The sequence below is a fragment of the Mesorhizobium sp. GW821-FHT04C10 genome, assembly GCF_059420305.1.
In genome coordinates, this window is the sequence record NZ_JBWKTL010000001.1 from 682,896 (window position 1) to 737,332 (window position 54,437).

Below are 54,437 nucleotides of genomic sequence, written 5' to 3' on the forward strand. Positions count from 1 at the left end.
CCGATCGCGCTCGCCTACCACGTCGCGCACTATCTGACGGCGCTGCTGGTCGACGGCCAGTACGCGCTGGCCGCCCTGTCCGACCCGTTCGCGCTGGGCTGGAACCTGTTCGGCACCGCCGACATGCAGGTCGAGGCCGGCATCGTGGCCGGCGCGGCGTCCGCCTGGTGGCTGTGGAACATCCAGGCTGGTGCCATCATCCTTGGCCATGTGCTCGCCGTCCTCATCGCCCACGGCTTCGCCTGGCGCCTGCATCCGCAGCCCGCCCGCGCCGCGCTCAGCCAGTTTCCGCTCACCCTGCTGATGATCGCCTACACGGTCTTCGGCCTCTGGCTGCTCGCCACGCCGACGGTCGGCTGAGGCATTTGCGCTGGAAAATAAACCGGGATTCCCTTAGGGAACCAGCATTGCCGTGTCCGGACTTTGGTGATTTAGTTTGTACACATGCAATTTTTCGACTTCCGGACATGAGCGGACTTTGCGCTCCTAACGCTGAACAAGGGGAACGGCATATGGACAAGAGCAAGACCTTCAACCTCCCGAAAACCGGTCTCACCCGCCGCACGGCGCTGAAGGGCCTTGCAGCGGGCGCCGGCCTCGCCATGGCGCCCGGCTTCGTCCGCTATTCCCAGGCGCAGAGTTCGGCGCCGATCAAGATCGGCTTCCAGTCGCACCGGACCGGCATCGGTGCCGCCTATGGCCGCTGGTACGAGAAGACCACCGCCGCCGCGGTCAAGGCGATCAACGCCGCCGGCGGCATCAACGGCCGCCAGGTCGAGGTCATCATCGAGGATGACGGCACCGATCCCGGCCGCGGCGCCGAGGTGGTTGGGAAGTTCGCCACCCAGCACAAGACCGACATCGTTTTCGGCACACTGTTTTCGCACGTCGTCATTGGCTCGGCGCCGGCCGCCGGCGAGGCCAAGATCCCTTATTTCGTCGTCAGCGAAGGCCACCACGTCGCCTCGACCAAGCTCAACCGTTACGTCTTCCAGCCCGGCATCACCGACGTGAAAAGCCAGATCCAGTCGATGGCGCCATGGATCGCGGCCAATGCCGGCAAGAAGGTGACGCAGATTTTCCCCGATTTCGCTTTCGGCTACGATCATCGCGACTACCTGCCGCCGGCGCTGAAGGCGCAGGGCGCCGAGGTCATTGCGCAGATCGCCATCCCGCCGACGGAATCCTCCTTCACCAAGTATTTCCCGCAGATCCCGGCCGAGACCGAGGTGATCTACCACGTGATGGTCGGTCCCGCGGTGCTCACCTTCGTCAAGGAACTCGGCGAGTTCTACGGCTCCAACCGGCCGCAGCTGTTCGGCTTCATCGATTCGCTCGAGGCCGTCGACATCAACAGCCCGGGGCTGGAATTCCTCGACGGCAGCCATTTCTGGGAAGGCTCGCCGCGTTATGCCCAGGCCGATGATACCGAGGCGCAGAAAGCCTATCGCGTCGCCGTCGGCATCGACGACAATGGCGCCGCCGTCGGCGACCCCAAGGACGTCTCCACCGCCGCGCACATGTTCGGCTGCTGGGAAACGCTCTACGTCGTCAAGAAGGCGATGGAGGATGCCGGCTACAAGGGGCCGGAAGACCGCGCCAAGCTGGTCGAGGCAACCGAGGCACTGACCGCCTTCGCCGAAGGCCCGGAGCATCCGCAGGGGCCGAAAACCTTCAACGGCAAGATCCACCAGTGCTTTGGTATCCAGAACATCTCCAAGGTCGAAGGCGGCAAGCTGAAGGTGGTGCACAAGACCAAGATCGAGGACGGGCTCTACGAGGCCGAGGGAGATTACACGACGCAGGCGCTTTGACGCCTCACCCTCCCCCTTGTGGGGAGGGTCGGCGAACAGGCTTCGCATTTTGCGAAGCCTGTGAGACGGGGTGGGGGCTGCGACGGCCCATGCCCCACCCCCCACCCGACCGCTTCGCGGTCACCCTGCCCACGAGGGGGAGGGTAAGGGCGCCCCTGAATGCACTTCGGACCCCATCTCCTCCTTGCCGCCCTCGAAGGCCTCGTCACCTCCGCCGTGCTGGCGCTGACCGCGCTTGGGCTGTCGCTGGTGTTCGGCGTGATGCGGGTGGTCAATGTCGCGCATGGCGAGTTCTTCATGCTGGGCGCGGTGCTTGCCTGGGCGATCTCGACGGCGATATCGGGCCATCCGGCGTTGGGTTTCCTGGCGGCGTTGGTGATAGCGCCGCTGATCGTCGGCGCCATCGCGCTGGTCGCCGAGCGGCTGGTGCTGCGCCGGCTCAACTACAATCCGGAAGCCACCATCGTCGCCACCATCGGCATGCTCTACATCATCCAGCAGCTGGCGCTGACCTTCTATGGCCCGGAGGCGCGGCCGGTGGAGCCGCCGTTCAGCTACCGCATCCTTTTGCCGTGGTTCGGCTACTCCGGCTACAAACTGTCCATCATCGCCGCTTCCGCGCTTCTCTTGATCGCCACATGGCTCGTGCTGACACGCACCAAAATCGGCCTCATCATGCGCGCCACGCAGTATGACAGCGAGACGGCGCAGGCCTTCGGCATCCCGGTCGGCCGCGTCTATGGCGGCGTCTTCGCGCTCGGCGCCATGCTGGCGGCGATCGCCGCGGTGCTGATCGTTCCGATCAGCCAGGCGCATTATCTGATGGGACAGGACCCGCTGCTGCTTTCCTTCATCGTCGTCATCATCGGCGGCCTCGGCTCGCTGCGCGGCACAGTCGTCGCCGCCGTGCTGATTGGCCTCTCCGATGGCATCGTCTCGATGTTCTTCTCGCCAACCCTGGCCAAGATCATCGCCACGCTGCTGGTCGCCATGGTGCTGGTGTTCCGCCCGCAAGGCCTGTTCGGAACGGCCTCGCGATGAGTGAAGCTTCGCCGGCAAAGGCCTATGCGCTGCATCTCGGCGTCATCGCCCTGCTCTTCGTGCTGAGCTTCGTGCTGCCTGAGTACTATCATGGCCTTCTCGCCCGCATCATGGTGCTGGCGGTGTTCGCCATGGGCTACAACATGCTGTTCGGCTATGTCGGCCTGCTCAGCCTCGGCCATGCCATGTTCTTCGGCGCCGGGCTTTACGGTGCCGGCCTTGCCATCATCCAGCTCGGCTGGGGCGTGCCGCTGGCCTTCCTCAGCGGGATTGCCTGCGGCGCGGTGCTGGCGCTGATGATCGGCCTCCTGGCACTGCGCACCACGGGCGTCGCCTTCATGATCGTCACCATGATGTTCGCGCAGGTGTTTTATCTCCTCATCCTCTACTTCGCGACGTGGACCGGAGGCGATCAGGGCCAGGTCGTGCCGCAGCCGGAACGCGTCCTCGATTTCGGCGTGACCTCGCTCGACCTCACCAATCCGACCGTGCGCTACATGAGTGCACTGGCGCTGTTCTCGATCGTACTGCTGATCACGCTTGCCATCGTCCGCTCCCGATATGGCCGTGTGCTGGTCGCCATCCGCGAGAACGAAGAACGCACCAAGATGCTGGGCTACGACACCTTCTCCAACAAGCTTGCCGCCGTCGTCATCTCCGGCACCATCTGCGCGGCGTCGGGGGCTGCCTACGCGCTGCTGTTCGGCTATGTCGGATCGAGCTTCGCCTCGGTGCAATATTCGATCCTGCCGCTGCTCTGGGTCCTGCTCGGCGGCGCGGCCACAACGCTCGGACCGCTCATCGGCACGGTCTTCATGTACTATGTCATCGACGTCACCAGCGGCTACACATCGGCCTATCTGCTGATCGTCGGTATCGCGCTGATCCTGCTGGTTTTGTTTTTCCCAAAGGGCATTCTTGGCACCATCCGCCAACGCTGGCTAAGGTGGCTGCCATGACACCTCTTTTGAGCACCAGGGGCCTGTCGCGCCATTTCGGCGGCCTGCGCGCCGTGGACAACGTCGATTTCACCTTGATGCCAGGCGAGATTCGCGCCGTCATAGGCCCCAACGGAGCCGGCAAGACGACCTTCGTCAGCCTGGTCAGCGGCCGCATCCAGCCGTCTTCGGGAGCGATCATATTCGACGGCGACGACATTACCGGCCTGCCCGCCTATGCCAGAGTGCGCCGGGGCATCGCTTACACCTTCCAGATCACCAGCGTCTTCGCCAATCTCAGCGCCTACGCCAATGTCGCGTTGCCGGTGCAACTCACACTGAGCGATCGCCGGTCGGCAGGCGCGATCAAGGCAGGCGTCATGTCGGCGCTCGAACGCACGGGCCTCGCCGACCGTGCCGATATGCCGGCCGGGCAGTTGTCCTACGGCCACCAACGCCTGCTGGAGGTGGCGATGGGCCTGGCGCTGAAGCCTCGCCTGCTGATCCTCGACGAGCCGACACAAGGGCTGGCCGACAGCGAGATCGACAATTTCATCGCCTTGGTGCGCGAGATCGCCAGGGACGCCACCGTGCTTCTGATCGAGCATAACATGCCCGTGGTCATGCAGTTGGCCCACCGCATCACTGTCTTCAATGCCGGCAGTATCCTGGCGGAAGGCACCCCCGAGGCCATCCGCGAGAACACGGCGGTGCAGGAAGCCTATCTGGGGACCGCCCGATGACTGCGGGCAAGGCGGAAGCGTTGCGGATCGCGGGACTGGACTGCTTCTACGGCGAGGTCCAGGTGCTCTACGGCCTCGACCTCGTGCTGAACAAGGGCGAGGTGCTGTGCCTGTTCGGCCGCAACGGCGCCGGCAAGACGACGACGCTGAAGGCGATCATGGGCCTGGTTCCTTCGAGCGCCGGCTCGATCAAGCTCGCCGGCCAGGAATTGACCGGCCTGCCGGCGCATGAAGTGCCGAAGGCAGGCGTCGCCTATGTACCGCAGGGCAGGCGGCTGTTCGCCGAGATGACGGTGGCGGAAAACATCGAGATCGGCCTGATGGCACGCGGCAAGGGCAAGGCCGTGCGCGAAACCGTGCTCGACCTCTTCCCGCTGCTGCGCCAGAGGCTGCGGCAACGTTCGGGCACCTTGTCGGGCGGTGAGCAGCAGATGCTGGCGATGGCGCGCGCGCTCTGCCTCGAACCGCAGGTGCTCTTGCTCGACGAGCCGACGGAAGGGCTGATGCCGTCGATGATCGCCAAGATCCGCGAGACGGTGTCAAAGCTGCGCGACATGGGCGTCTCGACCATCCTGGTCGAGCAGCGCGTCGAGGCGGTGCTGTCGGTCGCCGACCGCGTCTCGTTCATCGAGAATGGCCGCAACCGCGAGACGGTCGATGTCGAGGAGCTGCGCGCCGACCCTTCGGCGGTCAGGCGCTATGTCGGCGTTGGTTGATCAGCCGAAAAACACAAAGCCCGCGATCAAGAAAATCGGGATCAGCACCAGACCGGACCACAGCATGTAGCCGAAGAAGCCGGGCATCTCGACGCCGCGCTGCCGGGCGATGGCATAGACCATGAAGTTGGGCGCATTGCCGATATAGGTGTTGGCGCCCATGAACACCGCACCCGCCGAGATCGCCGCCAATGTCGAGGCGAATTCGGTCATCAGGTGGCGTGGATCGCCGCCGGCAAGCTCGAAGAACACCAGGTAGGTCGGCGCATTGTCGAGGAAGGACGACAGCGCTCCGGTCAGCCAGAAATAGGCGAGGTCGTTGGGCGTGCCTTGCGCCGAGGTGACGAGCCCGACCAGCTGCGCCAGCGCTCCCTCATGGCCGGCTCTCAAAATGGCGATGACCGGCACGATGCAGATGAAGATGCCGGCAAACAATTTTGCCACTTCCGCGATCGGTCCCCAGTTGAAGCCATTCGCCTCGCGGTATTCCTTGCGCGAAACAGCCAACGAGACAAAGGCGAGCGCCAGGATGACGGCGTCGCGTACCAGGTTCTGCAGCTCCAGCGTCACGCCCTGAATGGAGAAGGTGACACCAGGCTTCCATGTCGCCGACAGCAGGATGGCGCCAATGACCCCGGCCAGCAAAGGAATGTTTGGCAGGCCGCGAATGCGTATCCTGGAATCCGGTGTCGGGTCCTTGATCTTCGGCGCGCCTGCCTCGCGCCGATGCAGGATGACGTCGATCGCCAGGAACGCCGCCAGCACCAGGCCGCCAACGAACAGCGTTTCCCGATAGAGGTTCGTGGTCGTCCAGAAGAAGTCGACGCCACGCAGGAAGCCGACGAACAGCGGCGGGTCGCCGAGCGGCGTCAGCGAGCCGCCGATATTGGACACCAGGAAGATGAAGAAGACGACGACATGGGCATTGAACGGCCTGGCGTCGTTGGCGCGGATGATCGGCCGGATCAGGATCATCGAGGCGCCCGTCGTGCCGATGACCGAGGCGAGCAGCGCGCCGACCAGCAGCAGCCCGGCATTGACCAGCGGCGTGCCGTGGATGTTGCCGGCGACCAGGATGCCGCCCGAAATGGTGAACAGCGCAAACAGCAGGATGATGAAGGACATGTATTCGGTAAGCAGCGCGTGCAGCACCGCCTCGGTCGCCGAAGGCAGCCCGAAGGCAAGCGCCAAAGGTACGACGACAAATGCGGCCCAAAGCGCCGCTATCTTGCCGTAGTGGTGCTCCCAGATATGGTGGAACAGCAGCGGGCCGGTCGCGATCGACAGCAGCAGGCCAGCAAAGGGAAGTGCCCACCACAGCGACATCGAGGCGCCGGGCAATGCGTGTTCCTCGGCCGCCAAGGCCGCTTCCGGGAACAGCATGGCGACGGCGATGGCGGCACCCGTCATTGCGCCCGCGGTGATCCGCGAAAGGCCCCCCTGATGCCCCACCGTCCGTTCAGTCCGACAAATGGTCTTCAAGCGTCACGCCGGCATCGCGCATGCGCCGCAGCATGGCATCAAGCGAGCCGTTGAGGTCGATGCCACGGCAGGCATCGAGCCGGACGGTGGTTTTGAAACCCTGGCTGACGGCATCCAGCGCCGAAAAGCCGACGCAGAAATCGGTCGCCAGCCCGACCAGGGTCAAACTGTCGATGCCGCGTTCCCTGAGGTAGCCCCCGAGGCCGGTCGGCGTCGTGTGGTCGTTCTCGAAGAAGGCCGAATAGCTGTCGATCGCTGGGCGAAATCCCTTGCGGATGACGAGCTCGGCCTTGGTCCAGGCAAGGCCGGAATGGAAATCCGAGCCGAGGCTGCCCTGGATGCAATGATCCGGCCACAAAGTCTGCTGGCCATAGGGCATCTCGATCATGGTGAAGGGCTGCGCGCCCGGATGGCTGGAGGCAAAGCTCGAATGGCCGGCGGGGTGCCAGTCCTGCGTCAACACGACATGGTCGGTCCGCCGGATCATATCGTTGACCAGCGGCACGATCTCGTCGCCGCCGGTCACGGCCAACGCGCCTCCCGGGCAAAAGTCGTTCTGCAGGTCGATGACAACAAGCGCTTCGTCGGCCATGCGGCTTCCTTCCCTCTGTCTCGATGCCGCTGTTGCGACCGGAGGCAGAAACTTGACCAGATGGCCGGCCGCGTCAACCTCCGGAGGCGTAACAATCTCGTTGCATGCGGCCCGGCAGCTACGACACCCCAAACTCTGGCTTTGACAATTTCCACTGGCTTGATATCATTTGCATACGAATGAATTTCCGGTTCGAAACCGGCAACATCATCCCAGGGGAAAATCCTTGGGAGGGCCAAATTCGGGGAAGGCCCACTCTCTGGGAAGGCAAAGCGTGATCCGTTACGCGAAACCCACCACGGTCGATGAGGCGCTCGCGCTGCTTGGCGAGGGCGCCTGGCGCATCCTCGCCGGCGGTACGGATTTCTATCCGGCACAAGGCACGAAGCCGTTCCGCGACAATGTCCTCGACATCAATGGCCTCACCGCGCTGCGCGGCATCGCCGAGACAGATAACCACTTTGTCATCGGTGCGCGCACGACATGGACCGACATCATCCGCCATACCTTGCCGCCGGCCTTCGATGCGCTGAAACAGGCCGCGCGCGAGGTCGGCTCGCCGCAAATCCAGAACGTCGCCTCGGTCGCGGGCAATCTCTGCAACGCCTCGCCGGCCGCCGATGGCGTGCCGGGCCTGCTCGTGCTTGATGCCGAAGTCGAACTGCGTTCGGCAACAGTGACGCGCTACCTGCCCTTGCCGGATTTCATTCTCGGCAACCGCCGAACAGCCTTGCGAGCAGGGGAAATGGTCAGCGCCATCCGCGTGCTGAAGCCCGCTGCAACGGGCACGTCGGCTTTCGTCAAGCTCGGCGCGCGGCGCTATCTCGTCATTTCCATAGCGATGGTGGCGGCGCGTCTGGTCGTCGAGAACGGCACAGTGACCGAAGCGGCCATCGCCGTCGGGTCGTGCTCGGCCGTCGCCAGGCGCCTTGCCGGCGTCGAGGCGGCGCTGCTCGGATTGCCTGCGGATCACCGGCTCGCCGATGCGGTCCAGTCCGCACCGATCACAGAACTGTCGCCGATCGCCGACGTGCGCGGCAGCGCGGAATACCGGCTCGACGCTGTGCGCGAGATTGTCGCCCGCGCCGTGCTGACGGCCGCCGGCCTAATGAACGATCACATGGTGGCGGCATGAACCAGCTTCTGCCTGAAGTGACTGAAGCCCTGCCCGGTCTGGGCGTAGGCACGCCCGGCCTCGGCCCTGAACGCGCCGACATTGCCTTCACGGTCAATGGCGACGCTGTCCTGGTCAATGTGCCGCCGCTGCGCCGGCTGTCCCAGGTGCTGCGTGACGAATTGCGGCTAACGGGTACCAAGGTCGGCTGCGATGCCGGCGATTGCGGCGCCTGCACGGTGCTGGTCGACGGTGCTCCCGTCTGCGCCTGCCTGATGCCGGCGGCTTCCGTATCCGGGGCGGCAGTGACAACAGTCGAGGGACTTGCCAATGGCCGGCTCTCGGCACTGCAGGCCTCGTTTCTCGCCCATGGCGCGGCGCAATGCGGCATCTGCACGCCGGCGCTGCTGGTCGCGGCGACAGCGCTCCTGGACGCGACACCCAAGCCGACCGAGACCGAGGTGCAGGATGCGCTGGGCGGCATTCTGTGCCGTTGCACCGGCTACCGGAAGATCATCGCGGCGGTGATGGAGGCGTCCCTCCAGACAGCGAGCCTGGATTTCCGTCTGCCTCAGTCCGGGCATGCCATCGGCGCGTCCCCTGTGAGGCTCGATGGCGTGCCAAAGGTGACCGGGGCTGAGAAATTCGGCGGCGATTCCTTCCCGGCCGATGCGCTCGCCGTTCTGGTGGTCCGCTCACCGCATTATCACGCCAGCTTTGCCTTCGGCGACCTCGATGGTTGGGCGAAGAGACACCCCGGCATCGCCGGTGTCTTCACCGCGGCCGACATTCCGGGAAAGAACTGCTTCGGTGCGATCGGCCCGTTCGCCGATCAGCCGGCACTGGCCGAAGGATTTGCGCGGCTTCGCGGCGAGGCGGTGGCGCTGGTCGCCGGCGAGCGCGAGGCGATCCTCGATCTCGACCTGTCGGATTTCCCGGTCCGCTGGACCGAATTGCCGCATTTCCTGCAACCTTGCGAAGCGCAGGCCGAAGGCGCGGCACGGATCCATGACAACCGCCCGGCCAACCTTTTGACCACGGGCCTTGTCGAGCGCGGCGACCCTGAGGCGGCGCTTGCAAATGCCGCTGTCACCGTGAGCGGCGCCATCGAAACTTCCTATGTCGAGCACGCCTATATCGAACCGGAAGCCGGCTATGCTTATCTGGACGGCGACACGCTGGTTGTCGTCGCCTGCACGCAGGCGCCCTACATGGACCGCGACGAGACGGCGAAGGTGCTTGGCCTTGCCGTCGACAAGGTGCGCATCGTGCCCACCGCGACCGGCGGCGGTTTCGGCTCGAAACTCGACGTATCGCTGCAGCCGCTGATCGGCCTCGTGGCGCTGAAAACCGGCCGGCCGGCGGCGCTGGCCTACACCCGCAACGAATCGATGACATCGACCACCAAGCGCCATCCGGCTGAGATGAAGGCGACCATCGGGGTGGACGCAGAAGGCCATGTCACCGGCATGACCTTTGCCGGCGATTTCAACACCGGCGCCTATGCGAGCTGGGGCCCGACCGTTGCCAATCGTGTGCCGGTGCATGCGTCCGGCCCCTATGCGACGCCCAATTATCGCGCCGAGGGCCGCGCCATTCATACGCATGGTCCGATTTCCGGCGCCTTCCGCGGCTTCGGCGTCCCGCAGGCGACCATCATGCAGGAGACGCTCTATGACGAGCTCGCCGGCAAGCTTGGTATCGACCGCCTCGATTTTCGCCTGAAAAACTGCCTTCGGAACGGCTCCGAAACGGTTACCGGCCAACGTTTGGAGTCCGGCGTCGGCATCGCCGAGTGCCTTGAGGCGCTGCGGCCGCATTGGGCGCGCGCGACGGCCGACGCGGATGCGTTCAACCATACCCACGCGTACAAAAAGCGCGGCGTCGGCGTGGCGTCCTGCTGGTATGGCTGCGGCAACACCTCGCTGCCCAATCCATCGACCATCCGGGTCGGCGTCGCGGCTGACGGCACGGTCGTCCTGCACCAGGGCGCCGTCGATATCGGCCAGGGCTCCAACACCGTCATCACCCAGATCTGCGCCGACGCGCTCGGCCTGCCGCTGGAGAGATTCCGGCTGAAGAGCGCCGACACGGCGATCAGCCCCGATGCCGGAAAGACTTCCGCCTCGCGCCAGACTTTCGTCACCGGCAAGGCGGCCGAGAAGGCCGGCCGCGCGTTGCGCGAAAAGATCCTGCGCTTTGCCAATGTCTCGGAAAAGGCATCCCTGCAGTTGGATGGCGTGGCGATCGTCATCCGCGAGGGCGAGGCCGCACGCCGCATCGATCTCGCCTCGCTCGACGTCGATGCCGAAGGCTTCGTCTTCCGCGCCGAGGAGACCTACGATCCGCCGACGCTGCCGCTCGATGCAAAGGGCCAGGGCAAGCCCTACGCTGTGTACGGCTTTGGCGCGCAGATCGCCGAACTCGAGGTCGATCTCAAGCTCGGCACGGTGAAGCTGCTGAAAATCACCGCCGCGCACGATGTCGGCAAGGCGATCAACCCGCTGCTGGTCGAAGGCCAGATCGAGGGCGGCATCGCGCAAGGCATCGGCATGGCGCTGATGGAAGAATATATCCCCGGCCGCACGGAGAATTTGCACGACTATCTCATCCCGACCATAGGCGACGTGCCGCCGATCGAGACCATCCTGATCGAGGTTCCCGATCCGGAGGGCCCGTTCGGCGCCAAGGGGCTGGGCGAGCATGTGCTGATCCCGACCGCACCCGCGATCCTCAACGCCGTCCGCCACGCCACCGGGGTCCTCGTCACCAAGGTCCCGGCGACGCCGACGCGGATCCGCGCTGGCATTCGTGAAAAGGATGGCATCCGCGAAAAGGAGGCGCGCCCATGAGCGAGCTTGCCGAGCGCTTCGAAACGCATGATCCCGGCGAGAAGCTGGTGGCGGAGAAGATCCGCTGTGATGCCTGTCCGGTCATGTGCTACATCGCAGATGGCCGCACCGGCGCCTGCGACCGCTACGGCAATGCCGGCGGCCGGATCGTGCGCATGGACCCGCTGACCATCCTCGACCACGCGGCCGAGACCGGCGCGGCGATCGTACCTTTCGTCGCCGAGGGCGAGGCCTGGGACGGCGAGTTGGTCAACACCGGGCGCCGCTTCGTCACGGCAATAGGCGCCGGCACCACTTATCCCGACTACAAGCCGGCGCCGTTCATCGTCAGCCAGGAGGTGGAGGGCGTCGATCTCGTCACGGTCGTCACCGAAGGCATCTTTTCGTATTGCGGCGTCAAGGTGAAGATCGATACCGACCGTCATATCGGACCGGAAACGGCTGTCGTGCGGGCGGAGGGTGAGGCGATCGGCCATGTCACAACAGGCGAATACGGCTCGCAGATGCTGTCGCTTGGCGGCGTGCATCACCTCACCGGCGGCTCCAAGGCCGAAGGCCGCGCCACCTGCGATGCGCTGCTCAATCTGTGCAATCGCAAGCCGGTGGAACTGACCATCGACGGCGGTGCCACCGTCATCGTCGAAGCCGGCAAGCCACCTGTCATCGACGGCAAGCAGGAGCGCCGCATGCGCGTCGGCTGCGGCTCGGCGACGATCGGCATGTTCGCCACGCAATGGCGCGGGCTGGTCGACGAGGTGGTTGTGGTCGACGACCACATCACCGGCGTCGTTTCCGAGCATCAGGCCGGCAAGGTGCTGGGCTGGCAGGATACAGGGATCAAGATCATCGGCCGCCGCTCGACGCCGGGCCGCTATTTCAAGGTCTCCGAGCCGGGCCTCGGCTGGGGCGGCACCTCGATTTCCGACCCGCTGTCGATCCTCGGCGACTGGAACGCCAAGAAGGGCGCGCGGCCGGGCCTGTCGTTGCTGATGGTTTCGACCACCGGCGAACAATTCGCCTATTACGAACTCGACGACGAATTGAAGCCTGTCGAAAAACCGTTTCCGGAGCGGCTGCGGAAGTCGGTCAATCTGATCGAGGACAATTGCGAGCCGGCGCTGTGCACCGTGCTGTTCATCGGCGGCGCCGGCGGTTCGCTGCGTGCCGGCGTCACCGAAAACCCGGTCAATCTCACCCGGTCGGTGCAAGGCCTGAAGACCTATGTGACGGTCGGCGGCGCGCCGGTCTTTGTCTGGCCGGGCGGCGGCATCACGCTGATGGTCGACGTCACCAGGGTGCCGGAAGGCGCCTTCGGCTATGTGCCGACACCGGCGCTGGTGGCGCCAATCGAATTCACCTTGCGCCGCGACGACTATATCAGGCTCGGCGGCTACGAGGCCGAAATCCGCAGTGTCGAGGACATCGTCGCCAAGGGCGGCGAGTACCTCAACTCACGTCGCGGAACCGGCGCGCCGTCCGACAATCCATGGCCGCCGCTCGCGCAATTGCGGCGTGCCGCCTCGAACGGAGCCGGATGATGGACGGCCCGCAAGTCCACTGGCTGCAGGACGGCAAGCGGCTGCATCTCAACCACGGGCCGATCGACCTGATCGTCGAGGCCTTTGGCGAGGCGGACGAGTGTCGTGCCGCCTACGCCCAGGCTGTCGCGCGCTTCCAGACGATCCTGATCGAGTTGGTCAAGGAGCTTCCCGAATTGCGGCTCCCGGCATTTTTCCTGCGGCCGCGCGCCTTTGACGGCCCGACGGCGCGCCGCATGGAGGCAGCCGTCATGCCCTTGGCGGAATGCTTCATAACACCGATGGCCGCCGTCGCGGGATCGGTAGCCGACGAAATGCTCGCCGCATTGCTTGCCGGACGTAGGCTCGATCGTGCCTATGTCAACAATGGCGGCGACAGCGCCCTTCACATCGGCATAGGCCGCTCGATAGGTCTGGCGGTCGCCGGCACCGGCAATGGTTTGGCCGACCGGATCACGATCCGCGCGGAAGATGGCGTTCGCGGCGTTGCCACCAGCGGCTGGCGCGGCCGCTCCTTTTCGCTCGGCATCGCCGACGCCGTCACCGTGCTGGCGCGGACCGGCGCCGAGGCCGATGCGGCGGCGACGCTCATTGCCAACGCGGTCGACCTGCCCGGCAATCCCGCCATCAAGCGCATTCCGGCACAGGAGCTGTCGCCCGACAGCGATCTCGGCGCGCGGCTGGTGACACAGGCCGTCGGCACGCTGGCATTTGGCGAGGTGGCGCAGGCGCTGGACAATGGCCTTGCCGTCGCCGAAGATTTTCGCCGGCGCGGGCTGATTGCCGCATCGGCACTGTTTCTTGGCGGTGAGGCCCGCATCAGTGGCTCGGTTGCACTTTCCGCGCCCAACAAAAATCCGAGGGAGGAAGTTGCCCATGCCTGAGTTTCCGATCCGCAAGGTCGCGGTGCTGAGCGAAGAGATCTTTCACGAGGGCGGACCGGTCGCGGACGTACCGCGCCGTCGTGCAGCGGCCATGGCCGTGGTCAAGAACCCGTTCGCCGGGCGCTATGTCGAGGATCTGCAGAGCGCGATGGAGGATCTGAAGCCACTCGGCCTGCTGCTCTGCGACCGGCTGATCGCGGCGCTCGGCGGCAACGTCAAGCAGATCGACGGCTACGGCAAGGGCGCCATCGTCGGCACGGCAGGCGAACTGGAACACGGCGCGCTCTGGCATGTGCCGGGCGGCTACGCGATGCGCGAGCGGCTCGGCGACGCCAAGGCGATCGTGCCGTCGGCCAAGAAGGTCGGCGCCTTCGGCTCGAAGCTCGACGTACCGCTCGGCCACATCAACGCCGCCTATGTGCGCAGCCATTTCGACGCCATGGAAGTCGGCATCAGCGACGGCCCGCGTCCCGACGAGATCCTGTTTTGCCTCGCCATGACCTGCGGCCCGCGCGTCCACAACCGCATGGGTGGCCTTGCGGCGGACAACATCAAGGCCTGGGACGGATTGCGGTGAACGGCGAGGACAATCTGCTCAAGCTGGTCGAGGCCGAAGAGCCTGAGGAACATGACTACCTCCTCCAGGAACAGGTCGGCTTCATCCTGCGCAAGGCGCACCAGCGCCATGTGTCTATCTTCGCCGCGCATATAGGCGACCTGACGCCGCCACAATTCGCGGCACTGGCCAAGCTGCGCGATGTCGGCGAGACCTCGCAGAACCAGCTCGGCACGCTGATCGCGATGGACGCGGCGACGGTGAAGGGCGTGATCGACCGCCTGAAGGCGCGCGGCCTGGTAGAGCTGTCCAGGCATGAGGTCGACAAAAGGCGGCTGCTGGTCAATCTGACCGCCGAGGGTCGCGATGCGATCGAACGGTTGATCCCGCTGGCCCGCGAAATCACCCGGGAAACGCTGGCGCCGCTCTCGGCCAAGGAGATCGCCACGTTCACAAAGCTGCTGGCGAAGCTGGCGTAGGTGCGGACCTTCCAGCCTGCAAAAGCTGGTCACCGAAGCGATTGAGTTGAGTAGAATTGGTTAGTCTGCGCTGCCCCTCATTGTCCTGCCGGACATTTCTCCCCGTACAGGGACGGGGAGAAACACGCTGTCATCGACGGCTTCGCCAGTCGCCAGCGTTGCAGAAGGGCGCCGGCTTCACCACAGCTCCCTTCTCCCCGTCCCTATACGGGGAGAAGGTGCCGGCAGGCGGGTGAGGGGCTGCGCCAACCGACACCCCTCAAGCTCCACTATCTCAGAGTCCGTTGTCCTTCAGCACCTTGGCGGCGTTTTCCTTGGTGATCTTCTCGGTGGGCAGCGTGATGGTTTTTTCGACCTTCTCGCCGTTGAGGAACTTGATCGCCTGGCGCAGGCCTTCGGCACCGGGGGTGACATAGGTGAAGGTCGCCGTCAGTTCGCCCTTGTTCACCATTTGCACGCCTTCATTGGGCAGGCCGTCAATGCCGATGAACTTGATGTCCTTCTCGCGGCCGACATCCTTGGCGGCGAGATAGGCGCCGTAGGCCATCGGGTCGTTGTGGCCGTAAACGAGATCGATCTTCTCGTTGGTTTTCAGCGCGTTGGCCATCAGATTGTAGGCCTGGTCCTGCTTCCAGTCGCCCGACTGCTGGTCGAGCAGATACTTGATGCCCGGTTCCTTGTCGGTGAATTCATGGAAGCCGTCATGGCGGTCGTGCGCCGGCTGGGTGCCCATGCCGCCCCAGATCTCGACGACATTGCCAGCCGCCTTGCCCTTGCCGCCGAGCAGTTCGACCGCATATTCGCCGGCCGCGCGGCCGATCAGCTTGTTATCGCCGCCGACGAACTGCGTGTAGTCCTTGGTGTCGACGTTGCGGTCGAGCACGAAGACCGGGATCTTGGCGTCGATGGCCTGCTGCACGACGCCCGTCAGGCCCGCGGATTCCTTCGGCGACACCAAAAGCGCGTCGACCTCCTGGCGGATCAGGTTCTCGACATCGGCGACCTGCTTCTCGGTCTTGTCCTCGCCATCGGTGATGATCAGCTCGACCTCGGGATGCTTGGCGGCTTCGGCAATGATGTCCTTGTTGAACTGGGCGCGCCAGGGCTCGATGGTCGTCACCTGCGAGAAGCCGATCTTCCATTTCTTGTCCTGGGCGAAGGCATTGCCGGTCGAAAGCAGCGCGGTGGTGGTCAGCAGTGCCGCGCCGAGTGCGGCAAGCTTCAGCATGTCACGTCGTTTCATTTCTTGTTTCCTCCGAGATTGAGAGACGGGGTCTCTTGTGGCGGCCGCTTGGCTGCGGCCGTTTCCTTGCGCGCCGGTTGCCCGCCGGGCAGGCGCAGATAGGCCAGGAGATCGCCGGCATTGCGCTCCTGCACGAGCACGGTGCCGATGATGATCATGCCCTTCAGCACCAGTTGAAGATTTGAATTGATGTTGTGGAGCTGCAGTATGTTGGAGAGCAGCCCGAAGATCAGCACGCCACAGAACGTGCCGATCAGGCTGCCGCGTCCGCCCATCAGGCTGGTGCCGCCGATGACCACGGCGGCGATGGCGTCGAGCTCCAGCCCGGCACCGGCATCGGGCTTGCCTTGCCGGTACTGTGCCACATAGAGCACAGCTGCGATGCCGGCGAGCAGGCCGGAGATGGCATAGGTCGCGATCTTGACGCGGCCGGCGGCGATGCCGGAGAGCCGCGCGGCCTCCTCATTGCCGCCGATGGCATAGACATAGCGGCCGAACGGGGTGAAACGCAGCACGGCGCCGTAGATCAGGATGGCACCGAGGAAGAACAGGCCAGGCATCGGGATGACGCCGAACACCAGCGAGCGCAGCATCTCGAAATCGGCGGTGGCGTTCGAGCCGGTATAGACCGGCAGCACCGCATTGTTCTGGCCGGCGGTGAGCCGGGCGATGCCGAGTGCCGTCACCATCATCGCCAGCGTGACGATGAAGGGCTGCAGCCGCCCGGCAACGATGATGAAGCCGTTGATGGCGCCGAACAGCAGGCCGACGCAGGGCGCCACCAAAAGCACGCCGAGCACGCCGAATTTGGGCTCGATCTGCGGCAGCAGGTACCATAGCGACAGGCAGCACAGCACCACGCCGACGATTGCCGGCGTGACCAGGCCGCGAACGCTGTCCAGCTTCACGTCGCGCGCGGCGGCATCCGGACCGGCACGGGATTTTTCCACGTTGAGGAAGATGAAGCGGGTGATGACGAAGCCAAGGCAAAGCGCCACCAGCGCGACGGTCGGCACGCCCAGCACGACACCCGGCGTTACACCTGGCACCGTCAGCAGCATGGCGCAGACCACCGAGCAGATGGCCATCAGCGAGCCGACGGAAAGATCGATGCCGCCGGTGATGATCACCGCCGTCATACCGGTGGCGATCAGTCCGGTGGTCGACACCTGGCGCAGCACGTCGAGCAGATTGCCGTAGGACAGGAAGATGTTGTTGCCCTTGGAACTGACCGGCGAGCCGAGCACGCCGATCAGGAAGATGGCGATCAGGCCCCAATAGAGCTTGGTGCGGGACAGGAGCTTCAGGGCAGTCATGCGGCTGGTCTCGATAGCGTCCGGCGCGGTGCGGCGAGGCGCATGATGGCCTCTTCGCTTGCCGCGTCGCGGGAAAGAATGCCAGTCTGGCGGCCGTCGGCCATCACCAGGATGCGATCCGAGAGATGCAGCAATTCCGGCAACTCGGAGCTGATGACCGCGATGGCCAGGCCGTCGCGCGCCAACTGGAAGATGAGGTCGTAGATCTCGCGCTTGGCGCCGACATCGATGCCGCGCGTCGGCTCGTCCAGCAAGAGCACGCGCGGCCTGGTCGCCAGCCACTTGCCGATGACGACCTTCTGCTGGTTGCCGCCCGACAGCGTGCCGGCGGGCTGATCGATGTCCTGGCAGCGTATGCCGAGTGCCTTGACCGCCTGCCGCGCCAGCCCCTGCTCGCCGGCCAGCGAGCGGATGCCGAAGCGTGCCAGCGACCCGACCAGCGGCAGTGCGACATTGTCCGTGATCGAGGCCTGCAGGTGGAGGCCTTGCGTCTTGCGGTCCTCGGTGACCAGCGCGATGCCCAGCCGCCTGGCGTCGCGCGGCGAGCGGATGTTCACGGACCGGCCGTCGAGTTGGATCTCGCCGCCGGCACGGCCATCGCCCGAGCCGAAGATCGCCTCCATGATCTCAGTGCGGCCCGAGCCCAGAAGGCCGCCTATGCCGAGGATTTCGCCCGCGGCCAGATCGAAGCTGACGCCGTCGATCACCTGCCGCCAACCCTGGCGGTCGGGCTTCGACAGCGACAGATTGCTGACCGAAAGCACGGTTCGGCCGCCGGGATCCCGCTCGTCTTGGGAGGATGCGAGCAGGTCCCGTCCGACCATCGCCGAAATGATGGCATTCTCGTCAAGCTCGGCCATCGGCCGCGTCAGCACATGGCGCCCGTCGCGGAATACCGTGACGCGGCCGGCCAGATGCATCACCTCGTCGATGCGGTGCGAGATGTAGACGATGGCGACGCCGCTTTCGGCAAGCTGGCGGATGATGCGGAACAGCCGCTGGCATTCTGCGGGCGAAAGCGCCGAGGTCGGCTCGTCCATGATCAGGATGCGCGCCGACATCGACAGCGCCTTGGCGATTTCGACCAGCTGCTGTTCGCCGACGCGCAAGGCGCCGACACGGGCTTCCGGGTCGAGTTCGATGCCAAGCCGCTGCAGGAGGGCGGCCGCCGCACGGCTGCTCGCCTTGCGGTCGACGATCAGCCCGGCGATCAGTTTTTCACGGCCGAGGAAGATGTTGTCGGCGACGCTGAGTTCCGGCACCAGGTTGAGCTCCTGGTGGATGATGGCGATGCCGGCATCCTCGGCGTCGCGCACGCCGGCGAAGTTGACCGGCCCTCCATCGACGCTGACCGTGCCTTCGTAGCCGGTATAGACGCCGGAGAGGATCTTCATCAGCGTCGACTTGCCGGCGCCGTTCTCGCCCATCAGGGCATGGACCTCGCCACGCCGCAATTCGAAACCGACATCGACCAGGGCGGCGATTCCGCCGAAGCTCTTGGAAATGTGCTCGGCGCTCAGGACGACATTGGAATGGTCCGCCGCCGCGGCATGCCCATGAGCGATGGGACCTCTGTGCTCCATGACAATGGCGGCCTCCCTTCCGTCCTCGTCAATCTCATCCAAACGCTATTCTAAACGTTTCGATACTGTCAAGCCGCTATCTGATAACGCAGGATTGACCCTTTTCAATTCTTGCGAAAAACCTTGATATTCCGTAGGTATGGCGAACACACATCGGCGAAACGTTTCGAAAATGGCAGCATCCAAGCGGACGAGACAGCGAAAATCGACGGCGCCGACCATGCTGCATGTGGCGGAAGCGGCACGTGTCTCGGTCGCCACCGTGTCGGCGCTGATCAACGGCACGGCGACCGTCAGCCCCGAACTCAGCCAGCGCATCGAGCAGGCGATCCGCGACATCGGCTACAAGCGCAATGCGATCGCCCGCAGCCTGAAAATGGGCACGACGCGCACCATCGGCCTGACCGTGCCGCACATCACCAATCCGTTCTTCACCGATGTCGTCTCGGTCATCCAGCAGGCCTTCGACCGCGCCGGCTATGCCGTCATGCTTTGCTGTACGGACGAGGATCTGAACACCCAGGACGACCAGATCAGGCTCTTGCTCGACCGCATGGTCGACGGGCTTATCGTGGCGCGTGTCGGCGACGGCGCGATCCTCAAGGGGATCGTCGACGACGCCAATGTGCCGGTCGTGCTGCTGGACCGCATCTGCGAGGGCGTCGATACCGATGCGGTGGTGCTCGACAACCAGCGCGCCGTGTTCGACGCCATCACCTACCTGATCAATCTCGGCCACCGGCGCATCGGCTACATCACCGGCACGTCCGATATTTCGCCCATGCACGACCGCATGACCGGATACAGCGAGGCGCTTCGGGCTGCCGGCCTGCCGGTGGCCGAGGACCTGGTTCGCTCCGGCAATTTCCATGAGATCGACGGCTACAACGCGACCATGCAGCTGCTCTCGCTGCACAATCGGCCAAGCGCGATCTTCTCGGCCAACAACCCGATGGTGATCGGCACCATGAAGGCAATCCGCGACATCGGCCTGTCCTGCCCGGAGGACATTTCTGTTGCCTGCTTCGACGATTTTCCGTGGTCCGACGTGTTCCAGCCGCAACTGACCACTGTCGCGCAGCCGGTGCAGGCGATCGGCGAACAGGCGGCCAATCTGCTGCTCGACCGCCTTGCCGGCAACCGGGACGCGCCACCGCGCAAGCTGGTGCTCAAAGGCCGGCTGATGATCCGCAATTCGTGCCGGCCGCTCGGAGCAATCGCGCAGAGCGTGAGTGCCTAGAGCCGGATGATTTCAGGTCGAATCGACCTGAAATCTGAATCCGCCTCTAAATCAAAGAGATAGAGCATGATGTCGTCCGAAAACCGCTTCACACTTTTCGGCATCATGCTCTAGGCCGGAAACACTCCCAAGCAAAGCGCCTGCAGCTTGGAAAAGACACCCTTGCCGCCCGATATGACCTGCGTCCCGCTCTGCAGCACCGTCTTGCGATCCGCCTTCAGCACCGTGCCGCCGGCCTCCTCGATCAGCAGCATGCCAGCCAGGCAGTCCCAGGCGTTCATGTGTTCCTCCACATAACCAAGCAGCCGGCCCGAGGCCACATAGGCCAGCATCAGGGCGCCGGACGCGTTGCGGAAGAAGACACCGCCTTCGGCGAGGATCTTCTTGATCAGCACGGCGATGTTCTCGGCCTCGGCCCGGTTCGAAAATCCGGTCCCCACCGACCCTTCTTCCAGGCTGGTCGCCGCGCTTGCCTTGATCGGCCGGCCGTTGACGAAGGCGCCGCCGCCGAGCCGCCCGTGAAACGTCTCGCCGGTCGACGGCTCGTGGATGACGCCGACGACCGTCTCCCCGTCCCGGGCGCAAGCGATCACCACGCACCAGGCCGGAATGCCGCGCACGAAATTGGCGGTGCCGTCGATGGGGTCGATGACCCAGACATGGCCGGTAGAGCCGGCGACCGAGGCATGCTCCTCGCCGACAATGCCGTCCTGCGGATAGTCGGCGGCGATTGCAGCGCGGATGAACAGCTCGACCTCACGGTCGGCTTGCGAGACCAGGTCCTGATGGCCCTTGCTCTCGATGGTCAGGCTGTCCAGATCGCGGAAATATCTGAGACCGAGGTCACCGGCGCGCCGCGCCAGATCGATGGCAAACCGCTCGCGCGCTTCATGGTCGTTTTTCAAGGGAAGTTTCCGATCCGTGGAGGGAAACCGCCCATAGCAAAACGGCGGTGCCTGCAACAGTGCCTGCCAGGCAGGTTCCGTAAAAGTGTTGCACGGTTTTGCGGCAGACAAAGAAACTCAAGCAGACGACGCATTGGCGAAGCCAGCGGAGTCTGCTTGGAAGATCAGGCCGCCTGCAAAAGCGATTTATGAGCCTCAGCCAGAATCTCGAAGGAGCGCACCCGCGCCGCATGATCAAAGATCTGCGCGGTGACCATCAGCTCGTCGGCACCGGTGCGGCGCACGAAGGCGTCGATGCCTTGCCGGACCGTTTCGGGAGAGCCGACGACGGCGCAGGACAGCGCCTGGCCGAGCATGGTCTTGGCCATCGGGTCGAGATCCCTGTCATAGTTCTCGACGGGCGGCGGCAATCTTCCCGGCCTGCCGGTGCGCAGATTGACGAAGGCCTGCTGCAGCGAGGTGAACAGCAGACGCGCCTCGGCATCGGTAGGTGCCGCAAATACATTGAGGCCGAGCATGACATGCGGCTTGTCGAGCTGCTCCGACGGCTGGAAGCGGGAGCGGTAGATGTCCAGCGCATGGTCGAGCTCCGCCGGCGCGAAATGCGAGGCAAAGGCGTAGGGCAGGCCGAGCATGGCGGCGAGCTGCGCGCCATAGAGGCTCGAGCCGAGGATCCAGATCGGCACGGTCTGGCCTTCGCCGGGCACGGCGCGCAGGCGCTGGCCTTCCTCCGCCGGCAGGAAATAGCCCATCAGTTCGACGACATCCTGCGGGAAGTTGTCGACGCCGGCTTCCAGGTTGCGGCGCAAGGCGCGCGCGGTGTTCATGTCTGTGCCGGGGGCCCGGCCGAGCCCCAGATCGATGCGGCCGGGAAACAGGGCTGCCAGCGTGCCGAACTGCTCGGCGATCACCAGCGGCGCATGGTTGGGCAACATGATGCCGCCGGCCCCGACGCGAATGGTTTTGGTGCCGCCGGCGACATGGGCGATGACCACCGATGTGGCTGCGCTGGCGATACCCGGCATGTTGTGATGCTCGGCCAGCCAGTAGCGCTTGTAGCCCAGCCGCTCGGCATGGCGGGCAAGATCGAGCGAGTTGGCCAGCGACTGCGAGGCATCGCTGCCTTCGACGATCGGCGACAGGTCGAGAACGGACAGTTCGGTCATGCGGTGGGATCCTGTGTAGAAGCCGCATGTAGGGTGCGCCTGGCGACGCCGCAAATTCAAAAATATTGATCAGCCCTTCGCCGGCTCGGTGTCGGCGGCATCATCGTCCCCCACCACGGCGGTCTGCTGCGCGGCGAGAAAATTGCCGACATGGCCGAGCCCCTCGAAATGGTCGCAGAACACCTTGATGACGACCAGCAGCGGCACTGCCATCAAGGCGCCGACGAAACCCCACAGCCACGACCAGAAGGCAATGGCGATGAAGATCGCCACGGCGTTGATCTCCAGGCGCCTGCCGACCACCATCGGCGTCACGAATTGGCCTTCGACGACATCGCAGAGCAGTACGAAGGCCGGCGCCAGAAGCGCGTAGGAAATGGTGTCGAAGCTGATCAGCGCCATCACCGCGACCAGCACGATGGTCAGCAGCGCGCCGACATAGGGCAGGAAGTTTAGCAGGGCGGCGGCCACGCCCCAGACCAGCGGGTTGGGCATGCCGAGCGCCCACAGGCCAAGGCCGATGACCGTGCCAAGGCCGGCATTGATGATGGTGACGGTGAGCAGATAGTGCGAAATCTCGCGCTCGACGTCATAGACGACGCGCAGCGCCCGCTTCTTTTCCGTGAGGCTGGCGAAGGACTGGATGATCTTCTCGTAGAACATCGTGCCCGAGGCGAGCAGGAACAGCGACAGCACGAAGATGATGGTGAGGCTGGTTCCCGCCGCCAGGATGTTGCTGGCGGCGGATGACAGGATGCCCGACTGGGCGACCGCCACCTTCTGCACGCCGGGCTCCTGCGACGTCTCGGTCAATTGTTCGATCTGATGCGAGACCTGCATGATCTTTTCCAGCGGACGCCGCAATTGCGCCAGCCGGTCGGTGAGCTGCTGGCCGATCGACGAGGTGTTGTTGATGAGCTCGAAGACCGGGCCGCTGAGCAGGTAGCCGGCGCTTGCGAACACACAGATGGACAACAGCACGAGAAGCGTCGCCGAAACCACTTCGGGAATGCCGCGCTTGCGCAGCAGCCGCACGATCGGCGTCAATGTCAGCGCCAGCAGGAACGCCAGGATGACCGGCATGAAGAAGGCGCGGGCGAAATAGAGCGCATAGACGGTCATGAAAATGAAGATGCCGACCAGCAGCGTGCGCATCAGATGCGTATCGGCACGCGCCACGGCGCGCGCTTCGGCCGCTTCGGCAACGCCCGCGCCCAGCGCGTCGGGTTCGGCTTTCATCTCGGTCCCTCGGCGGTGCACCGCAATTGGTGCAATCCGTCGACCGGAAACGCTGGCGCGGCTTCAAGGTTCCGTTAGCCGGCAGGGTCCGAGAAGCCGGCCCTGCCGTTAGCTTACGCCACCGGAGTCGCCACCGCCGGCGCGGATTTCGCCGTCTCCTTGCGCACGATCGGCGCCACCTTGGTGCCGTAGAGCTCGATCGCCTTCATGATCTTGGCATGCGGCATGGTGCCGATCGCCATCTGCAGCAGGAAGCGGTCATTGTTGAAGATCCTGTGCTGGGCGACGATCTTTTCGGCCACCTGTTCCGGATTGCCGACGAACAGCGCGCCATTGGGGCCGCGCGCCTGATCGAAATGCGCCCGCGATGTCGGGCCCCAGCCACGCTCGCGGCCGATGCGGTTCATCACCTCCGCCTGCGGACCGTAGAAATCGTCGGCTGCCTGTTCGGTCGTCTCGGCAATAAAGCCGTGCACGTTGATGCTGGTGGCGAGACCCCCGGGATCACTGCCGGCGCGCTTGGCAGCCTCGCGGTAGAGGTCGAACAGCGGCGCGAAGCGGGCAGGCTCGCCGCCGATGATGGCGAGCGCCAGCGGCAGGCCGAGCGCGCCGGCGCGGGCGGCGGACTGTGGCGTCCCACCAATCGCGATCCAGATCGGAAGCCTTTCCTGGAACGGACGGGGGTATACGCCGCGATCGTTGATCGCCGCGCGCAGGTTGCCGGACCAGGTGACCTTCACCTGGTCGCGAATGGCAAGCAGCAGATCGAGCTTTTCGGCGAAGAGCTCGTCATAATCCTCGAGATTGTAGCCGAACAGCGGAAAGGATTCGATGAACGAGCCGCGCCCGGCCATGATCTCGGCGCGGCCGCCCGACAAAAGATCGAGCGTGGCGAACTGCTGGAAGACGCGCACCGGGTCATCTGAAGAGAGCACGGTGACCGCGCTGGTCAGCTTGATGCGCTTCGAGCGCTCGGCCGCGGCCGCCAAAGCCACGACCGGCGCGGACGCGGCATAATCGGGGCGGTGATGTTCGCCCAGGCCAAAGACGTCGATGCCGACCTGGTCGGCCAGTTCGACCTCCTCGATCAGGTTGCGCAGCCGCTCATGCGGCCCGATAGCGCCTGGGCCGGGCTGCGGGCTGACGTCGGCGAAAGTGTAGAGACCGAGTTCCATGTGATGTCATCCTGGTGTTGGGTTTTGTCGGTAAAGCAATTCCAGGAAAAGTATGAAACGGTTTTCCGTCCGGAATTGCGTCAAAGAGAAAGAGCGGTTCACCGAAAGGCGAACCGCTGACGTAGCGATCGTACCGCCTCGCCGCCAGAGAGGCTGACGGTGAACAGTGCATGTCGGTTTGGGTGGGAAAAGGCGTCTCCCGGCTGCAACATCGCGGAATTTCATGGCTGGCATACCGTTTTGGCGCTTGAACTCTCGGCATTCGCGCGTATGTAAGCCTCGCGAATTGACTTCAGGGAAGTGGACTTGGCTATCTACAGGGAAAAAGACATTTTCGAGCGGCGCAACGCCGCGAACGAGGCAAAGAAGGCGCTTCTGGAGCGTTTCAAGTCAAAGCCGGCGGCAGATGATCCTGCGGTGCTGGCGCGACAGGCCGAACGCAAGGCGATCCTCGAGGCTCGCGCGATACGCGAAGCCGAGAAGGCAAGGCTGAAGCAAGAAAAGCTGGCACGCGAGGCGGTCGAGAAGGCCGAGCGCGAGGCGGCGGCCGAAGCGGAACGCATTGCGGCCGAAGAGGCGGCACAGGCAGAAGCGAAGATCAAGGAAGCCGAAGAGACCGAGCGCATTGCTCGTTTGCTGGCCGACGAAGCCGAACGCAAGGCAAAACGCGACGCACGCTATGCGGCGCGCAAGCAGCGCACCGGCAGAACGCCTCCAGGCTTCTCCGCCCGCTAGCAGCTTCGGCGCAGCCAAGTTTGAATGTTGAATCAGGGTCGCCTTGCAGCGGCCCTGAATGTGTTTGCGCGAAAATGGCGCCTTGGCCTTCGGGGATGCGTATCGTTGTCCCAAAGCCGCTTGGCGGCTTTGGGCGACGTGCATTCAGGCCGCGAACTTCAGCCCCATGATGCCGCAGACAATCAGCGCGATGCAGGCAAGCCGGATCGCCGTGGCGGGTTCGCCGAGCAGCCAGATGCCAAGCAGCGCCGTGCCGACCGTGCCAATGCCGGTCCACACCGCATAGGCGGTGCCGACGGGAAGCGCCTTCAGCGCTAGGCCGAGCAAGGTGAGACTGATGATCATCGACGCGACCGTGAGCACGGTCGGAACGAGCCTGGTGAACCCATCAGTGTATTTGAGGCCGATCGCCCAGCCGATTTCGAACAGGCCGGCGAAAAACAGAAAAATCCAAGACATCGGGAACGCTCCATCCAGCATCGGATCGGAAACAGAATCCGATCCTCAGATCAACAATGGGCGGGTCGTCCCGACCTAATTTTTCGGAGAAGCGCGGGGTCGTCCCCGCGCCAGGGATATAGGGTTGTCCAAAAGCCCGATCAACACCCGCCGTCGGCATTGTCGAATGCCGCCGGTGAGATCCCACCGCGCCGGATTTGTCGAGGCCTACTTCTCCTTGATGCGCATCGCCTTGACCGGCGGCGCCTTCAGGACGGGAGCGGCTGCCGGCTTCTTGGCGTCCTTCTTCGGCTTGCGGGCTTCCTTGCCTGCCTTCATCGCACCTTTAGCCATGATTCGTTCCTCCAATTGCGGGGAGTGAATTGAAACAAGAGAAACGCTTCGCTGCAAGGGGGCAGCGCCGGTCAGGAACTGACGGTCGGCCGCTTTCAACCAATTTCTGGAGCAGTTCACGTTCCGCGGAAACGGTTAACTGCCCTAACTCCTTGTTTTGGCGCAATTCCCAAGGGCAAAGCGCTATGCGCTTTGCCCGGGAAAACCGCGTCACGCTTTTCCTGGAACTGCTCTCGTAAACCATGACCGTCCGTGCCATGGTCGTCCTCGCACTGCAGCATCGATCCGCGCTTTCGCCGGGTGATCGTCAGGCAGGCCGGTCAGGACGACAATGCGGATCCATATCGGCTGCGAGATGAGCTTCGACTTTCCGCAGGAAACACCGCTCATCGCGATGCTCAATGTCCACTATTCCCGCGCTTCCGATCTTGAGCGCCCGGACTTCTTGACATCGAACCCGCCTGTGCCGATCGAGAGCTACCGCGACAGTTTCGGCAATTGGTGCAACCGCTTCGTTGCGCCGCCTGGACGGTTCACATTCGGCACCGATGCGGTGATCCGCGCGCCCGGCACATTCGAGATGAGCGAGCTGATGGCCTGGCAGCACGAGGTGCGTGACCTGCCGGCGGAAACGCTGCTGTTCCTGCTGCCCAGCCGGTTTTGCGAGAGCGACCTTTTGGCCAGCGAGGCATGGCGGCTGTTCGGCCATACGCCGCTCGGCATACCGCGCGTGCAGGCGGTGTGCGATTTCGTCCACAACCACATCGTCTTCAACTACGGCAACGCGCGGCCGACGCGCACCGCGGCGGAAGCCTATCGCGAGCAGAGCGGCGTGTGCCGCGACTTCGCGCACCTCGCCGTCACCTTCTGCCGGGCGCTCAACATCCCGACACGCTACTGCACAGGCTACATCAGCGATATCGGCATGCCGAAGCCATGGGCAAGCATGGATTTCGCCGCCTGGATGGAAGTCTATCTCGGCGGCCGCTGGCATGTCTTCGATCCGCGCAACAATGCACCACGCATCGGCCGTATCCTGATCGCCTCCGGACGCGACGCGGCGGATGTGCCGCTGACCCATATTTTCGGACCGGGGACACTGGCCGGCTTCAAGGTGTGGACCGACGAAATCGTCGAATAGTCGCCGTCCCCCCGCCGGTCCCAGGCAAATCGGGTCTTGAACAACCCGGCAGTTGGCGCGTTATGGTGGAGCTTCGGCCGTCCGGCCGTTAGGCTGGGTGCGTCAAACGGGGACCAAACTGCATGGCCGGGCATAGCGGCTCCAAAATGGTCATCTATGCGGCGCTCGCCGGCAATCTGGCGATCGCGCTGACCAAATTCGCCGCCGCCTTCTTCACCGGCAGTTCGGCGATGCTGTCGGAAGGCGTCCATTCGCTGGTCGATACCGGAAATGGCGGGCTGCTGCTCTACGGCATGCACCGGGCCGCGCGCCCGGCCGACCGCACGCATCCGCTGGGCCACGCCCGCGAGCTCTATTTCTGGAGCTTCATCGTCGCGCTCCTGGTTTTCGCGCTCGGCGCCGGCGTGTCGTTCTATGAGGGCATCATCCACATCATGGCCCCGGAGCCTGTCGCCAATGTCAAGGTGAACTATGTCGTCCTGGGCCTCTCCTTCCTGTTCGAAGGCAGCTCCTGGCTGGTGGCGCTGAAGGAATTTCGCCGGGAGAAGGGCAAGCAAGGCTGGCTGCAAGCCGTGCAATCGAGCAAGGACCCGAGCGTCTATACGGTGCTGTTCGAGGACAGTGCAGCACTTCTTGGCCTGATCGTCGCCTTTGGCGGCATACTGGCGGCGGAGTTGCTGGAGATGCCGGAACTCGACGGCGCCGCCTCGATCGGCATCGCGCTCATCCTCGGCGCGACAGCGATTTTCCTCGCCCGCGAAAGCAAGGGCCTGCTCATCGGCGAGCCGGCATCCCTCGAGGTGCAAAGGAAAGTGCTGGCAATCGCCCAGCAGGATCCGGCGGTGCAGCGGGCGAACGGCGTCCTGACCGTTCACATGGGACCGCAAGAGATCGTCGCAGGGTTGAGCATCGAATTCGAGGATCATCTTACCGCGCCGGAAATCGAGGCCTGTGTCCAACGCATCGAGACGCGGCTGAAGGAGGAGATGCCGGAGATCACGCGGCTGTTCGTCAAGCCGCAGACCACGGGTACCTGGGAGCAGCGACGCAAGCTGATCGAGGCCGCATCGAACTAGTCGTGGACCAGCACTGCACCGTTGGCCCAACCGCCTGGCCCCGCTAAGATCAGTCGAAGGATTTCGGAGGAGCAACCATTAAGATCGACGGCGGGTGCCATTGCGGCGCCATCACCTATGAAGCGGAGGTCGACGCGGGAAAGACCTCCATCTGTCACTGCACGGACTGCCAGCAACTGACCGGTACGGCCTTTCGCGTCACAGTTCCCGCGCCCGAGGACCATTACCGGATCACCAGGGGCACGCCAAAAATCTATATCAAGACCGGATCGAGCGGCGCCAAGCGCGCCCAGGCATTTTGCGGCGACTGCGGTTCGCATCTTTATGCGACGTCTGTCGGCGACGGCCCGAAGGTCTATGGGATCCGGGCGGGGACCGCGCGGCAACGCGAGGATCTGGTCCCGACACAACAGAAGTGGCATCGATCGGCTCTGCACTGGCTTCCGGAATTCGAGGGCATAAGCATCGTGGAGGAGCAGTAGCCCCTGCGCCGAAAGCCGCCCAAGGCAGCAATTATGTGCTAGCCTGGCTCGCCATCAAACGGGCGGGTGATAGCCATGCTGGAAACGGACAAGTTGTTTGCCGGCTCGATCCCGGAAAACTACGACCGCTATATGGTGCCGTTGATTTTCGAGCCGTTCGCCGCGGATCTTGCGCAAAAAGCAGCATCCTTTTCGCCCAGCGCCGTGTTGGAAGTCGCCGCGGGCACCGGGGTTGTCACCCGTGCATTGGCGCCAAGACTGTCTCCTGGCGCAAGCTATGTCGTGACCGACCTCAACCAGCCGATGCTCGACTATGCCGCTTCGCGACAAGCTCCCGACAGCCGCATCCAATGGCGCCAGGCCGACGCCATGGCGCTGCCGTTTGAAGATGCGACCTTCGATCTCGTTTGCTGCCAGTTCGGCGCGATGTTCTTTCCCAGCCGCCCCTCCGCTTACCGCGAAGCAAGGCGGGTGCTGAAGCCCGGCGGACATTTTCTGTTCAACGTATGGGATCGCATCGAAGAGAACGTGTTTGCCGATGATGTGACGAATGCCCTGGCCAGGATTTTTCCGAACGATCCACCGCGCTTTCTGGCCCGCACGCCGCACGGCTACCACGATACGGCATTGATCCGCGGAGACCTTGAGCAGGCGGGCTTCTCCGCTGTGGCGATCGAGACGAGGGCCGAACAAAGCCGTGCACCCTCGCCGCGCATTCCGGCCGTTGCCTATTGCCAGGGAACGGTGCTTCGCACCGAAATCGAGGCCAGGGACCCGGGAAAACTCGACGCCGCAACGGACTATGCCGCATCCTCGATTGCGGCCAGGCATGGCAGCGGTGTGGTTGCCGCCAAGATTCAAGCCCACGTCATCGTCGCCGTGGCCTAGAGCGGTTCAGCGTTTGACGGAATCGCAGAACCGCTCTAACTATTTGTTTTTACGCAATTCCGGACGGAAAACCGTTACACACTTTTCCTGGAATTGCTCTAGGCAGTTATTTGCTCAGTCGTCGCCTTCGACGACCCGCAGCCTGAGCTGCCCGGTCTTTGAATCGGCAACGCGCGGGCCGGGGTCGAGTTTCGCGGCCGGTGCCCGGGACGGCGTCTCCGGGCCTGCATCGCCTTCGGCCTGGGCGCCGAACTCCAGCGCCTCGATCTTCTGGCCGCGCTTGGTCACTTTCGATGTCGAGACCAGTATGTCCTCGATATCCTTGGCCGACTGGCCGAAATGGCCCTGCAGCTTGCGCACGCGCTCGTCGACGCGCGCGACATCTTCCATCAGCCGGATCACCTCGCCCTGGATCAGATGCGCCTGTTCGCGCATGCGGGCGTCCTTGAGGATCGCCTGGATGACCTGGATCGACAGCATCAGCAGCGACGGCGAGACGATGACGACGCGGGCGCGGTGCGCCTTGTGGACGATCGCCTCGAAATTCTCGTGGATCTCGGCGAACACCGATTCCGACGGCACGAACATGAAGGCGGTGTCCTGCGTCTCGCCCTGGATCAGATACTTCTCGGAGATGTCGCGGACATGGATGTCGATGTCGCGGCGGAAGGCCTGGGACGCGACCTTCTGCAGGTCGGCGCCATCGGCGGCGCGGATGGCGTTCCACGCTTCCAGGGGAAACTTGGCATCGATGGCCAGCGAGGGCGCGCCGTTCGGCATCTTGACCAGGCAATCGGGCCGGCTGCCGTTCGACAGCGTCGCTTGGAATTCATAGGCGCCATGCGGCAGGCCGTCGGCAACGATCGCCTCCATGCGCGACTGGCCGAAGGCGCCGCGCGTCTGCTTGTTGGAGAGGATGGCCTGGAGCTGAACGACCTGGCCGGCAAGCGACTGGATGTTGCCTTGCGCGGTATCGATGACCGCCAGCCGCTCCTGCAGCTTGGCCAGGCTCTCATGCGTGGATTTGGTCTGCTCGGTCATGGTCTGGCCGATGCGGCCCGTCATGGCGTCGAGGCGCTGGCCGATCGACTGCGTCAACTCCGCCTGGCGCGCGCCGAACACTTCGGCGATGGCGCCCATGCGGCCCTGCATCTCGGCCTGGCTTTGTAAGATGCCGGCCATCCGCGCCTCGGCGTCGCGGGCATGGTCGGCGGCTTCCGCGGCAGCGACGGCGCGCGCCTTGGCCGACCGCCACAGCGCGACGACCAGCGCCACGAAGAGACCGAAAAACAACAAGGCGCCGAAGCCCAGAGCGTGGCCGAGCGTGATTGTCGAGGCGCCAAGCCGGGCGACGGGCTCGGAAAGGATGGTGCTCAGATCATTCATGTGGACAGCATAGCCGATTCGTGGGGCTGGCACAGATCAAAACGTGAACGAGAATCTCTTTGTTCTGGCGCAATTCCGAACGGAAAACCGCTTAACACTTTTCCTGGAATTGCTTTATGAAGCCCACCGGTTGACGCTTTTCGCTGGACGTCTTACGTGGGACGCCATGCCGATCAAGCCGCTCATCATCCTACCCGATCCCATCCTGCGCCAGGTTTCGAAGCCGGTGGAGCGCGTCGACGCGCCGTTGCGCAAACTGGCCGACGACATGCTGGCGACCATGTATGACGCGCCCGGCATCGGGCTGGCGGCAATCCAGATCGGCGAGCCGTTGCGCATGCTTGTGATCGACCTCGCCAAGGAAGACGAAACGCCGGCGCCGCATGTCTTCATCAATCCGGAGATCCTCGAAAGCGCCGATCAGCGCTCCATCTACGAGGAAGGCTGCCTGTCCATCCCCGACTATTACGCCGAGGTCGAACGCCCGGCTTCCGTGCGGGTGAAATATCTCGACCGCGACGGCAAGCTGCAGGAGATGGAGGCCGAGGGTCTGATGGCGACCTGCCTGCAGCACGAGATCGACCATCTCAACGGGGTGCTGTTCATCGACCACATCTCGAAGCTGAAGCGCGACATGGTGGTGAAGAAATTCAAGAAGCTCGCCAAGGACAAGGCGCCGGGCAAGCTGGTGGGATAGGGGAATGCCCCTTCGCGTCATCTTCATGGGCACGCCGGAATTTTCGGTGCCGACGCTGCGCGCGATTGCCGAGGCCGGACATGAGATTTCCGCCGTCTACACGCAGCCGCCTCGCGCGGCCGGCCGGCGCGGGCTGGAGCTGACACCCTCGCCGGTGCAGCGCGAGGCCGAGCGGCTTGGCATCGAGGTACGCACGCCGGCCTCCCTCAAGGCCGAGGCCGAGCGAACCACTTTCCGTGACTTGCGGGCCGATATCGCCGTGGTCGTCGCCTATGGATTGCTGCTGCCGAAGGCTGTTCTCGACGCCCCCCGGCTCGGCTGCGTCAACGGCCATGCATCGCTCTTGCCGCGCTGGCGCGGTGCCGCCCCCATCCAGCGCGCCATCATGGCGGGAGACCTGGAAAGCGGCATGATGGTGATGCGCATGGGAGAGGGTCTCGACACCGGTCCGGTGGGATTGCTTGAAAAATGCGCCATCGATCCCGATATGACAGCCGGCGATCTGCATGATCGGTTGATGAGTGTCGGTGCCGCCCTGATCGTGGAAGCGCTGGCGCGGCTGGAAGAGAACACCCTGACATTTACCGCGCAAGCGGCTGACGGGGTGACTTACGCCAGAAAAATCGATAAATCCGAGACGCGTGTGGATTGGACACGGCCTGCCGTCGAGGTCCATAACCACCTTCGTGGCCTGTCGCCCTTTCCCGGCGCCTGGTCCGAAATTGACATTGGCGGCCGCATGGAGCGGCTGAAACTGCTTCGCTCGACGCTATCCGAAGGTCTGTCGCTTTCGGAAGATCTGGGCGAGTCGGGAGGAATTCTCGATGACCGGCTGACGGTCGCCTGCGGCGCAGGCGCGATCAGACTGGTCGAAGTTCAACGTGCGGGCGGAAAGCCCGCCGCCGCGTCGGAATTCCTGCGCGGAGCCAAGATTGTTAAAGGAATGAAGTTCTCATGAGCATGATGTCGATACGCGCGGCGACGCCGCGGGATCGCGAGGCCATCCGCCTCGTCGAGGAACACGCTTTCGGCCAGCAGGCGGAGGCCGGCTTGGTCGACGCACTGGTGACCGGCGGCGACGCCGTGGTCGAACTGGTGGCGGAAGAAGACGGCCAGGTGGTCGGCCATATCCTGTTTTCACGGCTCTTCGTCCAGAATGGCGGCAAGAGTCTCGCGGCCGTGGCGCTGGCGCCGCTGGCGGTGGAGCCTTCGTTCCATGGCAGCGGAATTGGCGGCGCGCTGATCCGCGAGGCGCATATCCGTCTCAGGGATGCCGGCGAGACACTGGCCGTGGTGCTGGGCGATCCGGCCTATTACGGCCGTTTCGGCTATAGCCATGCGCGGGCCGAAAGATTCGAGAGCGAATACCAAAGCGAAGCGCTGCAGGCGCTGGCCTGGGGCGACGCTCCGGAAGCCGGCAGGCTGGTCTACGCTTCCGCCTTCACCGCTCTCGCCGCGTAGGCAAGAGCGTATAGTCGCCCGGCATGCCGCGTTTTCGCCTCGACATCGAATATGACGGCAGCCTTTTTGCCGGCTGGCAGCACCAGGCCGACCAGCCTTCGGTGCAGCAGGCAATCGAGCAGGCGATCGAGAAATTCAGCGGCGAGGCGGTGCGGCTGCGTGCCGCCGGCCGCACCGATGCCGGCGTGCATGCGACGGCCCAGGTGGCGCATGTCGATCTCGCCAAGGCATGGCCGGATGACAAGGTGCGCGACGCCGTCAATGCCCATCTTCAGGCTGCCGGCGCGCATGTCGCCATCCTGAAGGCGATGGTCGTCCCGGACGATTTCGACGCGCGCTTCTCGGCCACTGGCCGTCACTATCTCTACCGCATCCTCAACCGCCGTGCGCCATCGGCGCTGGACAAGGGCAAGGTGTGGTGGGTGCCGAAGCGGCTCGACGCCGCCGTCATGCACGAGGCGGCGAAAGTCCTGCTCGGCCGGCATGACTTCACCACCTTCCGCTCGACGCAGTGCCAGGCCAACAGCCCGGTCCGGACGCTGGAGCGGCTCGATGTCAGCCGGACGGGCGACATGATCGAGGTAAGAGCCTCGGCGCGTTCCTTCCTGCACAACCAGGTGCGCTCGATGGTCGGCTCGCTGAAACGCGTCGGCGACGGCGGCTGGACCGAGGCCGACCTCAAGGCAGCGCTCGAAGCGCGAGACCGCGCCGCCTGTGGCCAGGTGGCGCCGCCCGACGGGCTTTTTCTCATTGGCGTCGATTATCCCGGATAAAGCCGGTTCTGCGAATAATCTGGAGTGGCTCCACCGGGGAGAACCACAGATTCAGACTACTCGATATCCAATGACTGCTGCCGGGATGTAACAGGCCGCATCCACCTGTACCCAGATCAGCGCACCGAGGTGACGAGACATCTGCGCACTGCTCCCAGGGAATTAATGGCGCCCGAAATCTTCCAAGCGATATCGATGACGTTCGTACGGCAAACGAACCTTGGTACACGAGGCGGTAGTCAAATTGTCGTGATGCTCTTTTTTTTGCAAGTAATTAAGATTTATCTAAATCAGACAGGCAGTGGGGGACTGCGGGCATGCGTTTTCTTAGCGTAGTCAGTCCGACTAAAAACCGATGGTGCTTGTATCTATTATTTCCGCTTTTGGGAGGATGCGCTATTCATCCAACTCCCAGGGACGTCACCCACATTCCAACGTTTGTGATCGTACGGCAAGTCCGCTGCGAAATGCGGAAAGCTGTAATAGACTCTGCTCTAGGCTTTTTGACGGAGCCCTACAATAATCAAAAGATATATTACCAATCTGTCACCGATCCAAAAACGAAGAAGGCTTTCCAAAAAGTTGATGACGCATCCCGAAAAGTTGGTCAAGAATTTGTTGCTCAGTACAATGGGGGTAAGGGATACATATCTAACTTCTCAAGCAAACGCCTGACCGGAATGGCAAAGACCGTTGTCGATTTGATGCTTCATACTGGCGTAGCATATAATTTCGACCTGGAAGCAGTAGAGACAAACAACATAGATCCGACTATAGATTTCCTTCGGCCGCTGCCGATCTCTTCTAAATTTTCCTTCGGTATCGGTGGTAATTTTGACCGTCAGCGTCAGAATGAGCAAACTTTCATGGTCACTGATACTTTTGCGGGCCTAATACAGGATGTTCCTGAGGGGTATTGCACGGGCCATCTAAAGCCGGAGAATTTTGCTTACCCAATAGCCGGAAAAGTCGGGATCGATGAGCTTGTCCGCGAATTCCTGGAAAATACATTGTTCAGCAATTTGTCTGGCAATGATGTGAAGAACTCCATCACCGTGTCCGGCCCCCCTACCATGGTCGAGCAGATGCAGTTTCAAACAACCATTACCGGCAGTTCCACACCCCAGGTCGTGTTCTCGCCCTCAGGAAAGAACCTGCAGTTCAGCGACGCGAGTCTGGGGATAAAGATGTCTCGTTCGGACACTCATAAATTGACTGTCGGACTCTATCTCGACCAGGAAGGCGCCAAAACATCCACCAAATCCAAGAAGGTCGTATTCGGGACATTCGTAACCAGTTCGGGCGGGCCGGCGCAACAGGGCGCAGCCGCAGCCGTCGAGCAGCAACTCTCTCAGAAAGCGCTTAACACCACGATCATTGTGAACCAGTGAGGTCTTGGATATGCCTTCAAAGCCAAAATCAAGTGCCAAGAGTCAAGCCAAACCGTCAGGCAGATCAAGAGCAAAGGTCAGCAAGTCCGGTGCCAAAGGCCCCCCGTCCGGAGCACAGGATGTAGCCAGGGTCAGTGTATTTGGTATGGCCAAACTCGTAAAAGCCTTTCACGATAGCGGACATGAAGCCGCCCTGAACGCGATACTGGGCCCGAACCCCCACGACAAAACCGTGTTTATGGACTACAATAAATTTCAGAAGATCAAAGATTTCGTCAAGAATTCCCAAGATATGAGAAACATAAGCTTGGCCAAAGACTTGGATGAGTGCGACTGCGCGCCTAACGATCCTTATTGTATATGTTTCGGCAACCATTCGACATTTTCTTCTCCGTGATATCCGTCGAACAAGCGACCTCGTTAGGGTCAGGTCTGTTCCCCGGGCGGGATTTGCGACGTCGCTAGGACATCACCTCCCCGTCCGGAACGCTGATGCCAAGCAGCATCTGGAGCCCGAACAGCACCAGCAGCGAAGCGATGAACATGCCGACGAAAACGGCGGTTCCAACCGCCGCGCCCTTGCCGATCGTCGCAGTGGTCATGCGCCAGGTCAGCACCATCGACAGGGCAAACAACAACAGCGACACAAGGCTCGAGACCTGGCTCGCCGAGGACAGGAAAAGCCTGACCAGCGCAGAAGGCAGCATCAGCCAGGCGGTGATGGCCGAGGCCCAGTTGCTGGCGACGACGTAGTGGACGAAGCGGCCGCCAATGCCGGCACGCGGCGCGACCAGGGCGAGCGCGATCAGCGGCAGCACCCAGGAGCCGATGTCGACCGTGGCCAAGCGCAACAGCATGCTGAAGCGGCCCACGAAAGCATCGGGATCACCGATCTCGTTGGCGATGCCGACCCAGCCGACGATCAGCGGCGGCGCGGCAACGATGATGGCGAAGAAAGAATTCCAGAAACCGTCGGCCGACAGGTCGAGCAGGCGCAGGCCATCGGCCTTGCCGAGCATCAGCCGCCAGGCACCGAGCAACGAGGCTTGGGTTTCGTCCGCCGAAAGCATGCTGCTCAGCCTTGTCCGAACCAGTCTTCGATGAAGCGATGGTAGATCCGCGTCAATGTCTCGAGGTCGGCAAGGGCAACGCGCTCGTCGACCATGTGCATGGTCTTGCCGACCAGGCCGAACTCGACCACCGGGCAATAATCCTTGATGAAGCGTGCATCCGATGTGCCGCCGGAGGTCGACAGCGTCGGTTCCTTGCCAACCGCCGACTTGATCGAGCCGGCAAGCGTGTCGACCAGCTTGTCGTCACGGGTCAGGAAGACATGGCTTGGCCGATCGCGCCAGACAAGGTCGTAGTCGACCGGGGTTTTCTTGCCCGGCCGGTACTTCTTGCGCTTGGCCGCCTGGTCGAGCCGGTTGTGGATTTCGGCCTGGATGGTCTCGGCCGTCCAGGTGTCGTTGAAGCGGATGTTGAAGGTCGCGGTGGCCTTGGCCGGAATCACATTGGTGGCCGGGTTGCCGACATCGATGGAGGTGACCTCCAGATTGGTCGGCTGGAAATCCCTGGTGCCCTTGTCGAAGACGGGATGCAGCAAGGCGTCGACCAGGCTGACCAGCCCGCGCACCGGATTGTCGGCAAGCTGCGGATAAGCGGCATGGCCCTGGCGGCCATTGACCGATATCGAACCGGACATCGAGCCGCGACGGCCGATCTTGATCATGTCACCCAGTGCATCCGGATTGGTCGGCTCGCCGACGATCGAGGCATCCCATTTCTCGCCCCTGGAAGCGGCCCATTCGAGCAGCTTGACCGTGCCGTTGATGGCCGGGCCTTCCTCGTCGCCGGTGATCAGCAGCGAGACCGAGCCCTTGGGGCCGCCATTCGCCTCGACATGGCGGGCCACGGCGGCGATGAAACAGGCGATACCGCCCTTCATGTCGACCGCGCCACGGCCATACATCTCGCCATTGGCGATCTCGGCGGCGAAAGGCGGGTGCGTCCAGGCGGCCTCGTCGCCGACCGGCACGACATCGGTATGGCCGGCGAACATCAGATGCGGGCCGTTGCCGGACCGCCTTGCATAGAGGTTCTCGATGTCGGGGGTGCCGTCCTCGGAGAACACCGGCCGGTCGACCAGGAAGCCGAGCGGTTTCAGCATCGTTTCCAGCGCGCTCAGCGCGCCGCCTTCGGCTGGCGTCACCGAGGCGCAACGGATAAGGGCGGCGAGGTTTGCGGCGGGGTCGGTCGGCAGCGTCATGGCAAAAGCGATAGTCGAAAGCTGAGGGCCTGTCACGGCCAGACATGGAGGCCAGCCCAATGGCAGGCGATGCCGCCGACATTATGGTTTTCATGTCGTATAGTCGGGCCGGTGCGGAGCGGCAGTATGGCAAACGGGCAAAAAAGGATCGTCATCGCCGGCGCCGGCAGCATCGGCTGTTATGTCGGCGGCTGCCTGGCGCTCGCCGGCAGGCAGGTGATTCTGCTGGCCAGGCCGCGCATCGAGGTAGCCATGCGGCAGGGCGGACTGCGCATCAGCGACCTCGAGGGCCGCGACCGCCTGGTCAAGCCCGACGTGCTCGGTATCACCGTGGATCCGGCCGCCGCCTTGCCCGGGGCGGACGTGATCCTGGTCACCGTCAAGAGCGGCGCGACACACGAGATGGCAGCGCTTATCAATACCCATGCCCGCCTCGACGCAGTGGTGGTGAGCCTGCAGAACGGCGTCGACAATGCCGACAGGCTGCGCGCCGGGCTCGGCCAGCGAGCCGTGCTGGCCGGCATGGTGCCGTTCAACGTGGTGCAGTCCCCTGAGGGCGAGCTGCCGCTGCGCGTCCACCGCGCCAGCGAGGGCAAGGTGATGATCGAGGACAGCGGCCGCGCCGGCCTTCCCGATGTCGCCGGTCTTCTTGATGTCGCCAGTCTTCTTGATGTGGAAGGGCTGGCGGTCGAGACGCATGGCGACATGAAGGCCGTGCTGTGGGGCAAGCTGTTGATGAACCTGAACAATGCCCTGGTGGCGCTGTCGGGTCTGCCGCTGGCGAACGAACTCGCCGATCGGCGCTGGCGGCTGATCCTGGCCGGGCAGATCGACGAGGCCTTGCTGGCGATGAAAGCCTCCGGCATCGCGCCGGCGCGGATCGCCGGCCTGCGGCCGGCGCTGCTGTCGAAGGGGCTTCGGTTGCCGGACTGGCTGTTCAAACGGCTGGCGCGGCGCATGCTGGCGATCGACCCTCAGGCGCGCTCTTCGATGTGGGACGATCTGCAGCGCGGCCGGCCGACCGAGATCGGCGAGTTGCAAGGGGCGGTGCTCAGCCTCGCCGAAAGAACAGGCACGCCGGCGCCATTCTTGAAAAGCGTTACCGCTTTGGTGCGCGCGGCGGAAGCGGCGCGGCTCGGCTCGCCGGGTCTGGCGCCGGAACAGGTTGTGCCGCCGGGTGGCTCTCGATCAGGGTGATCTTCTGCCAGATCTTGCGCGACAGGTTGGAACTCAGATTCTCGATGTCGTTGACGCCATCGATAACCACGTCGTCATTGACCGACTGGGCGAACAGAGCGGCGATCTTGCCGGTGATCGACAGCATTTCGGAGCAATAGTCGAGATAGCGCGCCAGGTCGGCGGCATTGGTGATGCGGGCCGGCGACTGCGCCGTCGGCTTGAAACTGGCCGAAAGCGCCGCCGGATCCTTGGTCAGCTGGTGCATGTCGATGACATGGATCAGCGAGCGCAGGCCATGAAGCTGGCGAAAGACCCTCTTGCGCTTGATGCGCTCCTCGGTGCGGATCAGGGCCAGAAAGCCAAGCACGGCGAGGATGACGGTGTTGATCGAAGCCTCGATGCCTTGGACCGATTGCACGGCATCGTCGGTTCCCGAAATCCGGTCGAGCGGCAGGATGGTGCCGACGAACAGGAAGATCAGCACCCCGGCAATGAAGGCCGCGACGATGAGGCCGCGCAGCCACCAGATCGGCTCCTCGAGCCCTTTCGCCGCCTTGGCCAGATCGCGCGACAGCGATACCAGCTCGGCGGCGACGCCACGCAGTCCGGCCTTGGGAAAACGTTCCGCAACGCGACCCTCGAGCCGTTCGGCGGTCTCGATGATCAGTTTCGGATCAAGCGTACGGTAGCGCATGTCCGATCGGTCCTCAGAAGATGAGGCCGAAAAGTGTGAAGCGGCTTTCGGACGACATCATGCTCTATCTCTTTGATTTTAGAGCCGGATTCAGATCTCCGGTCGATTCGACCTGAGATCATCCGGCTCTAGGGTTGTGCCGGCTCGTTGGTGCGTTGGCCATAGCGGTTGGGCCCAGGCTGCCCTGGAAACAGGCACAGTACAAGAAAGGCGACGATTGAGACGACCGGCACGAACAGGATCAGCGCGGCAATGCCCGGCTTGTCGAGGTCGTGAAGCCGCTTCACCGCCAGCGCGATGTTCGACCATAGCGAGGCAATGAAGGCGATGAAGAAGATGAACGACCACATATTGCTCTCGGCCGAGCCTTCCGGCACCAACGTGAAGCGATAGAGCGGGAACGCCTGGATGATGGCGACCAGCAAGCCACCAAGAAAATAGGCCGCGCGACTGACGCGGCCCGATGTCTTGAAGAAAAGCCAGGTGAGATTTGAACTGTCAGGCAAGCGGGTCCGATCCGTATTGATTGGCACCCTTGGCGCCTTCGAGAATGCCGCATTCCACCAGAAACCAGATCGCGCCGATGAAAGGCACCAGGATGATCAGGCTCCACCAGCCGGACTTGCCCCGGTCATGCCAGCGCTTGGCATAGACGGCGAAGACCGAATAGAGCATGGCCAACGCATAGAGCAAATAGATAAAGCCGTACGGCATGTGGTTGAATGTCGTACCCAGTATGTTGTCGAGAATCATGGCGATCACCGCGCCGACGAAAATCACGCCCACGCAAGCCCAGAACTTTGCGCGGTTGATGCGCCCCTCATAGCTGGTCAGCAGATACTTCCAGTCCATGTCACCCCTCCATGTTGAACCAGCGCGACCGATTGTCGCGCCGGCGGAAGGTGCGCCCGCCCGGCGGAAAGATCAATCGCGCAGCAATTCGTTGATCGAAGTCTTGGAGCGGGTCTTGGCGTCGACGCGCTTGACGATGACGGCACAGTAGAGGCTGGGGCCGGGCTCGTTGTTTGGCAAAGGCTTGCCGGGCAGCGAGCCGGCGACGACGACGGAATTTGGCGGCACCTCGCCGTAGAAGATCTCGCCGGTGGCGCGGTCGACGATCTTGGTCGACTGGCCGATGAAGACACCCATGCCGAGCACCGAGCCCTCGCGCACGATGCAGCCCTCGACGACTTCCGAACGCGCGCCGATGAAGCAATTGTCCTCGATGATGGTGGGACCGGCCTGCATCGGCTCCAGCACGCCGCCAATGCCGACGCCGCCCGACAGGTGGACGTTCTTGCCGATCTGGGCGCAGGAGCCGACCGAGGCCCAGGTGTCGACCATGGTGCCGCTATCGACATAGGCGCCGACATTGACGAAGGACGGCATCAGCACGACGCCCGGCGCGACATAGGCCGAGCGGCGCACGATCGACGACGGCACCGCGCGAAAACCCGCCTTCTCGAAATCGACGGCGCTCCAGCCGTCGAACTTGGACGGTACCTTGTCCCACCAGACGGCCTGGCCGGGCCCGCCCTTGATGACCTCCATCGGGTTGAGCCGGAAAGAGAGCAGCACGGCCTTCTTCAGCCACTGGTTGACGTGCCACTTGCCGTCGGCCTGCCGCTCGGCGACGCGGGCACTACCGTGATCGAGCAGGTCCAGCGCCGACTGGATGGCGTCGCGCGTCTCGCCGCGTGTCGCGGTTGAAATGGAGTCGCGCTCCTCGAAGGCCTTCTCGATGGTCTTTTCGAGGCTCGCCAGATCGGGCTTCGACATGAATTTGCTCCATTACCAAGCTGTTAAGGGGCTGCGTCTTAACCTGTTTTGAAAGCCGCGCGGACCCCCACGCATGCTTTGCATGCTTGGGTCTTTGCATGTAGCAGGTTCTTGTCGCAAAACCGCCGGACACTTTTGCGGAACCTGCTTATGTTAAGGCTCAATGGGGGTCAATCGTGGCTGCGTCACGGGACGACGCAAGTAAAGGAATTGAACGGGTGGATTCGATGACTCCCATGGAAAAGGCGGGATGGACGCCGCTGCCGCATTCGGACGAGGATCTGGAGCGGTCGAAAAGCGTGCCGGACACGCCGCAGACGCGGGCCGAGACCTACCGGCTTGCCTGGAACGATCCCGACTTCATGACTCGGCGCGAATTGCGGGCGGTCAGGCTGCAGCTCGAACTTTTGAAACCGGAAATGATCCTTGCCGAGCGCGGCATCCGTTCGACGGTGATCCTGTTCGGCGGCGCGCGCCTGCCGGAACCAGGCGGCGAAGCTTGGGCGGCCAAGAACGAGACGCAGAGGAAGAACCTCGAGGAAAACAGCAAATATTACGAGGAGGCGCGCAAATTCGCGCGGCTGTGCTCGCAGCAGTCGGCCGCCTCATATTACCGCGAATATGTCGTGGTGACCGGCGGCGGCCCCGGCGTCATGGAAGCGGGAAACCGCGGCGCCGATGACGTTGGGGCGCCGTCGATCGGACTCAACATCGTGCTGCCGCACGAGCAGGCGCCGAACGCCTATGTGACGCCGGAACTCTGTTTCAACTTCCACTATTTCGCCATCCGCAAGATGCATTTCGTCATGCGCGCCAAGGCGGTGGCGGTGTTTCCCGGCGGCTTCGGCACGATGGACGAGTTCTTCGAGACGCTGACCTTGATCCAGACCGGACGCATGGAGCGCGTGCCGGTGATCCTGTTCGGCAAATCCTTCTGGAAAAGGGCTATCGACCTCAACTTCCTCGCCGAGCAAGGCACGATCAGCCCTGGCGACCAGGACATCATCGATTTCGTCGACACCGCCGACGAGGCCTGGGGCATTATCAGCCGGTTCTACAAGTTAGGGGAATAAGGGAGTAGGGCAGTAAGGCAGTAGGTGAAACCTGGAAATCAGGGGCTGAGAGCGCCTTATTCTCCCTACTGCCCTACTGCCCTACTGCCCTACTGCCCTACTGCCCTACTGCCCTACTGCCCTACTGCCCTACTGCCTTCCTCCCCTGCGACTATCGCCGTCAAAAACCCCGCGAGATCGTCGGTGACGAAATCGACGTCGTCATCCTGCGCGGGGTCGCGTTCCCAGATCTCGGAAAAAGTCGGCTCGAAATTGCGCGGCACCACCAGCACGGTGGTCATGCCCAGCGCCTTCGGCACCTCCAGGTTGCGGGCGAGATCCTCGAACATCACCGCGTTGTGGCCGGTGACCGCGTGCAGCTCGGCGAACTTCTCATAGGTCTGGCGCGCGGGCTTGGGATTGAGGCCGGCGGCGACGATATCGAAGATGTCGTCGAAATGATCGAGGATGCCAAGCTGGCGCGCGGTGCGCTCGGCGTGCTTGCGGTCGCCATTGGTGAAGATGAACTTGCGGCCGGGAAGCTGGCGGATGGCGGTGCCGAGAACCGGGTCGGGTACCAGCCATGAATAGTCGATGTCATGCACCTTCTCGAGGAAATCGTCGGGATCGATGCCGTGGCGCGTCATCAGCCCGTTCAGCGTCGTGCCGTATTCGAGATAAAGCTCCTTCTGCAGCTTGCGCGCCTCGTCGCGCGGCAAGGCCAGCAGTTCCCCGACGTAGGCCGTCATCTTGACGTCGATCTGCGAGAACAGATTCGAATGATGCGGATAGAGCGTGTTGTCGAGGTCGAACACCCAGTCGGTGACATGGGCGAAGCGGGCGGGATCAGGCAGCGTGGTCATGCGCTCCTTATGGCATGAAACGGGGATTCTGAAAGGGACTTTATCCACAACTTCCACGCGCTTTCAGTGGCGGAAATGGCCTCACGATTCAAATTTTAAGCAACCGCGAAAGGTGGCCTTCAGGGCTTGCTGGCACAGAGACAGTCCTGTGGGAGCCCGCGATGAACAGCATCATTCTGAAATCCGCCGCTATCGCTTTTGCCTCCGTCGCCGCCTCTCTTCTTCTCACGCTGATCATCGTTCCGGCCATGGGATTTCCGATCAACCGGACGATCTGGCTGACTTCGACGCTCTGCCCGCTGGTGCTTGCGTGGGTGGCCTGCATCAGCACCTTCTGGCAGAGCGACAGGCTGAAAAACGCGCACCGCGAACTGGCCCGGGCGCACGCCCAGCTCGCCGCGGCGCACCGCCGCTTGTCGGAAAAGGCGAGCCGCGACGACATGACCGGCATGCTCAACCGGGAAAGTTTCTTCGCCGCGCTGGACGGCTCCCGGCGCAAGTCCGACCGCGGTGCGCTGCTGATCATCGACGCCGATCATTTCAAGAAGATCAATGACAGTTTCGGCCATCTGACCGGCGACGACGCGTTGCTGTTGATCGCCAGCGCCATCGAGCGCGGCGTGCGCAGCGGCGACGTGCTCGGGCGCATTGGCGGCGAGGAGTTCGGCGCGTTCCTGGTCGGAGCCACGGAAAAAGAAGCCAAGCGCGTTGCCGAGCGCATTCGCCGCGAGGTCGAACTGATCCGCTTCCGGCCCGTCGACGAACGGACCATTCCGCTGACCGTCAGCATCGGCGGCACCGTCTGCGGAGAAGAGGCAAACGTCTCGGAGCTGATGCGTGCCGCCGACCAGCGCCTCTATCAGGCCAAGCATGCTGGCCGCAATCTGTCGATCCTCGATACGGACATTTCCGCGGCCGCCTGAACGGCCGGCCCGATACACCCGCCTGTTAAGGAATTTCTAACGCTGTTTGCATTCGGTTGTGCCGCTTGCCCGTCTTTTCGCTGCCTTGAGACCTGACTTGGCACGATACTGGCGTCCGTGACGATGCGTGTGCCGTTCGGGGAATGGCATGCGCATCGAAGCCCCTATGCGAGAGACCTGTCATGAGTTTCTTCAAGAAAATGTCACGCCGCACAATCGTGCGGGCAATGATCTCACTGCCTGCCCTGTCCCTGTTCCGCAAGCTGCCTGAGGCCGGCGCTACCGATGCCAGTCGATCCCTGGCCGACCCGAACGAGATCGTCGAGGTCAATGGCTGGATCCTGAAGCGGAGCGACCTGGCATGATCTTCGACAGCTACGAGGCGTATCGCGCCGCCACCTTCAAGCCCAAGGTCTGCATTCTCGGCTCCGGTCCGGCCGGCACCACCATCGCCCGCAAGCTGGGTGCCGCCGGCATCCAAGTCGTCGTGCTGGAGGCCGGCGCGCGCGAGTTCAGCGACGAGTCGCAGGATTTCTACCGCGGCACCACGGTCGGCGACTTCTATTTCGATCTCGACATCACCCGGCTGCGGTATATGGGCGGCAGCTCCAACCACTGGGCTGGCTGGTGCCGCGTGCTCGACAAGCAGGATTTCGAGCCGAAGGCCTGGGCACCCGACACCGGCTGGCCAATCCGCCGCGCCGACATCGAGCCCTACTTGCCCGAGGTGCACGATATCCTCGAGCTTCCCGATTTCCGGCCTGACGTGCCGATCTCGGACGACATACGCTGGGTGCAGCTGATCAAGAGCCCGGCGGTGCGCTTCGGCGAGAAATTCGCCGACGAACTCGACAAGAGCCGCAACATCGCCGTCGTGCTCAACACCTATGCCACCGAACTTGCCGGCGACGGCAAACGGGTGACCGGCGCCAAACTATGGTCCAACGGCCAGGATGCCGGTACCTTCAGCGCCGACTATTTCATCGTCTGCACCGGCGGGCTGGAGAATTCGCGGCTGCTGCTGTGGTCGAACCAGCGCTCCAACGGCGGCGTGGTCCCAAACGCCACGGCGCTCGGCCGCTACTGGATGGAACATCCGACCTTCGAGGGCGGCAATGCCATCCTGGCCAACTACAGCGAGTTCGAGGTCGATGCCGTCAACGAAGCCTTCTTCTCGCCGACGCTCGCCGCGATGGAACGCCTGCGGATCATGAATTTCGGCATCAGGCTGATCGAGACGCCCTATGCCGGCGTCAAGCATGTGATTGCCGACCTCGCCTGCACGGCACCCGACATGGCCGAATGGGTCGCCTATCAGCTCAGCCAGAACCTGCGCTGCGCGGCTCAGCTCTACGTCGCCTGGGAACAAGCGCCGCTGGCCTCCAACCAGATCGAACTGTCGAAGACCGATGTCGACCATGCCGGCGTGCCACGCATCGAGTTGCACTGGAAGAAATCGGAGCTGGAACGCCGCACGCTTGTCGAAGGCCTGAAACTGTTCGGCACGACGCTCATCGAGAAGGATCTCGGACGTGTTCGCCTGATGGATTGGATTGCCAACGCCGAGGATTACCCGAACAACGAGGAGACCGCGGGGCACCATCACATGGGCGGCACGCGCATGGGCACCGACGTCACCAGGAGCGTGGTGGACGCCAACTGCAAGGTGCACGGCATGGACAATCTCTATGTTGGCGGCTCCTCGGTGTTCTGCACCTCGGGTCAAGCCAACCCGACGACGACGATCACCGCGCTGGCCTGCCGGCTGGGGGACCATCTGAGCAAGGTGGTCACGGTCTGACGGTTGCGCCGCGAGCCCATTCGCTCCACTGCAAGCCGATATGTTGCCGGCGCCGATAACGGCGCCGGCGGAAGCCCGGCATGGCCCTCAAAGGCCGTAGATGGCGAGGCGCACCAGCACGGCCGCGGCAGCCAGTGCGACGAGCAGGATGCCGAGGCCGATGGGAGAGCCCCAGCCATACCATTCCATCGCCAGCTTGGCGTATTTGAATTCATCCTCGTGCGAGAGGGGCGAACGCTGTTGAATCAGGCTCATTTTTCACTCCTTGTCGGCGACCGGCACTTGCCTTGTCGGCGCCTCGGCCGCATATTGTTGCGATAGTCTAAATGTTAGACGGATTGATAGTTAGATGATCGAAATAAATTCGTCAAGCGGGCATCGCGACGAAATGACGAACGCGATCGGCCTCGCCGTGATGCAGTGGCAGGACGCCACGCAGGCTTATGACGAAGCGGTCGGGACGAGGCTTGGGCTGAACATGGCCGAGCGCCATTGCATCGGACTGCTCTATGGCGGCCCGCAATCGGCAGGCGCGATCGCGACCGCGACAGGGCTGACGCCGGCCGCGGTGACGGCGCTGATCGACCGGCTGGAAGCGCGCGGCCTGCTAACGCGCACGCGTAGCCTTGAAGACAGGCGCAAGGTGGTGATCGAAGCCACGGAAACGACGCGGGAGCTGTCGGCGCGCTATTACGGCGTCATCGCGCAGGAGGGCGAGAAGGTGATCGCCACCTTCAGCGACGCCGAGCTCGCGACCATATCGCGCTTCGTCAACGCCGCGCTCGACCTGCAGCGTGCACAGCTTGCGCGGCTGAAGGCCGAAGGGTCGGACACTCCCAGGCGATAAGGGTGCGATGTGTTTGCGGCGTCACCGCAAATGTCGGCACGGACCGAGACTATTTCGGCTTGACCCCATAGGTGACAAGAAACGCCTCCACCGAGGCATCCGCGTGCTGTTCCAGTTCGGCCCTGGAGCGCCGGTTGCTTCCCGTGAACATGGCTTCATTCATCGGGATCCAAAGAAGCATTCCAAAAAGATGGCTGGCTGCCAGATAGGGATCACTCGTCTGTATCAGTCCCCGGCTGGTGAGCTTTTGAAAGCAGGACGCCGTCGAGGCAAGCATGCGCTCAAAACCTTTTTCGTACCAACTGCGGCCAAGCTGCGGCATTCGATCCGCGTTGGCGATGATCAGGCGCCGCAGCTTCAACAACTCTTCATCCATGAGCATCGTTATCAAGCGTCGGGCAAGCTGCTGCAGGCCACCTTCCATGAATTTCGCCTCGGAAAGCAGCGTCGTCACGGACTCGATGATGTCGTTGACCTGGGTGGCGGTTGACAGGACGACTTCGCCGAACAGCGTCTCCTTGTCAGTGAAATGCTTGTAGACGGTCTGCTTGGAAGCCCCCGCCCTGGTGGCGATTTCCTCCATGCTGGTCCCGTCATAACCCTTGCTGATGAACGCCGCCGTGGCCGCCTGGATGATTTCACGATCCTTGCGTGCCGATCTGGTCTCACCGTCGATTTCCATGGAATCCTCCTGACCGGTACTAGACGGTACCGTTCCCGCATGATAGTCACAGGCACAGTACTAGACTGACTAGTACCCGTCAACGAAAGCAGGGCTTATACCGATGAGCAAAATGATCTTCGTTAATCTACCGGTGCGCGATCTGCAGGCAGCGACCAACTTCTATCTCGCGATCGGAGGCGCACTCAATCCGCAGTTCTCGAACGACCAGGCCAGTTCGATCATGTTCTCGGATTCCATTGGGGTCATGCTGCTGACGCACCAGCATTACGGCCAGTTCACAACGCGCCAGATCGGCGACGCCAGGCGCGACAGCCAGATGCTGATCGCCCTCACCGCCGGCAGCAAGGACGAGGTCAATGCCACGATCGAGAAGGGCGTGGCTGCAGGCGGTCGCGCCGATCCCAATCCAGCGCAGGACCTCGGTTTCATGTACAACCGCCACATCGAAGATCCCGACGGCTACGTCTGGGAGCTGCTGTGGATGAACCCCGCCGCCATGCAATAGCCTGTCGGGTCAAAGCGTCTGAAGCGCGTCGCATTGAAACAGATCCATGCGACGCGCTTCAGGTCTTTGGGCGAGATGCATCAGACCGTCGCCGGATCGAGCGCCTTCTGGCCCTTGCGGCGCGCCACGATCGCCTCGAAATCGGCGGCCTGGAAGGCATCGCGCAAGGCGTCGAAGGACGGCAGCACGAAATAGGCGCGCTGGAACTTGTCGATCTCGTAGCCGGTGCGCATCACCGTTTCGAGGTCGAAGGGTACGTGATGGGCGTCCTTGCCCTCGATGGCGAACTGCAATTCGGTGAAGGACGACATCAGGCCGGCGCCAAAGGCTTTCAACGGCTGGCCGGCTTCCTGCATGAGGCCATATTCGGCCGTGTACCAGTAGAGCCTTGTAATCATCTCGTCGCCGCCGAGTGCGATGATGTCGCCGGCCTTCTTGCCGTACATCTGCATGAAATCGGCGAATACCGGCTGCGACAGCACCGGCACGTGGCCGAAGAAATCGTGGAACATGTCGGGCTCGACGATGTAGTCGAGTTCCTGCCTGGTGCGCAGCCAATTGGTGACCGGGAAGCGGCGATTGGCCAGATGATCGAAGAAGGGGGCCGCCGGAATTAGACCCGGCACCGCGACGATCTCCCAGCCGGTCAGCTTGCGCAGTTTGGCGCTGACATCCTCGAAATCGGGGATGCGGTCGAGCAGGCCGAGCTTTTCCACGCCGTCGAGATAGGAGTGATGGGCGAGCTTGCGCGTCAGCTTGGTCTGGCGGTCGCACAAAGTGCGCCACACCGCTTGTTCCTCGGCGCTGTAGTCATAACCCTGCGCCACGGTGAAATCGGCACGGCAGACCGAATAGTCGCCGCGCAACCCCTGCGCCGCGCAGTCGCGGGCATATTCGGCAACGGTCATCGTCGTCATGGTTTCCTCCTCGCAAATCATCGATTGCTGACGTGCCAAGAGGCTAGCCGGATTTGCCGAGGCAAATCGGTTTTGATGATGGTTCATCGGCAACATTAGAGATAATATTCACTCACAATCCGTACCAAGGGAGTGAAAATGCCTCAATTTGACGATTTCGAGATCAAGATGCTCGATGTCCTGCAACGTGATGGCCGCAAGCCGGTCTCCGAGCTGGCGCAAGAGATCGGCCTGTCGACGACGCCATGCGCGCGACGCTTCGAGGCGCTGCAGGACGCCGGCATCATCAAGGGCTTCGCCGCCGTGATCAGCCGCCGCGCGGTCGGTCTTATGGTCGAGGTGTTCATCCAGGTGCGCCTTGTCAGCCACAGCGACGGCTCGCCGGAAAGCTTCATTGCCGCCGTGCAGCGCATGGACGAGGTGTCCTCGTGCTGGACGATGACCGGCGACCACGATTTCCTGCTGCATGTCATGGTGCCGTCGGTCGACGAACTCAACGCCTTCGTCATGCACCGGCTGATGCGGCTCGACGGCGTGCGCGACGTCCATACCCAACTGGTGCTGCAGAACATCAAGGGGCCAGGCCACGTGCCGCTCGCGCATCTGAGGCGATGACGGCCTTCCTCGTTCCCTGGGGAAAAGCTGCACGCAAACTGCTGAAACAGGCCAATCCGGGGTCTATATCCCGGGTCAGCATACGCGGACCGTCTCTCCATGAGGTCCGCCATGAAAATCGTCCTGATCAATCCGCCGCACACCGCCATCGGCAGCCGCGTGCCCGACGACCATCTGCCGCCGCTCGGCCTGCTGGCGATCGGCGGCCCGCTGATCGATGCCGGTCATGACGTGCGGCTCGTCGATGCCGAATTCGGGCCGATGCCGCTCGAGACGGTGGTGGGAGAGGCTCTGCATGACTTCCCGGACTTCGTCCTGATCGGCCATTCCGGCTCGACCTCGGCCCACCCGACCGCCTTGCTGATCGCCGGGATGATCAAGCAGCGCGAGCCGGCGACGACAATCATCTATGGCGGCGTCTTCCCGACCTATCACTGGCACGACATATTGGTGGCGACGGATGTCTTCGACTTCATCGTGCGCGGCGAAGGCGAGGCGACCGTGGTGGCGCTGGTCGAGGCGCTGGAGATGCACCAGCCGCCGGCGAGCGTGGCGGGTGTCGCGTTTCGCGACGATCTGCGCCGGCCCTTCGCCACGCAGGCCGCCATGACCATTGCCGAGCTCGACGCCTACCGTGTCGGCTGGGAGCTGATCGACCACAACAGATACAGCTATTGGGGCGGCAAGCGCGCGGTGGTGATGCAGTTTTCGCGCGGCTGCCCGCATCTGTGCAACTATTGCGGCCAGCGCGGCTTCTGGACCCGCTGGCGGCATCGCGACCCCAAGAAATTTGCCCAGGAGATCGCCTGGCTGCACCGCGAACACGGCGTCGAATTGATCAATCTCGCCGACGAGAACCCGACGGTTTCCAAGAAGGCCTGGCGCGCGTTCCTGGATGCGCTGATCGCCGAGGACGTGCCGGTGCTGATCGTCGGCTCGACGCGCGCCGACGACATCGTGCGCGACGCCGACATACTGCATCTCTATCGCAAGGCCGGTGTCATCCGCTGGCTGCTCGGCATGGAGAACACCGACGAGCAGACGCTTCAAATGATCCGCAAGGGCGGCAGCACTTCATCCGACCGCGAGGCGATAAGACTGCTGCGCCAGCACGGCATCCTGTCGATGGCGACCTGGGTGGCCGGGTTCGAGGATGAGGGGTTTCGCGACCTGTGGCGCGGCTTTCGTCAGCTCATTGCCTATGACCCCGACCAGATCCAGGCGCTCTATGTGACGCCGCACCGCTGGACGCCGTTCTTCCGCATCGCGCGCAACCGCAAGGTCATCCAAAAAGATGCCCGGCTGTGGGACTACAAGCACCAGGTGCTGAACATGACCCGGCTGAAGCCATGGATGCTGTTCTTCAGTGTCAAGCTGATCGAACTTGCCGTGCAGTCCAGGCCGAAGGCGCTGGCGCGCATCCTGTTCCATCCCGATCCCGAGCAGCGGCACTCCATGCGCTGGTACACCAAAATGGGCCGCCGCGTCTGGTTCCGCGAGGTCTGGGGATTTCTGGCCCGCGACGGCAGGGTGAAGGACGGGCCGACGCTCGCCGAATTCTGGGGCGCGCCGCAGGACGCCGAGGAAGAATCGATGACCGTTCGGCGCGCGGCGCCAAAACCGGCGCTTTCCGCCGCAAATCGCGAGCCGCCGGAGAAAAGATTAGCCGGCTGATATTTTGCTCAGGGCACGATCAGCGTGCCGGCGCCGTGTTCGGTGAAGAGTTCGAGCAGCACCGAATGCGGCGTCTTGCCGTTGAGGATGACGACGCCTTCGACGCCGCGCTCGATCGCCTCGATGCAGGTCTCGACCTTGGGAATCATGCCGCCCGAGACCGTACCGTCCTTGATCAGCGCCCTGGCCTCGGCGACGGTCAGCTCATCGATCAGCTTCTTGTTCTTGTCGAGCACACCCGGCACGTCGGTCAGGAACAAAAGACGCGAGGCCTTGCAGGCGCCGGCGATGGCGCCGGCGAAGGTGTCGGCATTGATGTTGTAGGTGTGGCCGTCGCGGCCGGGCGCCACCGGCGCCAGCACCGGGATCATCTCGGAGCGCGCCAGAAGGTCGAGCAGCGTGCGGTCGACCTCCACCGGCTCGCCGACAAAGCCGAGATCGAGCACCCGCTCGATGTTGGAATCCGGGTCGATCATGGTCTTGCGCGCCTTTTCGGCGAACACCATGTTGCCGTCCTTGCCGCACAGGCCGATCGCCCACTCGCCCTCGGCATTGATCAGCGCGACGATCTCCTTGTTGATCGAGCCGGCCAGCACCATCTCGACGATCTCGACCGTCTTCTGGTCGGTGACGCGCAGCCCACCCTCGAATTTGGATTCGATGCCCATCTTGGTCAGCATGGCGCCGATCTGCGGGCCGCCGCCGTGAACGACGATCGGGTTGACACCGGATTGCTTCAACAGCGCGATGTCGCGGGCGAAAGCCTTGCCGAGTTCGATGTCGCCCATGGCGTGGCCGCCATACTTCACCACAACGGTCTTGTGTTCGTAGCGCTGCATGTAGGGCAGGGCTCGCGACAGCAGGGCTGCCTGCATTTCGGCGGTGGCGGCGATGTCCGTCATCGGGGCGGTTCCCTGGCTTTTGGTTTGTGCATGCCGCTGCCCCAAAACCGCTGGGCAATTTTGGGGCGACCTGCATCAGGTAAAGACGGCGGCGTCTTAGCGGGAATTGGCGCAGGGGGCAAATGGCATTGCTGTCATATTCGAACGTCTCACGACGTCGTCATCGCGACGGAACCATCAGCGGCGCCCTATGGCCCAGCCAACCCGAAATCTTCTCCATCTGCGCGGCGAAGGACAAAAGCGTCTCCTCGTCGCCCGGACGGCCGGCGGCCTGGATGCCGAGCGGCAGGCCGGCCTCCGTGACATGGACGGGCAGCGCGATCGACGGCTGGCCGCTGACATTGTGGATCGCCGGCCAGTGCGTGAACAGAAGGCTCTTGTCCATCAGCTGGCCGAACAGCGGCTTGAGCTTCAGCAGGGGCGTCAGGTGAAGCTTGTCGAGCAGGTTCTCGATCAGCTCGTCGGCGCCTTTCGGATCCATGGCGCCGCAGGCGAGCGGCGGGTGGGCGATGATCGGCATCAGCACCGCATCATAATGCGCGGTTTCCTCGATCATCCGCCGCGAGGCGGCATGGAGCCGCTGCAGGCCGGCATAGGTCTCGCCGGCCGAGACCATTTCGCCCAACCGGCCCAGCACCCGCGTGGCACGCTCGATGTCACCGGTGACGGAACGGCCGACGCGCAGCGCTTCCGCCCGCAGCATGCCGGCGACGGCCGAAGCAACCGTCCTGCAGAAGTCGGCGAAGAAGTCACGGTCGATGAAGGGCAGGTCGATGTCCTCCACCGTATGGCCGCCCTCTCGCGCAAGCGCCACCGCCATGTCGAGCGCTTTCATTGTTTCGGCCGAGATCGGCAGACCAAGCGGCGACTTGCGATAGACGGCCAGCCTCAACTGGCCCGGATCGCGCGCGGCGGCGGCGGCGAACGTGCCCTTCGGCGGCAGCGCGGCATAGGGCGACGAGGAGTCCGGGCCATGGGTGAGGTCGAGCAGCAGTGCGGTGTCGCGCACCGAGCGGGTGACGGCGTGGTCGACCACCATGCCGTACCAGCTTTCGCTCACCAGCGGCGTCAGCGGGATGCGGCCGCGCGAGGTCTTGAGGCCGACCAGGCCCGTGCATGCGGAAGGCACCCGGATCGAGCCGCCGCCATCGGAGGCATGCGCCACCGGCACCACGCCGGCGGCGACGAGGGCTGCCGCACCGCCCGACGAGCCGCCGCTGGTGTGGCCGGTATTCCATGGATTGCGGGTGATGCCGAAGGCCTTTGATTCGGTCATCAGCCGCAACCCGTGTTCCGGCGAGGTCGAGGTGACGATCGGGATTAGCCCGGCCGCAAGGTAACGGTCGGTCATCACCGAATTGACGCCGGGCACCCAGGCGGGAATGCGGCTGCCGCCATGCGACGGCACGCCCTTGACGGCGATGCCGAGGTCCTTGATGGCGAAGGGCACGCCGGCCAGCGGCAGGGAGCGGTCGATGGTCCTGGCCCGCGCTCGCGCGGCCTCGTAGAGCGGCTCGGCCGTGGCATTGATTTCAGGCCGCGTGGCCTCGGCGCGCGCGATCGCCGCTTCGGTCAGCTCGATCGCCGACAGTTCGCCCCTGCGCACCAGATCGGCGAGGCCGGTTGCGTCTTCTTCCCAAAGGGTCCGTTCGACCGACATCAGCGTTTCCCACTTTTGGCCAAGCTAGCCAGCGGCGATTCCCTTGGCAATCGAAGCCGCTACCTAATGCCGGAGCTTCAGGTGCACGGAATATTTCCGGCGTTGCAAATACAACGCAATCGCCTAATTTGGCTCGCATGACGCCGCAGGACATCTCGAAGCTGATCGTCCGGACTTCGATGAAGGATCGGGCTGCGTTCGATCTGCTCTACCGGCAGACCAGCGCGAAACTTTTCGGCGTCTGCCTTCGTGTATTGAACGATCGGGGAGATGCGGAAGAAGCGTTGCAGGAAGTCTTCGTCAAGATATGGACGAAGGCGGATCGTTTTGCTGTGTCCGACCTGAGCCCGATCTCCTGGCTGGTGGCAATCGCACGCAACCACGCGATCGATCGCATCAGGGCGCGGCGCAAGCCTGCCGCCGATATCGATGCCGCGCTAGACGTGGCCGATCCGGCGCCGGGACCTGAAGCGATGGCGGTGGCGGGCGATGAATCCGAACGCATCCATCATTGTCTCGATGAGCTGGAAAAGGACCGGGCGGCGGCCGTCCGGGGCGCTTATCTCAAGGGCGAAAGCTATGCCGAACTGGCGGAACGCCACGGCGTGCCGCTGAACACGATGCGTACCTGGCT

58 protein-coding genes (2 of these 58 cut by a window edge) are annotated in these 54,437 nt (G+C 63.4%); 33 read left to right on the plus strand and 25 right to left on the minus strand.

Translation table 11 applies throughout. From position 1 onward, the window contains the following. The 6 genes from AC07UC_RS03190 to AC07UC_RS03215 all read left to right on the plus strand — a co-directional run. Nucleotides 1-360, plus strand: partial view of a hypothetical protein gene (locus AC07UC_RS03190; protein WP_494903983.1) — the 3' portion only. The gene continues 1,074 nt to the left of window position 1, outside the view; 360 of the gene's 1,434 nt are visible here — the last part of the coding sequence; the start codon falls outside the window, past its left edge; its stop codon occupies nt 358-360. 152 nt (nt 361-512) lie between these two features. Next, nucleotides 513-1,814 carry an ABC transporter substrate-binding protein gene (locus AC07UC_RS03195; RefSeq protein ID WP_494903985.1) on the plus strand — a complete coding sequence of 434 codons (1,302 nt, stop codon included), beginning with the start codon at nt 513-515 and terminating at the stop codon, nt 1,812-1,814. 159 nt (nt 1,815-1,973) lie between these two features. Next, the gene (locus tag AC07UC_RS03200; RefSeq protein WP_494903987.1) at nt 1,974-2,855 is read left to right on the plus strand and encodes a branched-chain amino acid ABC transporter permease; all 882 of its coding nucleotides are present in this window, start codon (nt 1,974-1,976) and stop codon (nt 2,853-2,855) included. Then, nucleotides 2,852-3,814 (plus strand): branched-chain amino acid ABC transporter permease, encoded by a 963-nt coding sequence (locus tag AC07UC_RS03205; protein WP_494903989.1) that lies wholly within the window; start codon nt 2,852-2,854, stop codon nt 3,812-3,814. Before AC07UC_RS03200 ends, AC07UC_RS03205 begins: the two co-directional genes overlap by 4 nt. Continuing rightward, nucleotides 3,811-4,536 carry an ABC transporter ATP-binding protein gene (locus tag AC07UC_RS03210; RefSeq protein ID WP_140770677.1) on the plus strand — a complete coding sequence of 242 codons (726 nt, stop codon included), beginning with the start codon at nt 3,811-3,813 and terminating at the stop codon, nt 4,534-4,536. The genes AC07UC_RS03205 and AC07UC_RS03210 overlap by 4 nt, the downstream gene beginning before the upstream one ends. Next, a complete protein-coding gene (locus AC07UC_RS03215; protein ID WP_140770680.1) occupies nt 4,533-5,252 on the plus strand; it encodes an ABC transporter ATP-binding protein in 720 nt (239 codons plus the stop codon). Before AC07UC_RS03210 ends, AC07UC_RS03215 begins: the two co-directional genes overlap by 4 nt. On the opposite strand, the gene AC07UC_RS03220 is transcribed toward AC07UC_RS03215, so the two are convergent. Together AC07UC_RS03220 and pncA are read right to left on the minus strand one after the other, a co-directional pair. Continuing rightward, the gene (locus tag AC07UC_RS03220) at nt 5,253-6,662 is read right to left on the minus strand and encodes a sodium:proton antiporter (protein WP_494903990.1); all 1,410 of its coding nucleotides are present in this window, start codon (nt 6,660-6,662) and stop codon (nt 5,253-5,255) included. 49 nt (nt 6,663-6,711) lie between these two features. Next, nucleotides 6,712-7,326 carry a bifunctional nicotinamidase/pyrazinamidase gene (gene pncA, locus AC07UC_RS03225; protein ID WP_140770684.1) on the minus strand — a complete coding sequence of 205 codons (615 nt, stop codon included), beginning with the start codon at nt 7,324-7,326 and terminating at the stop codon, nt 6,712-6,714. A 274-nt stretch (nt 7,327-7,600) separates the two neighbouring features. Between pncA and AC07UC_RS03230 the strand changes: the two genes are divergently transcribed. Genes AC07UC_RS03230 through AC07UC_RS03255 form a run of 6 tightly spaced genes read left to right on the plus strand, consistent with a single transcriptional unit; the run spans nt 7,601 to nt 14,749 of the window. Next, complete coding sequence (locus AC07UC_RS03230) at nt 7,601-8,461, plus strand: FAD binding domain-containing protein (protein ID WP_494903992.1); 861 nt, start codon at nt 7,601-7,603, stop codon at nt 8,459-8,461. Continuing rightward, the gene (locus tag AC07UC_RS03235) at nt 8,458-11,292 is read left to right on the plus strand and encodes a molybdopterin-dependent oxidoreductase (protein WP_494903994.1); all 2,835 of its coding nucleotides are present in this window, start codon (nt 8,458-8,460) and stop codon (nt 11,290-11,292) included. Before AC07UC_RS03230 ends, AC07UC_RS03235 begins: the two co-directional genes overlap by 4 nt. After that, nucleotides 11,289-12,830, plus strand: a complete 1,542-nt coding sequence (locus tag AC07UC_RS03240; RefSeq protein WP_494903995.1) for a 6-hydroxynicotinate reductase — start codon at nt 11,289-11,291, stop codon at nt 12,828-12,830. The genes AC07UC_RS03235 and AC07UC_RS03240 overlap by 4 nt, the downstream gene beginning before the upstream one ends. Next, nucleotides 12,830-13,714 carry a UPF0280 family protein gene (locus AC07UC_RS03245; RefSeq protein ID WP_202325064.1) on the plus strand — a complete coding sequence of 295 codons (885 nt, stop codon included), beginning with the start codon at nt 12,830-12,832 and terminating at the stop codon, nt 13,712-13,714. The genes AC07UC_RS03240 and AC07UC_RS03245 overlap by 1 nt, the downstream gene beginning before the upstream one ends. Next, nucleotides 13,707-14,291, plus strand: coding sequence for an amino acid synthesis family protein (locus tag AC07UC_RS03250; RefSeq protein ID WP_494903996.1), 585 nt, complete (start codon nt 13,707-13,709; stop codon nt 14,289-14,291). Before AC07UC_RS03245 ends, AC07UC_RS03250 begins: the two co-directional genes overlap by 8 nt. Beyond that, nucleotides 14,288-14,749: a MarR family winged helix-turn-helix transcriptional regulator gene (locus AC07UC_RS03255; protein WP_065005440.1), complete on the plus strand. Its 462-nt coding sequence runs from the start codon at nt 14,288-14,290 to the stop codon at nt 14,747-14,749. The genes AC07UC_RS03250 and AC07UC_RS03255 overlap by 4 nt, the downstream gene beginning before the upstream one ends. A gap of 274 nt (nt 14,750-15,023) precedes the next feature. Here AC07UC_RS03255 and AC07UC_RS03260 read toward each other — a convergent pair whose 3' ends face one another. The 3 genes from AC07UC_RS03260 to AC07UC_RS03270 are packed head-to-tail and all read right to left on the minus strand — an operon-like array spanning nt 15,024 to nt 18,891. Next, nucleotides 15,024-15,992, minus strand: a complete 969-nt coding sequence (locus tag AC07UC_RS03260; protein ID WP_065005441.1) for a substrate-binding domain-containing protein — start codon at nt 15,990-15,992, stop codon at nt 15,024-15,026. After that, nucleotides 15,989-17,308, minus strand: a complete 1,320-nt coding sequence (locus AC07UC_RS03265) for an ABC transporter permease (protein ID WP_140770697.1) — start codon at nt 17,306-17,308, stop codon at nt 15,989-15,991. Before AC07UC_RS03265 ends, AC07UC_RS03260 begins: the two co-directional genes overlap by 4 nt. Further along, complete coding sequence (locus AC07UC_RS03270) at nt 17,305-18,891, minus strand: sugar ABC transporter ATP-binding protein (protein ID WP_494903997.1); 1,587 nt, start codon at nt 18,889-18,891, stop codon at nt 17,305-17,307. The genes AC07UC_RS03265 and AC07UC_RS03270 overlap by 4 nt, the downstream gene beginning before the upstream one ends. A 220-nt stretch (nt 18,892-19,111) precedes the next feature. On the opposite strand from AC07UC_RS03270, the gene AC07UC_RS03275 reads away from it, so the two are divergent. Next, nucleotides 19,112-20,131 carry a LacI family DNA-binding transcriptional regulator gene (locus tag AC07UC_RS03275; RefSeq protein WP_140771373.1) on the plus strand — a complete coding sequence of 340 codons (1,020 nt, stop codon included), beginning with the start codon at nt 19,112-19,114 and terminating at the stop codon, nt 20,129-20,131. A 110-nt stretch (nt 20,132-20,241) separates the two neighbouring features. Here the strand turns inward: AC07UC_RS03275 and AC07UC_RS03280 are convergent, their stop codons facing one another. From AC07UC_RS03280 to AC07UC_RS03295, 4 genes are all read right to left on the minus strand, one after another. Further along, the gene (locus tag AC07UC_RS03280) at nt 20,242-21,036 is read right to left on the minus strand and encodes an inositol monophosphatase family protein (protein WP_140770701.1); all 795 of its coding nucleotides are present in this window, start codon (nt 21,034-21,036) and stop codon (nt 20,242-20,244) included. A 164-nt stretch (nt 21,037-21,200) separates the two neighbouring features. Then, on the minus strand, nt 21,201-22,202 hold the full coding sequence (locus AC07UC_RS03285) for an LLM class flavin-dependent oxidoreductase (protein ID WP_494903999.1): 1,002 nt from the start codon (nt 22,200-22,202) through the stop codon (nt 21,201-21,203). A gap of 69 nt (nt 22,203-22,271) precedes the next feature. Continuing rightward, a complete protein-coding gene (locus tag AC07UC_RS03290) occupies nt 22,272-23,441 on the minus strand; it encodes an AI-2E family transporter (RefSeq protein WP_140770704.1) in 1,170 nt (389 codons plus the stop codon). A 113-nt stretch (nt 23,442-23,554) separates the two neighbouring features. Continuing rightward, nucleotides 23,555-24,616: an LLM class flavin-dependent oxidoreductase gene (locus tag AC07UC_RS03295; protein ID WP_494904000.1), complete on the minus strand. Its 1,062-nt coding sequence runs from the start codon at nt 24,614-24,616 to the stop codon at nt 23,555-23,557. A 306-nt stretch (nt 24,617-24,922) separates the two neighbouring features. On the opposite strand from AC07UC_RS03295, the gene AC07UC_RS03300 reads away from it, so the two are divergent. After that, nucleotides 24,923-25,351, plus strand: coding sequence for a DUF6481 family protein (locus AC07UC_RS03300; RefSeq protein ID WP_140770707.1), 429 nt, complete (start codon nt 24,923-24,925; stop codon nt 25,349-25,351). Nucleotides 25,352-25,495: 144 nt separating this feature from the next. On the opposite strand, the gene sugE is transcribed toward AC07UC_RS03300, so the two are convergent. Continuing rightward, nucleotides 25,496-25,810: a quaternary ammonium compound efflux SMR transporter SugE gene (gene sugE / locus AC07UC_RS03305; RefSeq protein ID WP_140770709.1), complete on the minus strand. Its 315-nt coding sequence runs from the start codon at nt 25,808-25,810 to the stop codon at nt 25,496-25,498. A gap of 207 nt (nt 25,811-26,017) precedes the next feature. Beyond that, nucleotides 26,018-26,143 (minus strand): hypothetical protein, encoded by a 126-nt coding sequence (locus AC07UC_RS03310; protein WP_081294966.1) that lies wholly within the window; start codon nt 26,141-26,143, stop codon nt 26,018-26,020. Between the two features lie 331 nt (nt 26,144-26,474). Here AC07UC_RS03310 and AC07UC_RS03315 point away from each other — a divergent pair, with 331 nt between their 5' ends. The 4 genes from AC07UC_RS03315 (at nt 26,475) to AC07UC_RS03330 (ending at nt 29,730) form a co-directional block, all read left to right on the plus strand. After that, nucleotides 26,475-27,284 carry a transglutaminase-like domain-containing protein gene (locus AC07UC_RS03315; protein WP_140770710.1) on the plus strand — a complete coding sequence of 270 codons (810 nt, stop codon included), beginning with the start codon at nt 26,475-26,477 and terminating at the stop codon, nt 27,282-27,284. A 122-nt stretch (nt 27,285-27,406) separates the two neighbouring features. Next, on the plus strand, nt 27,407-28,360 hold the full coding sequence (locus AC07UC_RS03320; protein ID WP_494904003.1) for a cation diffusion facilitator family transporter: 954 nt from the start codon (nt 27,407-27,409) through the stop codon (nt 28,358-28,360). 77 nt (nt 28,361-28,437) lie between these two features. Then, on the plus strand, nt 28,438-28,842 hold the full coding sequence (locus AC07UC_RS03325) for a GFA family protein (protein WP_140770713.1): 405 nt from the start codon (nt 28,438-28,440) through the stop codon (nt 28,840-28,842). A 75-nt stretch (nt 28,843-28,917) separates the two neighbouring features. Continuing rightward, a complete protein-coding gene (locus AC07UC_RS03330; protein WP_494904005.1) occupies nt 28,918-29,730 on the plus strand; it encodes a class I SAM-dependent methyltransferase in 813 nt (270 codons plus the stop codon). Between the two features lie 114 nt (nt 29,731-29,844). Here the strand turns inward: AC07UC_RS03330 and AC07UC_RS03335 are convergent, their stop codons facing one another. Then, nucleotides 29,845-31,116 (minus strand): DNA recombination protein RmuC, encoded by a 1,272-nt coding sequence (locus AC07UC_RS03335; RefSeq protein ID WP_494904007.1) that lies wholly within the window; start codon nt 31,114-31,116, stop codon nt 29,845-29,847. A 166-nt stretch (nt 31,117-31,282) separates the two neighbouring features. On the opposite strand from AC07UC_RS03335, the gene def reads away from it, so the two are divergent. The 5 genes from def to AC07UC_RS03360 all read left to right on the plus strand — a co-directional run bounded on the left by def (nt 31,283) and on the right by AC07UC_RS03360 (nt 35,438). Then, nucleotides 31,283-31,813: a peptide deformylase gene (gene def, locus AC07UC_RS03340; protein ID WP_494904009.1), complete on the plus strand. Its 531-nt coding sequence runs from the start codon at nt 31,283-31,285 to the stop codon at nt 31,811-31,813. 4 nt (nt 31,814-31,817) lie between these two features. Beyond that, on the plus strand, nt 31,818-32,771 hold the full coding sequence (fmt, locus tag AC07UC_RS03345; RefSeq protein WP_494904011.1) for a methionyl-tRNA formyltransferase: 954 nt from the start codon (nt 31,818-31,820) through the stop codon (nt 32,769-32,771). Further along, entirely contained in the window at nt 32,768-33,274 is a 507-nt protein-coding gene (locus tag AC07UC_RS03350) for a GNAT family N-acetyltransferase (RefSeq protein ID WP_140770721.1), read from the plus strand. The genes fmt and AC07UC_RS03350 overlap by 4 nt, the downstream gene beginning before the upstream one ends. 23 nt (nt 33,275-33,297) lie before the next feature. Next, nucleotides 33,298-34,047, plus strand: coding sequence for a tRNA pseudouridine(38-40) synthase TruA (truA, locus tag AC07UC_RS03355; RefSeq protein ID WP_494904013.1), 750 nt, complete (start codon nt 33,298-33,300; stop codon nt 34,045-34,047). Nucleotides 34,048-34,364: 317 nt separating this feature from the next. Beyond that, on the plus strand, nt 34,365-35,438 hold the full coding sequence (locus tag AC07UC_RS03360) for a hypothetical protein (protein ID WP_494904015.1): 1,074 nt from the start codon (nt 34,365-34,367) through the stop codon (nt 35,436-35,438). A 64-nt stretch (nt 35,439-35,502) separates the two neighbouring features. Here the strand turns inward: AC07UC_RS03360 and AC07UC_RS03365 are convergent, their stop codons facing one another. The 3 genes from AC07UC_RS03365 to dapE all read right to left on the minus strand — a co-directional run bounded on the left by AC07UC_RS03365 (nt 35,503) and on the right by dapE (nt 37,707). Next, a complete protein-coding gene (locus AC07UC_RS03365; protein WP_494904017.1) occupies nt 35,503-35,814 on the minus strand; it encodes a hypothetical protein in 312 nt (103 codons plus the stop codon). An 85-nt stretch (nt 35,815-35,899) separates the two neighbouring features. Continuing rightward, nucleotides 35,900-36,508 carry a transporter gene (locus AC07UC_RS03370; RefSeq protein WP_494904019.1) on the minus strand — a complete coding sequence of 203 codons (609 nt, stop codon included), beginning with the start codon at nt 36,506-36,508 and terminating at the stop codon, nt 35,900-35,902. Between the two features lie 5 nt (nt 36,509-36,513). Further along, the gene (gene dapE / locus AC07UC_RS03375; protein ID WP_494904021.1) at nt 36,514-37,707 is read right to left on the minus strand and encodes a succinyl-diaminopimelate desuccinylase; all 1,194 of its coding nucleotides are present in this window, start codon (nt 37,705-37,707) and stop codon (nt 36,514-36,516) included. 126 nt (nt 37,708-37,833) lie between these two features. On the opposite strand from dapE, the gene AC07UC_RS03380 reads away from it, so the two are divergent. Beyond that, a complete protein-coding gene (locus tag AC07UC_RS03380; protein ID WP_494904023.1) occupies nt 37,834-38,904 on the plus strand; it encodes a 2-dehydropantoate 2-reductase in 1,071 nt (356 codons plus the stop codon). On the opposite strand, the gene AC07UC_RS03385 is transcribed toward AC07UC_RS03380, so the two are convergent. The 4 genes from AC07UC_RS03385 to dapD all read right to left on the minus strand — a co-directional run bounded on the left by AC07UC_RS03385 (nt 38,807) and on the right by dapD (nt 41,359). Then, nucleotides 38,807-39,580, minus strand: coding sequence for a hypothetical protein (locus tag AC07UC_RS03385; protein ID WP_140770731.1), 774 nt, complete (start codon nt 39,578-39,580; stop codon nt 38,807-38,809). The genes AC07UC_RS03380 and AC07UC_RS03385 overlap by 98 nt on opposite strands. 128 nt (nt 39,581-39,708) lie before the next feature. Beyond that, complete coding sequence (locus tag AC07UC_RS03390) at nt 39,709-40,086, minus strand: DUF805 domain-containing protein (protein ID WP_181179721.1); 378 nt, start codon at nt 40,084-40,086, stop codon at nt 39,709-39,711. Further along, the gene (locus AC07UC_RS03395) at nt 40,079-40,432 is read right to left on the minus strand and encodes a DUF805 domain-containing protein (protein WP_140770733.1); all 354 of its coding nucleotides are present in this window, start codon (nt 40,430-40,432) and stop codon (nt 40,079-40,081) included. The genes AC07UC_RS03390 and AC07UC_RS03395 overlap by 8 nt, the downstream gene beginning before the upstream one ends. Before the next feature lie 72 nt (nt 40,433-40,504). Beyond that, entirely contained in the window at nt 40,505-41,359 is an 855-nt protein-coding gene (dapD, locus tag AC07UC_RS03400; protein ID WP_494904026.1) for a 2,3,4,5-tetrahydropyridine-2,6-dicarboxylate N-succinyltransferase, read from the minus strand. Nucleotides 41,360-41,586: 227 nt separating this feature from the next. On the opposite strand from dapD, the gene AC07UC_RS03405 reads away from it, so the two are divergent. After that, nucleotides 41,587-42,432, plus strand: a complete 846-nt coding sequence (locus tag AC07UC_RS03405) for an LOG family protein (protein WP_494904028.1) — start codon at nt 41,587-41,589, stop codon at nt 42,430-42,432. 113 nt (nt 42,433-42,545) lie between these two features. On the opposite strand, the gene AC07UC_RS03410 is transcribed toward AC07UC_RS03405, so the two are convergent. Further along, complete coding sequence (locus AC07UC_RS03410; RefSeq protein WP_494904030.1) at nt 42,546-43,274, minus strand: pyrimidine 5'-nucleotidase; 729 nt, start codon at nt 43,272-43,274, stop codon at nt 42,546-42,548. A gap of 161 nt (nt 43,275-43,435) precedes the next feature. Between AC07UC_RS03410 and AC07UC_RS03415 the strand changes: the two genes are divergently transcribed. The 3 genes from AC07UC_RS03415 to AC07UC_RS03425 all read left to right on the plus strand — a co-directional run bounded on the left by AC07UC_RS03415 (nt 43,436) and on the right by AC07UC_RS03425 (nt 45,998). After that, nucleotides 43,436-44,197 (plus strand): GGDEF domain-containing protein, encoded by a 762-nt coding sequence (locus AC07UC_RS03415; protein WP_140770739.1) that lies wholly within the window; start codon nt 43,436-43,438, stop codon nt 44,195-44,197. Between the two features lie 182 nt (nt 44,198-44,379). After that, complete coding sequence (locus AC07UC_RS03420; protein WP_494904032.1) at nt 44,380-44,562, plus strand: hypothetical protein; 183 nt, start codon at nt 44,380-44,382, stop codon at nt 44,560-44,562. Continuing rightward, on the plus strand, nt 44,559-45,998 hold the full coding sequence (locus tag AC07UC_RS03425) for a GMC oxidoreductase (protein ID WP_494904034.1): 1,440 nt from the start codon (nt 44,559-44,561) through the stop codon (nt 45,996-45,998). The genes AC07UC_RS03420 and AC07UC_RS03425 overlap by 4 nt, the downstream gene beginning before the upstream one ends. Nucleotides 45,999-46,085: 87 nt before the next feature. On the opposite strand, the gene AC07UC_RS03430 is transcribed toward AC07UC_RS03425, so the two are convergent. Further along, nucleotides 46,086-46,253 (minus strand): hypothetical protein, encoded by a 168-nt coding sequence (locus tag AC07UC_RS03430; RefSeq protein WP_181179724.1) that lies wholly within the window; start codon nt 46,251-46,253, stop codon nt 46,086-46,088. A 94-nt stretch (nt 46,254-46,347) separates the two neighbouring features. On the opposite strand from AC07UC_RS03430, the gene AC07UC_RS03435 reads away from it, so the two are divergent. After that, nucleotides 46,348-46,845, plus strand: coding sequence for a MarR family winged helix-turn-helix transcriptional regulator (locus tag AC07UC_RS03435; RefSeq protein WP_140770745.1), 498 nt, complete (start codon nt 46,348-46,350; stop codon nt 46,843-46,845). Between the two features lie 49 nt (nt 46,846-46,894). Here the strand turns inward: AC07UC_RS03435 and AC07UC_RS03440 are convergent, their stop codons facing one another. Next, nucleotides 46,895-47,527 (minus strand): TetR/AcrR family transcriptional regulator, encoded by a 633-nt coding sequence (locus tag AC07UC_RS03440; RefSeq protein ID WP_140770747.1) that lies wholly within the window; start codon nt 47,525-47,527, stop codon nt 46,895-46,897. Nucleotides 47,528-47,630: 103 nt separating this feature from the next. Here AC07UC_RS03440 and AC07UC_RS03445 point away from each other — a divergent pair, with 103 nt between their 5' ends. After that, nucleotides 47,631-48,035, plus strand: a complete 405-nt coding sequence (locus AC07UC_RS03445; RefSeq protein ID WP_494904037.1) for a VOC family protein — start codon at nt 47,631-47,633, stop codon at nt 48,033-48,035. A gap of 80 nt (nt 48,036-48,115) precedes the next feature. Here AC07UC_RS03445 and phhA read toward each other — a convergent pair whose 3' ends face one another. After that, complete coding sequence (gene phhA, locus AC07UC_RS03450) at nt 48,116-48,952, minus strand: phenylalanine 4-monooxygenase (protein ID WP_494904039.1); 837 nt, start codon at nt 48,950-48,952, stop codon at nt 48,116-48,118. A gap of 138 nt (nt 48,953-49,090) precedes the next feature. Between phhA and AC07UC_RS03455 the strand changes: the two genes are divergently transcribed. After that, a complete protein-coding gene (locus AC07UC_RS03455) occupies nt 49,091-49,567 on the plus strand; it encodes an Lrp/AsnC family transcriptional regulator (RefSeq protein WP_023810775.1) in 477 nt (158 codons plus the stop codon). Nucleotides 49,568-49,678: 111 nt separating this feature from the next. Then, nucleotides 49,679-51,241 (plus strand): magnesium-protoporphyrin IX monomethyl ester anaerobic oxidative cyclase, encoded by a 1,563-nt coding sequence (gene bchE / locus AC07UC_RS03460; RefSeq protein ID WP_494904041.1) that lies wholly within the window; start codon nt 49,679-49,681, stop codon nt 51,239-51,241. An 8-nt stretch (nt 51,242-51,249) separates the two neighbouring features. On the opposite strand, the gene argB is transcribed toward bchE, so the two are convergent. Beyond that, nucleotides 51,250-52,143 (minus strand): acetylglutamate kinase, encoded by an 894-nt coding sequence (gene argB / locus AC07UC_RS03465; protein WP_056573602.1) that lies wholly within the window; start codon nt 52,141-52,143, stop codon nt 51,250-51,252. A 160-nt stretch (nt 52,144-52,303) separates the two neighbouring features. Then, nucleotides 52,304-53,803 carry an amidase gene (locus AC07UC_RS03470; protein WP_494904044.1) on the minus strand — a complete coding sequence of 500 codons (1,500 nt, stop codon included), beginning with the start codon at nt 53,801-53,803 and terminating at the stop codon, nt 52,304-52,306. A 137-nt stretch (nt 53,804-53,940) separates the two neighbouring features. On the opposite strand from AC07UC_RS03470, the gene AC07UC_RS03475 reads away from it, so the two are divergent. After that, nucleotides 53,941-54,437 carry the 5' portion of a sigma-70 family RNA polymerase sigma factor gene (locus AC07UC_RS03475; protein ID WP_140770757.1) on the plus strand. Its footprint extends 43 nt past the window's final position, so 497 of the gene's 540 nt are visible here — the first part of the coding sequence; its start codon is at nt 53,941-53,943; its stop codon lies off the right edge, out of view.

Excerpts from the sequence above, each read along its gene's own strand:
- AC07UC_RS03430 (WP_181179724.1), bottom strand. The coding sequence starts at position 46,253 with ATGAGCCTGATTCAACAGCGTTCGCCCCTCTCGCACGAGGATGAATTC.
- AC07UC_RS03445 (WP_494904037.1), top strand. The coding sequence starts at position 47,631 with ATGAGCAAAATGATCTTCGTTAATCTACCGGTGCGCGATCTGCAGGCA.
- sugE (WP_140770709.1), bottom strand. The coding sequence starts at position 25,810 with ATGTCTTGGATTTTTCTGTTTTTCGCCGGCCTGTTCGAAATCGGCTGG.
- AC07UC_RS03275 (WP_140771373.1), top strand. The coding sequence starts at position 19,112 with ATGCTGCATGTGGCGGAAGCGGCACGTGTCTCGGTCGCCACCGTGTCG.
- AC07UC_RS03435 (WP_140770745.1), top strand. The coding sequence starts at position 46,348 with ATGATCGAAATAAATTCGTCAAGCGGGCATCGCGACGAAATGACGAAC.
- AC07UC_RS03195 (WP_494903985.1), top strand. The coding sequence starts at position 513 with ATGGACAAGAGCAAGACCTTCAACCTCCCGAAAACCGGTCTCACCCGC.
- AC07UC_RS03290 (WP_140770704.1), bottom strand. The coding sequence starts at position 23,441 with ATGAAAGCCGAACCCGACGCGCTGGGCGCGGGCGTTGCCGAAGCGGCC.
- AC07UC_RS03410 (WP_494904030.1), bottom strand. The coding sequence starts at position 43,274 with ATGACCACGCTGCCTGATCCCGCCCGCTTCGCCCATGTCACCGACTGG.
- AC07UC_RS03320 (WP_494904003.1), top strand. The coding sequence starts at position 27,407 with ATGGCCGGGCATAGCGGCTCCAAAATGGTCATCTATGCGGCGCTCGCC.
- AC07UC_RS03425 (WP_494904034.1), top strand. The coding sequence starts at position 44,559 with ATGATCTTCGACAGCTACGAGGCGTATCGCGCCGCCACCTTCAAGCCC.
- AC07UC_RS03380 (WP_494904023.1), top strand. The coding sequence starts at position 37,834 with ATGGCAAACGGGCAAAAAAGGATCGTCATCGCCGGCGCCGGCAGCATC.
- fmt (WP_494904011.1), top strand. The coding sequence starts at position 31,818 with ATGCCCCTTCGCGTCATCTTCATGGGCACGCCGGAATTTTCGGTGCCG.
- AC07UC_RS03315 (WP_140770710.1), top strand. The coding sequence starts at position 26,475 with ATGCGGATCCATATCGGCTGCGAGATGAGCTTCGACTTTCCGCAGGAA.
- AC07UC_RS03240 (WP_494903995.1), top strand. The coding sequence starts at position 11,289 with ATGAGCGAGCTTGCCGAGCGCTTCGAAACGCATGATCCCGGCGAGAAG.
- AC07UC_RS03260 (WP_065005441.1), bottom strand. The coding sequence starts at position 15,992 with ATGAAACGACGTGACATGCTGAAGCTTGCCGCACTCGGCGCGGCACTG.
- AC07UC_RS03455 (WP_023810775.1), top strand. The coding sequence starts at position 49,091 with ATGCCTCAATTTGACGATTTCGAGATCAAGATGCTCGATGTCCTGCAA.
- AC07UC_RS03365 (WP_494904017.1), bottom strand. The coding sequence starts at position 35,814 with ATGGTTGCCGAAACATATACAATAAGGATCGTTAGGCGCGCAGTCGCA.
- AC07UC_RS03350 (WP_140770721.1), top strand. The coding sequence starts at position 32,768 with ATGAGCATGATGTCGATACGCGCGGCGACGCCGCGGGATCGCGAGGCC.
- AC07UC_RS03420 (WP_494904032.1), top strand. The coding sequence starts at position 44,380 with ATGAGTTTCTTCAAGAAAATGTCACGCCGCACAATCGTGCGGGCAATG.
- AC07UC_RS03335 (WP_494904007.1), bottom strand. The coding sequence starts at position 31,116 with ATGAATGATCTGAGCACCATCCTTTCCGAGCCCGTCGCCCGGCTTGGC.
- AC07UC_RS03295 (WP_494904000.1), bottom strand. The coding sequence starts at position 24,616 with ATGGAACTCGGTCTCTACACTTTCGCCGACGTCAGCCCGCAGCCCGGC.
- AC07UC_RS03205 (WP_494903989.1), top strand. The coding sequence starts at position 2,852 with ATGAGTGAAGCTTCGCCGGCAAAGGCCTATGCGCTGCATCTCGGCGTC.
- AC07UC_RS03235 (WP_494903994.1), top strand. The coding sequence starts at position 8,458 with ATGAACCAGCTTCTGCCTGAAGTGACTGAAGCCCTGCCCGGTCTGGGC.
- AC07UC_RS03265 (WP_140770697.1), bottom strand. The coding sequence starts at position 17,308 with ATGACTGCCCTGAAGCTCCTGTCCCGCACCAAGCTCTATTGGGGCCTG.
- argB (WP_056573602.1), bottom strand. The coding sequence starts at position 52,143 with ATGACGGACATCGCCGCCACCGCCGAAATGCAGGCAGCCCTGCTGTCG.
- AC07UC_RS03285 (WP_494903999.1), bottom strand. The coding sequence starts at position 22,202 with ATGACCGAACTGTCCGTTCTCGACCTGTCGCCGATCGTCGAAGGCAGC.
- AC07UC_RS03470 (WP_494904044.1), bottom strand. The coding sequence starts at position 53,803 with ATGTCGGTCGAACGGACCCTTTGGGAAGAAGACGCAACCGGCCTCGCC.
- AC07UC_RS03385 (WP_140770731.1), bottom strand. The coding sequence starts at position 39,580 with ATGCGCTACCGTACGCTTGATCCGAAACTGATCATCGAGACCGCCGAA.
- AC07UC_RS03370 (WP_494904019.1), bottom strand. The coding sequence starts at position 36,508 with ATGCTTTCGGCGGACGAAACCCAAGCCTCGTTGCTCGGTGCCTGGCGG.
- AC07UC_RS03440 (WP_140770747.1), bottom strand. The coding sequence starts at position 47,527 with ATGGAAATCGACGGTGAGACCAGATCGGCACGCAAGGATCGTGAAATC.
- truA (WP_494904013.1), top strand. The coding sequence starts at position 33,298 with ATGCCGCGTTTTCGCCTCGACATCGAATATGACGGCAGCCTTTTTGCC.
- AC07UC_RS03270 (WP_494903997.1), bottom strand. The coding sequence starts at position 18,891 with ATGGAGCACAGAGGTCCCATCGCTCATGGGCATGCCGCGGCGGCGGAC.
- def (WP_494904009.1), top strand. The coding sequence starts at position 31,283 with ATGCCGATCAAGCCGCTCATCATCCTACCCGATCCCATCCTGCGCCAG.
- AC07UC_RS03200 (WP_494903987.1), top strand. The coding sequence starts at position 1,974 with ATGCACTTCGGACCCCATCTCCTCCTTGCCGCCCTCGAAGGCCTCGTC.
- AC07UC_RS03220 (WP_494903990.1), bottom strand. The coding sequence starts at position 6,662 with ATGACGGGTGCCGCCATCGCCGTCGCCATGCTGTTCCCGGAAGCGGCC.
- AC07UC_RS03210 (WP_140770677.1), top strand. The coding sequence starts at position 3,811 with ATGACACCTCTTTTGAGCACCAGGGGCCTGTCGCGCCATTTCGGCGGC.
- dapD (WP_494904026.1), bottom strand. The coding sequence starts at position 41,359 with ATGTCGAAGCCCGATCTGGCGAGCCTCGAAAAGACCATCGAGAAGGCC.
- AC07UC_RS03250 (WP_494903996.1), top strand. The coding sequence starts at position 13,707 with ATGCCTGAGTTTCCGATCCGCAAGGTCGCGGTGCTGAGCGAAGAGATC.
- AC07UC_RS03330 (WP_494904005.1), top strand. The coding sequence starts at position 28,918 with ATGCTGGAAACGGACAAGTTGTTTGCCGGCTCGATCCCGGAAAACTAC.
- bchE (WP_494904041.1), top strand. The coding sequence starts at position 49,679 with ATGAAAATCGTCCTGATCAATCCGCCGCACACCGCCATCGGCAGCCGC.
- pncA (WP_140770684.1), bottom strand. The coding sequence starts at position 7,326 with ATGGCCGACGAAGCGCTTGTTGTCATCGACCTGCAGAACGACTTTTGC.
- AC07UC_RS03360 (WP_494904015.1), top strand. The coding sequence starts at position 34,365 with ATGCGTTTTCTTAGCGTAGTCAGTCCGACTAAAAACCGATGGTGCTTG.
- AC07UC_RS03395 (WP_140770733.1), bottom strand. The coding sequence starts at position 40,432 with ATGGACTGGAAGTATCTGCTGACCAGCTATGAGGGGCGCATCAACCGC.
- AC07UC_RS03405 (WP_494904028.1), top strand. The coding sequence starts at position 41,587 with ATGACTCCCATGGAAAAGGCGGGATGGACGCCGCTGCCGCATTCGGAC.
- AC07UC_RS03310 (WP_081294966.1), bottom strand. The coding sequence starts at position 26,143 with ATGGCTAAAGGTGCGATGAAGGCAGGCAAGGAAGCCCGCAAGCCGAAG.
- AC07UC_RS03215 (WP_140770680.1), top strand. The coding sequence starts at position 4,533 with ATGACTGCGGGCAAGGCGGAAGCGTTGCGGATCGCGGGACTGGACTGC.
- AC07UC_RS03415 (WP_140770739.1), top strand. The coding sequence starts at position 43,436 with ATGAACAGCATCATTCTGAAATCCGCCGCTATCGCTTTTGCCTCCGTC.
- AC07UC_RS03245 (WP_202325064.1), top strand. The coding sequence starts at position 12,830 with ATGGACGGCCCGCAAGTCCACTGGCTGCAGGACGGCAAGCGGCTGCAT.
- phhA (WP_494904039.1), bottom strand. The coding sequence starts at position 48,952 with ATGACGACGATGACCGTTGCCGAATATGCCCGCGACTGCGCGGCGCAG.
- dapE (WP_494904021.1), bottom strand. The coding sequence starts at position 37,707 with ATGACGCTGCCGACCGACCCCGCCGCAAACCTCGCCGCCCTTATCCGT.